Genomic DNA, 57,671 nt, shown 5'->3' with positions numbered 1-57,671 from the left:
CCGCCGAGGCCGGCGACAGCGTGGTCAAGGACATCCTCGGCGGCACCGCGAAGAGCCCCGACCAGGACGCGGCGGTGCGGGTGTCGGTGCGCAACGCCAGCGGGGTGCAGGACAACACCGAGAAGGCCCGCGTGGTGCTCCTCAACGGAGGTTTCACCTTCCTGGAGGGTGGCACGGCGTCCGCCGAGAGCGCGTCGGAGGTGGTGTACACCGACCCGGCCGACCAGCAGAACGCCACCGAGGTCGCCAAGACCCTGGGTCTGCCCGCGAGCGCGGTCACCAAGGGCGAGGTGACCGCCAACGCCGACGTGACGGTCGTCCTCGGCCAGGACTACGAACCGTAGCCACCGGCGGGCCCCGCGTAATGCCGTGGGGCCCCCGTCGGCGGTCGTGAGACCCTGGGAGGCAAACGACCGCCGACGGAAAGCCTTGTAGTGACCGCGACCGACCGCTCTCTCGAACTGATCACCACCGCCGCGCAGGCCGCGGCCGACAAGCTCGCCCACGACGTCATCGCCTACGACGTCAGCGACGTGCTGTCGATCACGGACGCCTTCCTGCTGGCGTCCGCCCCCAACGACCGCCAGGTCAAGTCGATCGTCGACGAGATCGAGGAACGGCTCCTGAAGGAACTCGGCGCCAAGCCGGTCCGCCGTGAGGGCGACCGCGAGTCCCGCTGGATCCTGCTCGACTACGTCGACATCGTCGTCCACGTCCAGCACAGCGAGGAGCGCGTCTTCTACGCCCTGGAGCGGCTGTGGAAGGACTGCCCCGAGATCGACCTGCCCGAGGACGCCCGCGCGACCCGCGGCAAGGCCGAGGAGCACGCCAAGCTCCAGGCCGCCGAGGAGGCGACGGAGGCGGGCGGTGAGTGGCGGTGAGCGCCACCGGTGAGGTGACCGCCGGGAAGCAGGGCCGGGGCCGCCGCGTCATCCTGTGGCGGCACGGGCAGACCGCGTGGAACGTGGAGCGCCGCTTCCAGGGCACCACGGACGTCGAGCTGACCGGGACCGGCGTCGCCCAGGCCCGCCGCGCCGCCCGGCTGCTGGCCTCCCTGGGCCCCGACGCGATCGTCGCCTCCGACCTGTCGCGGGCCGCGAACACGGCCGCCGAGCTGGCCGCGCTCACCGGTCTGGACGTGACCCTCGACGAGAGCCTGCGGGAGACCTACGCGGGCGTCTGGCAGGGACTGACGCACGACGAGATCATCGCCCGGCACGGCGAGGAGTACGCCGCCTGGAAGCGCGGCGAGCCGGTACGCCGCGGCGGCGGCGAACTGGAGACCGAGGTCGCCGACCGCGCGGCCCCCGTGGTGCTGCGGCACGCCGAGAAGCTGCCCGACGACGGCACGCTCGTCGTGGTGAGCCACGGCGGCACGATCCGGACCACCATCGGCCGGCTGCTCGGTCTGGAGGCCCGCCACTGGGAGAGCCTGGGCGGCCTGTCCAACTGCTGCTGGTCCGTCCTCGGTGAGGGCGCCCGCGGCTGGCGGCTGCTCGAGCACAACGCCGGCACGCTGCCGGAACCGGTCCTCGGAGACGACGACTGACCGGGGCCACGGCCCCTGGGACCCGGATTTCACTTTCCGGCAGGTCGCAGGCTAAAGTTCTTCTTGTTCGCCCGGCTGACGAGCAGGGCGAGACACCATGCGGCTCCGCCGCATGGAACAAGGGGCTATAGCTCAGTTGGTAGAGCGCCTGCATGGCATGCAGGAGGTCAGGAGTTCAATTCTCCTTAGCTCCACAGGACGAATCCCGTCCCCTCCGGGGGGCGGGATTTTTTCGTCCCGCGCTCTTGAACACCTGCGACGCGAGTGGCGTATACCTCTGTGGAGCCCGGTCCGGCCGGTGCCGTGTCCGGACTGGTACGCAGGCGTCGCTGACCGTGTCGGCCCGGTCGTGGCAGAATCAAACGGCCGGAAGGGGGCGCGGCCCGACGGGAGGGAGTAGCGATGCCTTCGAGCATCACTGAGGAGGACGGCCACCTCCTCGGCGAAGCAGCGTTGATACGGCACACGGCCACCCGGCTCAGCTGCCCTTCCTGTGGTTCCGCGCACGTGGCCCAAGTGCTCGGCGACAACGGCGGAATCTCCTACGTGTGCACGGCCTGCGGCCACAGCTGGAGCTGATCGATGGGTGCCCACAGGCGGAAGTGCGACTGGTGCGGCAGCGGTACGCCGATCGTCCGGGACATGGAACCGGTGAACCCCGACTACCAGTACTGGTGCGAGGAATGCGCGCGGGCGCTGATCATAAAAGGCGACCCCATCGAGACGTACCGCGAGCTGGAGGGTGAGCCGATCTACGGCCGCCTCCTGGAGGAGCACTGCACCCTCAAACGGTTCTACTCGTTCGTGACGGCCTGAGCGCGGCGCGCGGCAGGCACAGCAGGAAGGCGCAGCCCGCCCCCGCGTAGAGCCCGGAGAGCAGCAACTCGGCGGCACTCTGGCGCAGTTCGGGCCGCCCGTCGCCGTGCGGCACCCACCACAGGGCGTACGAGCAGAAGACCAGCAGGGTGCCCGCGGCGCCCGCGCGGTGGCCGCGGGCGCCGAGCAGCAGCACCAGGGGCACGCACCACAACCAGTGGTGCGACCAGGACACCGGGCTGATCAGCAGCGCCGTCACCGCGCACCCGAGCACCGCCCACGCGCGGTGCCCGCGCAGCTCCGCGGCGACCGCTGCGGCGAGCCCGGCGGTGCCGACGAGCGCGGCCGCCACCACCCAGGCGGCCCCCGGCTCCGGGGTGTGCAGCGCCCGGGCCAGCACGCCGCGCAGGGCCTGGTTCGCGGTCTCCTCCGCGTGGCCGACCCGTCCCGCGCGAAAGACCATGCAGCTCCAGAACCGCCAGGAGTCGTACGGCAGGACGGCCGCCGCGAGCAGGGTGGCGCCGGCGAACGCGATCGCCGCCCCGCGCGCGTGGCGCAGCCAGGGAGCGCCGGTGCCGCCCGCGCGGTGTGCGACGACGCCGGTGGCGAGCAGGAACACCGCGAACAGCGCGGGCGTCAGCTTCACCGCCGCCGCGAGCCCGATGCCGAGCCCGGCCAGGCGGTCACCGGGGCGGCGGGTGAGGTCCCACAGGACCAGCACGGCCAGCAGCAGGTTGATCTGGCCGTACCGCAGCGTCGTCCACACCGGCTCGCACCACACGGCCGCCGCCGTGACCCACCAGACGGTGTCCACGCGCGTGTGCCCGGCGAGCCGCAGCGACAGCCGGACGAAGACGACCAGCAGGGCGAGGTTCGCGGCCGTCGCCAGGGTGCGCAGACCCGCGGTGTCCAGCAGCGTCAGCGGGGTGAACAGCAGCGCCGCGAAGGGCGGGTAGGTGGTGGGCAGTTGCGCCGTCGTGGCCCGCAGGGCGTAGAGATCGCCGCCCGCGCGGACGGTCGCGCCCTCCGCGCGGTACACCATCAGGTCGATCATCGACACCTGCGCGGCCCGCTGCGCGATCCAGAACGCCGCGAAGGAGAACAGGCACATCCCGAGGGCGGTCGGCACACGACGGTGGACTCCGGAGAACGCGATCACGGTCACGGAGGCCGACCATAGCGCTCATATTCGGGCAGAACGGAAACGATTTGGTGTTCCGCCGGGGGGACCGTGTAATGTTCTCTGTGTCGCCGCGAGGGAAACCCGCAAGGGAAACGAAGCGGACGGCACACCGCAAGGGGCTATAGCTCAGTTGGTAGAGCGCCTGCATGGCATGCAGGAGGTCAGGAGTTCAATTCTCCTTAGCTCCACAGCAGATCCCCGGATCCTCTCGGATCCGGGGATCTTTTCGTATGTCCCGCCTCTTTTCTCAGCGGCCGAGCGCGCGCCGCCCGCGCCCCTGGGACAGCACCGGCAGATTGCGCGCGGCGGGCTGGGAGCGGGTGTCCTCCTCGATCCGCAGGGCGAGCGCCGGGCAGCGGCGCACCGCGCGCAGCGCCTTCGCCTCGGCGTAGCGGGGCACGGCCGCCTGGGCGACGGTCGGGAAGCCGTCGGCGCCCAGCTCGAAGACCTCCGGGAGGATGTCGGCGCACAGGCCGTGTCCCCGGCACAGCGTCCAGTCGACGTAGATCTTCTGGCGGCTGGGGCCGTTCTCCTCGGCCGTGCCGCCGCCCGGGACGCCCGTCGGGCCCCTGCCACCCTCGAAGAGCGGCAGAACGCCCTCCACGGGCCGTCCGCAGCCGCTGCCGAGGACATGGGCGGCGAGGTCGTCGGTGAACGCCTTGAGGGTCGACTCCAGGAACATCGCGGAGCCGTCCGGGTGGGAGCAGGCGCCGCGCCGCTTGACGTTCTTGGCGACCTGCTTCAGCGCTTCCAGGGCGGCCGGCCCGCCGCCGTTGAGGATGTCCTCCAAGCCGCGCGCGGCGGCCGGCAGGCCCAGGTAGCAGGGGCCGCACTGGCCCGCGCTCTCCTCGGCCAGCCACTGCGCCACCCGCAGCGACTCGCCCAGCGGGCAGGTCTCCTGGGTGATCGGCAGGATCGCCCCCGCACCCAGCGAACCGCCCACCGCGTCCAGCGAGTTGCGCGAGACGATCGCCTCGTTCACCGTCGCCGCGTCGATCCATTTGCCGTGGTAGCCGCCGGTCAGCACGCCCTGCGGGAGCGGCGGGGCGCCGGCCAGCTGCAGGACGTAGCGCAGCGGCACCCCGGTGGGAACCTCGATGACCATGGGGCGGGCGACCGCCCCGGAGACGGTGAGCAGCACGGTGCCCGGCTCGTCGTACAGCCCGGTATTGCCGTACCGCTCCGGGCCGATCCGCGCGGCGATCGCCAGCTGGGCGAACGTCTCGGCGTTCGACAGCAGGGTCGGGGCGCCGCCGACACCGCTGACCGAGGCGCTGATCTTGCGGCCGGGCGGGATCGCCGGGCCGCCGTCGATCGAGCGGATCAGGGAGGCGGCGGCGCCGGTGACCATGCGGACGGGATTGCGCTGCACGCGCGCGCGGAGCGCCGATCTTCGCCCGTTGCTCAGGCCGCGCTCGGCGAGCGCGGCCTCCATGGAGCGCTGGGTGGACTCCCGGGTGACCCCCACCACGAGCGTGCGGGCACCCAGGGCCTCGGCGCACAGCAGCGCGCCGTCCAGGATCAGATGCGGGGCACGGTTGATCAGCACCGTGTCCTTGCGGCAGGCGGGTTCGTCCTCGCTTCCGTTGATCACCACCACCGGCCGTACGCCGCGGCGGATCGCCGATTCGGCGACCGACCGCAGTTTCTTGTGGAAGGGGAAGCCCGCGCCGCCGCGGCCCCTGAGATTGATGCGTTCGGCGAGCTGTGCGAGCTGCTCGCCGCCCATGGGTTCGAGCGGCCCGTGCACCTTCAGGTGCATGGGCAGATCGAGTCTTTCGACAAGGTCGAAGCCCGACGTGAGCTGAGGAAGTCCGACCACGCGGACTTCGGGTACGTCGGGCAGGGCCTCGTTCACTTAAAGCCTCCGGAAGGCATGTTCCAAGGTTCGCCCGAACCCGGTGCGTCGAAGTCGTAGGACGCACCGGGCAGTGTTTCCGTGGCGGGACCGCTGTTGTCGTACGTGTCGTTCGGGTTGTACGTGCCGTAGAGGGTGTTCGACTCAACCGTGTCGAACATCTCGGTGCGGCCGTAGGCGCCGGTGCCCGGATTGTCATAGGGCGGGATGGTGTATCCGGTGTCCTGGAGGGGGTCGTACGCCGACGGGGGCGCCTCCCCGACCGGCGGCGGCGACGGGATCGGCCAGGAGGTGTCCACGCGGGGCAGCGAAGCGGTGTCCATCCGGGGGAGCGACTCGGTGGGCTGGGCGTCCGGGACGGGGTGCTGGGACCGGCGGGGACGGGACACCGCACGGTAGGCGGCGGCGAAGCCGGCGGCGGGCTCGGCGGGGCGCTCGCGGTCCCCGCGCGGGACGTCGTAGCCGGGCAGGGGGGAGGGCTCGGCGCCCGCCCGCGCGCGGGCGGCGTCCAGGTCCTCGCGGCCCGGCCGCTCCCCGCCGCCGAGCAGCGCGATGAGCCGGTCGGCGACCTCGCGCTTGACCGGGCGGGGCGCCGACCGCAGCGCCAGCGCCGCGATGACGGCGACCAGCGACAGGCCGTAGAGGAACACGAAGACCGGCTTGGCCTGGCGCCCCGCGAACAGGCCGTGCAGCAGCGCCGCGCACCAGGCCGGGTAGGCCAGCATGTGCATGGTCCGCCAGCGGGCGGCGACCGGTGCCGGGGAGGCGAAGGCCCCGCGCAGGGCGCCGGTGATGCCCACGAAGACCATGAGCAGCCCGGCCAGGGAGCCCAGTCCGATCAGCCCGGCGCTGCCGGTGACGCCGAGCGAGAAGGGGAGCACGGCGGCGATCGGCTCGACGTGGTCGAGGGCCAGCTTGGTGGTGACGTGCAGCAGCAGGAACGCGATCGCGGCGACCGCCGTCGCCCGGTGCACCGCCTGCCCGACGATCCGCTGGCGCGCGTTGAGCAGGATCCGGTCCTGGGCCACCAGGCCCCAGATCACCGAGCAGGACAACGAGACCAGGCTCAGCACGCCCGCGCCGAAGTCGAGGAACTCGCGGAACGTGTCACCTCCGGCCAGCACGAGCACGGGTATGAGGACCAGCACGGCAGCCGTCGCCGCACCGTAGGCCGACCGGCCGGGTGGGACGAGCGAGCTGTTTTTACGACGAGAGGTCATGGGGGCAACTCCGAGCGGTTCGGGAAAGCGGTCCCGGGCCGCACTCTAGGTCGCGCCATACCCATGAGTGCGAGGTTTGAGTTATTGCGCTGTTATCAAACGACTATCTGGTTGTTGTGATGCCCTTTAGAGGTTGTTACGCGAAGTAATCATGATCGCGGTTCACGTTCTGAACGTCGTCGCGGCCCGGTCGAGGGCTGCGGTACCCTGGCGCCATGCGTGCCGTACGCCTTCTGCTTAGCGGGCCGCGCTGATCAGTCCCGGCCACCGGACGAGTCGAGTGGCCGGAATCGGCGCGGCGTCCCCTCCTGTGCGAGGGGATTTTTCGTTTCTCGACAAGCCGCAGGCAGAGACGATCGATGGAGCTTTGAGGATCATGAGCGAGACGAACCCCGCTGCCACCGCCGAGGTGGCCGCGCCGCACCGCTACACGGCCGCCCTGGCCGCGGAGATCGAGGCACGCTGGCAGGACGTCTGGGACGCTGCAGGCACGTACGCGGCGCCGAACCCCACGGGCGACCTGGCGGGCGATCCGGGACTGGTCGCCAAGCCCAAGAAGTTCATCATGGACATGTTCCCGTACCCCTCCGGTGCGGGCCTCCACGTCGGCCACCCGCTGGGTTACATCGCCACCGACGTCTTCGCGCGCTTCCAGCGCATGACCGGCCACAACGTCCTGCACACCCTGGGCTTCGACGCCTTCGGCCTGCCCGCAGAGCAGTACGCCGTGCAGACCGGCACGCACCCGCGCGTGTCCACCGAGGCCAACATCGAGAACATGAAGGCCCAGCTGCGGCGGCTGGGCCTGGGCCACGACAAGCGCCGGTCGTTCGCCACGATCGACCCGGACTACTACAAGTGGACCCAGTGGATCTTCCTGCAGATCTTCAACTCCTGGTACGACGACGAGGCCAAGAAGGCCCGCCCGATCTCCGAGCTGATCGCCCAGTTCGAGTCCGGTGAGCGCGAGGTGCCCGGCGGACGCTCCTGGAACGAGCTGAACGCCGTGGAGAAGGCCGACGTCCTGGGCCAGTACCGGCTGGCGTACGCCTCCGACGCGCCGGTCAACTGGTGCCCCGGCCTGGGCACTGTGCTGGCCAACGAGGAGGTCACCGCCGACGGGCGCTCCGAGCGCGGCAACTACCCGGTCTTCAAGGCCAAGCTGCGCCAGTGGAACATGCGCATCACCGCCTACGCCGACCGGCTGCTGGAGGATCTGGACGCGCTGGACTGGCCCGAGGCCATCAAGCTCCAGCAGCGCAACTGGATCGGCCGCTCCGAGGGCGCCCGCGTCGACTTCCCCGTCGGCGACGACCGCATCACCGTCTTCACCACCCGCCAGGACACCCTGTTCGGCGCCACCTACATGGTGCTGGCCCCCGAGCACCCGCTGGTCGACACGATCACCCCGGGCGCCTGGCCGGAGGGCACGCACGAGGTGTGGACCGGCGGCCACGCCGGCCCCGCCGAGGCCGTCGCCGCCTACCGCGCGCAGGCCGCGTCCAAGTCCGACGTCGAGCGGCAGGCCGACGCCAAGGAGAAGACCGGCGTCTTCACCGGCGCGTACGCCACCAACCCGGTCACCGGCGAGCGGATCCCCGTCTTCATCGCCGACTACGTCCTGATGGGCTACGGCACCGGCGCCATCATGGCCGTCCCGGCGCACGACACCCGCGACTTCGCCTTCGCGCGCGCCTTCGAGCTGCCGATGCGCTGCGTGGTCGAGCCCTCGGACGACCGCGGCACCGACCCGTCCACCTGGGACGACGCCTTCGCCTCGTACGACGCGAAGATCGTGAACTCCACCGGCGAGGACGTCTCCCTGGACGGCCTGGGCGTCGTCGAGGCCAAGGCGCGCATCACCGAGTGGCTGGAGTCCAAGGGCATCGGCGAGGGCACCGTCAACTTCCGGCTGCGCGACTGGCTCTTCAGCCGCCAGCGCTACTGGGGCGAGCCCTTCCCGATCGTCTACGACGAGGACGGCGTCGCCCACGCGCTGCCCGAGTCGATGCTGCCGCTGGAGCTGCCGGAGGTCGAGGACTACAGCCCGCGCACCTTCGACCCGGACGACGCGGACACCCAGCCCGAGACGCCGCTGTCGCGCAACGAGGACTGGGTCAACGTCACCCTCGACCTGGGCGACGGCCCCAAGACGTACCGCCGCGAGACCAACACCATGCCCAACTGGGCCGGTTCCTGCTGGTACGAGCTGCGCTACCTGGACCCGCACAACAGCGAGAAGCTGGTCGACCCGGAGATCGAGCAGTACTGGATGGGCCCGCGCGAGGGCCGGCCGCACGGCGGTGTCGACCTGTACGTCGGCGGCGCCGAGCACGCCGTGCTGCACCTGCTGTACGCCCGTTTCTGGTCCAAGGTCCTGTACGACCTGGGGCACGTCTCCTCCGCGGAGCCGTTCCACAAGCTGTTCAACCAGGGCATGATCCAGGCCTACGTCTACCGCGACAGCCGGGGCATCGCCGTCCCCGCCGCCGAGGTGGAGGAGCGCGACGGCGCCTACTGGTACCAGGGCGAGAAGGTCACCCGCCTGCTGGGCAAGATGGGCAAGTCCCTGAAGAACGCCGTCACTCCGGACGAGATCTGCGCCGAGTACGGCGCCGACACCCTGAGGCTGTACGAGATGGCCATGGGCCCGCTGGACGTCTCCCGGCCGTGGGACACGCGCGCGGTGGTCGGCCAGTTCCGGCTGCTCCAGCGGCTGTGGCGCAACATCGTCGACGAGGCGACCGGTGAGGTCACCGTCACCGACGCCGAGCCCGACGAGGACACGCTGCGCGCCCTGCACAAGGCGATCGACGGCGTGCGCGGCGACCTGGAGGGCATGCGGTTCAACACCGCCATCGCCAAGGTCACCGAGCTGAACAACCACCTGACCAAGGCGGGCGGTCCCGTGCCGCGCCCGGTCGCCGAGGCGCTGGTGCTGCTGGTCGCGCCGCTGGCCCCGCACATCGCCGAGGAACTGTGGCGCAAGCTGGGCCACCCGGACTCCGTCGTCCACCAGGACTTCCCCGTCGCCGACCCGGCCTACGTCGTGGACGAGACCGTCACCTGCGTCGTCCAGATCAAGGGCAAGGTCAAGGCGCGCCTGGAGGTCGCCCCCGGCATCTCCGAGGACGAGCTGGAGAAGGTCGCGCTGGCCGACGAGAAGGTCGTCGCGGCACTGGACGGGGCCGGGATCCGCAAGGTCATCGTGCGGGCGCCGAAGCTGGTGAACATCGTTCCGGCGTAAGCGGAACGTAAGCGGAACGTGAGCGGGGCGTGAGCCCCGGGCCGCCCCCTAGGGGGTGTGCTCGGGGTTCGCTGCGGGCAGGTTCGGGGTTGTCGTGGAACTCCCGGCCTGCCCGATGCGTTTACCGTGGAAGAGCGGCGCGGCGGATGCCGCGGCGGGCCGAGGGCCCGATCGGCCGGAGGAGGAGCGCAGTGGAAGCGATCGCGGTGGTGGCCCTGCTCTTCGTGCTCTTCGTCGCACTCGGCGCCTATGCCACGGTGAAGGTCGTCGGCGCCGCCAAGCGCGGCGTGGACCGCACGATCACCCAGGCCCGCCGCACGGTCGAGGACCACACCCTGCGCGCCAAGTCCTTCGTCCAGCCCGGCCCGGCCGGCGAGATCGCCCAGCTGCGGCTCCGGCTGCGCACCTCGATGCGGGCCACCCAGGACGCGCTCCACGCAGGCGCCGCCGAGGACGAGTCCTTGAAGGAATCGCTCGCCCTCTTCCAGCGGCTCAGTGCCCACGGGCACGAACTGGACGCCGACCTGCGCCGCCTGGAGGCCGAGCCGGACCGGGCCTCGCTCACCGAGCGGCTGCCCGGCCTGCGGGAACGCACCGAGCGCATCACGCGCTCGGCGGACTCCCTGCGCTGGGCCGCCCGCGATCGCGCCCACCGCTTCGCCGACGACGACCTGGACACGCTCAGCGCCCAGATCGACGTCGAGGCCGGTGCGTTGCGGCACTGGACGACCGAGGATCCCGCGGGGTCCTCCGCTTCCTCCGCCGCCACGCCGCCGCCCTGGCCGGAAGCCCCCGCCGCCGACGCCGCCGCGGCAGCGCACCAGCAGACCTGGCCGGACACCCCGCAGGCGCGGACCACCGAAGAGCCGGCGCGCCCCGCCATCACCCCGCCCGACCCGCGCCCGGCCTACCCGTGGCAGAAGAAGCCGCGCCCCGAGAGCACCACCTGAACCCGCCTGCCCGGTCCTCGTTCCGGTGCGGGTGAGCGGGCTGGGCTGCCGTCCGGACGCTACGCCAGGTAACCTCCAGCTCATGTCCCGCCATGTCGCGATCGTCACCGATTCAACGGCCTACCTGCCGCCGCGGACGATGGAGCGCCACGGCATCACAGCGGTGCCCCTGACCGTCGTCCTCGGCGACCGGGCATTCGAAGAGGGCACCGAGATCTCGACCCGCTCCCTGGCCCAGGCGCTCCAGAAGCGACGCCCCGTCACCACCTCGCGCCCCAGCCCCCACTTGTTCGCGGAGACCTATCGCAAGGTCGCCGAGTCGGGCGCCACCGGGGTCGTCTCCCTCCATCTGTCCGCCGAGCTGTCCGGCACCTACGACGCGGCGGTGCTCGCGGCGAGGGAGGCGCCGGTGCCGGTGCGGGTGGTGGACACCGGCATGATCGCGATGGCGCTCGGCTTCTGCGCGGTGGCGGCGGCCGAGGCGGCGGAGACGGGCGGTTCCGTGGACGAGGCCGTCACGGCGGCGGAGAAGCGGGCCGCAGGCACCTCCGCGTACTTCTACGTCGACACCCTGGAGTACCTGCGTCGCGGCGGCCGGATCGGTACGGCCCAGGCGCTGTTCGGCTCCGCGCTCGCGGTGAAGCCGCTGCTCCAGTTGCACGGGGGCCGGATCGAGCCGCTGGAGAAGGTGCGCACGGCGTCCAGGGCGATCGCCCGGCTGGAGGAGATCGTCGCCGAGCGGGCGGGGGCCGCGCCGGTCGACATCGCCGTCCACCATCTCGCGGCGGCGGACCGCGCCTCGGCCCTGGCGGAGCGGCTGCGGGCCCGGGTGCCCGGGCTGGGCGAGCTGCATGTGAGCGAGGTCGGGGCGGTGATCGGGGCGCATACGGGGCCCGGGCTGCTGGGGGTCGTGGTCGCCTCACGGTGAGGTTCTGCCGGGGATTCAGCCTTATGGGTGACGGAGTTATCCACAACTGCGTGGTTTTCCCCGGGAATCGAGCAAGATCATCACGAGGGTGCCGGTCTGTTCCATCCTCGTCACATGGCACTTCGAGCACACACACGCATCACGTCCGCCACCAGCGGCCCCGGCCGGGGCCCGGCCTCGGACGGCCGCACCCGTCGTCGCCGTGCGCCGCTGCGCGGCAGGCCGGTTCGGCAACGGCACACGTCCGCCGATGAACTGCGGCGACGCGCGCGGTTGTTGTTCGGCGAGTCGGGGGCTGGGCCGCCGACACCGGACGAGGCAGGCGCTGCGGCGTACGAGGACGACCGGGAGCGGGAGCAGGAGCGGGAGCGGGCGCAGGCACAGGAGTCCGGTGAGGCGGGGGCCTGGCGGGGCCGGGCCCGGCTCGCCGTGCGGGAGCGGATGCCGGTGTGGTTGCAGGCCCGGGTAGGGCTGGAACGGCGCAGCGTGCTGGCGCTGACCGTCCTGCTCGTGGTGGCCGCCGGATTCGCCGTGCAGCACTTCTGGAGCGGGCGGACCGAGACCGTGCGGGCGCCGGAAGTGGTCGAGGCGGCACCGCACGCCGAGGCGGCGGCGCCGCACGCGGAAGCAGCGGGTGACCCGGCCGGGACCGCCGGACCGGCGAGCACGCCGGGCGCCGAGATCGTGGTGGACGTCAGCGGGAAGGTGCGGGAACCCGGGATCCACCGGCTGCCGGCGGGGGCGCGGGTGGTGGACGCGCTGGAGGCGGCGGGCGGCGTACGGCCGGGCACGGACCTCGACGGGCTCAACCGGGCGCGGTTCCTCGTGGACGGGGAGCAGGTGGTCGTCGGCGGGCCCGCTCCCGCTCCCGTTCCGGCTCCGGGGTCCGCCGGAGGAGCTCTCGGCGCGGCACCGGCGGGGCCCGTCTCCCTCAACACGGCCACCGTGGAACAGCTCGACACCCTGCCCGGCGTCGGACCGGTGCTCGCCCAGCACATCATCGACTACCGCACCCGGCACGGCGGCTTCCGCTCGGTGGACGAACTGCGCGAGGTCAACGGCATCGGCGAGCGACGCTTCGCCGACCTGCGGGATCTCGTACGGCCATGAGGGGCGGGGAGGAAGGTTCGACTGCGGGCCGGGGTGAGGAGGCTGCGCCGGGGCTCGGCCGGAGTGAGGAGGCGCCGGCGGGTCTCGACCGGGGTGAAGAAGGGGCCCCGGCGGGGCTCGGCCGGTCTGAGGACGGCACGGGCCGGTCCGGGCGGTCGGCGGTGCACGCGGCGTCCGGCAAGCGGCTGGGTGACGCGCATCCACGGCAGGAGGGGCCGGCCGATCTGCGCCTTGTCGCACCGGCGCTCGCCGCCTGGGTGACGGCGGCTCTCATGCTGGGCGCGTCGCCCGGATGGGCCGTCGGGGTGGTGGCGGTGTGCTCGGCCGGGGCGGTCGCCCTGCTGTGGGCGGCGCGCCGAACGGGCCGCCCGGCCCGCGGCTCACCGGACGGCGCCGGGGCCCGAGTGCCGGTGGCCGGGCCTCGGGCGGGGGCCGCTGGGCCCCGGGCGCCTCGAGCACCCCGGGTGCCCCGGACACCCTCGATGGCCCGGACACCCCGGATGTCCCGGGAACGGATCGCCTGGCTTCGGGTGCCCGTGGCCGCCGTTCTGGTCTGTGTCGCCGCGGCCGCTGCCTCCGCCGGGCTGCACGGTGCGGATCTGCGTCGGGGGCCGGTGCCGGGGCTGGCAAGGGAGTACGCCACGGTGACCGCGGAGGTCGCGATCACCGGGGATCCGCGGCTGACCCGGCCGCGGGTCACCGGTGATCACCTCGCCCGGGTGTCCGTGCTGCTGCGGGGAGAGGTCCGCGCGGTGCTGGAGCGGCCTGCCGCCGGGGCGGCGCGGACGGTGACCCGGGCGCCGGTGCTGGTGATCGTCGACGTGGGGCCCGGGGCCGGGCGGTCGTCGTGGCTCGGACTGCTGCCCTCCACGCGGCTGCGGGTGACGGGCCGGCTGGCGCCCGCCATGGTCGGCGGGGACCGGATCGCGGCCGTTCTGCGGGTCCGGGACCGGGCGGGACCGGAGGTGGTGGGGCAGCCCACCGAGGCCCAGCGGTTCGCCGGGCGGTTGCGGGCCGGGCTGCGGGAGGCCACCGACGGTCTGCCCGCGGACGCGCGCGCCCTGCTCCCGGGCCTGGTCGTGGGGGACACCTCGCGGATCGGGCCCGACCTGGACGCGGCCTTCAAGGAGACCGACCTCGCCCACACGCTCGCCGTGTCCGGCAGCAACCTCACCATCGTCCTCGCCCTGCTCCTCGGCCCGCCCGGACTGGCCCAGCGGGCCGAGCGGCGCGGCCTGGCCCCGCGGCTCGGTGTCTCCCTGCGGGGAACCGCGCTGCTCGGCGGGGTGCTCACCCTGGGGTTCGTCGTGGTGTGCCGCCCGGACCCGAGTGTGCTGCGGGCCGCCGCCTGCGGGGCGGTCACGCTGCTCGCCCTGGCCACCGGACGCCGCAGGTCCCTGATCCCGGCCCTGGCGACGGCGGTGCTGCTGCTGGTGCTGTACGACCCGTGGCTGTCACGGAGTTACGGCTTCCTGCTCTCCGTGCTGGCCACCGGGGCGCTGCTGACGCTCGCGCCGAGGTGGAGCGCGGCGCTGCGCGGGCGCGGGCTGCCGCCGCGGCCGGCGGAGGCGCTGGCTGCCGCCGCGGCGGCGCAGGCCGTGTGCGCGCCGGTCGTGGTGGTGCTGTCGGCACGGGTGAGTCTGGTGGCGGTGCCGTGCAATCTGCTCGCGGAGTGCGCGCTGGCCCCGGCGACGGTGCTGGGGTTCGCCGCGCTCGCGGCGGCGCCGGTGGCGATGCCGGTGGCGGAGGCGCTGGCGTGGTGCGCGGGCTGGCCCGCCGGGTGGATCGCGGGCATCGCGCGCACCGGGGCGGCACTGCCCGGGGCGGGCGTGGACTGGCCGGGAAGCTGGGCGGGGGCGGGGCTGCTGCTGTGTGTCACGGTGACCGTGGTGGTGGCCGGGCGGCGGTTGCTGCGACATCCCTGGCTTGTCGTGGCCGGCGGGCTGCTGCTGGTGCTGGCGGTGGTGCAGCCGCCCCCGCTGACCCGGGTGATCACCGGCTGGCCGCCGCCGGGCTGGCGGCTCGTGCTGTGCGACGTGGGACAGGGCGACGCGACGGTGCTGGCGGCGGGCGAGGGCACCGGCGTGGTGGTGGACGCGGGGCCGGACCCGGTGCTCGTGGACCGCTGCCTGCGCGGGCTGGGCATCACCAGGATCCCGCTCGTCGTGCTCACCCACTTCCACGCCGACCATGTCGCCGGACTGCCCGGAGTGCTGCGGGGGCGCAGGGTGGGGGCCATCCAGACGACGGGGTACGAAGAGCCCGCGGAGCAGGCGGAGTTCGTCCGGCGCGAGGCGGCCGCGCGGGGCGTCCCGGTGACGCGGGCGGTCGCCGGGGAGCGGCGGCGCACCGGCGGCCTCTCCTGGCAGGTGCTGTGGCCGCCTTCGGGGTCGCCGCAATCGGGGGCGCCGCTTTCGGGACCGGTGCCGGAGGGGCCGAACGACGCCAGCGTCGCCCTGCTCGTCCGGTCGGCGGGGCTGCGGATGCTGCTGCTCGGTGACCTCGAACCCCCGGCTCAGCGGGCGCTGTTGCGGACGCCGGCGGCGGCGCTGATCGGCCGGGTGGACGTCCTCAAGGTCGCCCACCACGGCTCCGCCTACCAGGACCCGGAGCTGATCCGCCGGACGGCGCCGCGCCTGGCGCTGATCTCCGCGGGCGAGGACAACCCGTACGGGCATCCGGCACCCGGCACCCTCACGGCGCTGCGCGCCGGGGGCGCGGCGGTGCTGCGGACGGACCGGGACGGGACGGTCGCGGTGATAGGCGGGGATCGTCCCGGTCGTGGCGAGATACGGGTGGCGCGAGACTGAGGGCATGAACCCGAGCGAGGTTGACGCGTATCTCGGCCGCCTGGGCGCCGCCCGTCCGGCCCGGCCCACCCTCGGCGCGCTGCGCGAGCTGCACCTGCGCCATCTGCGGACGGTGCCCTTCGAAAACCTGTCGATCCACCTCGGCGAGGCGGTCGTGCTCGACGAGAAACGGCTGCTGGACAAGGTGGTGGGCGCGCGGCGGGGCGGGTTCTGCTACGAACTGAACGGCGCTTTCGCCGCGTTGCTGGACGCGCTCGGGTTCGAGGTGACGCCGCTGGCGGCGCGGGTGTACGGCCCGGAGGGGCGGCCGGGGGTCCCGTACGACCACATGGCGCTGCGGGTGCGGACGGTGGACGCGGGGGAATGGCTGGCCGACGTGGGATTCGGGGCGCACAGCCACTATCCGCTGTCGTGGCGGGACCGCGGGGAGCAGGCCGATCCGGCGGGCTCGTTCCGGATCGTCGAGGCGGGGCCGGACGCGGCGGGGGCCCGGGGAGGCAGCGGTACGGCGGACGCGGTCGACCTCGACCTGCTGAAGGACGGCGAGCGGGAGTACCGGCTGGAGACCCGGCCCCGGGTGCTCGCCGACTTCGTGACCGGGGCCTGGTGGCACAGCACCTCCCCGGAGTCGCACTTCACGCGGTCACTGGTGTGCTCCCGGGTCACCGGGGACGGCGGGCGGATCACGCTCAGCGGACGCAGGCTGAAGGTGACGGCGGCGGACGGGACGCGGGAGGAACACGAGTACGGCGAGGGGGAGGACGAGGCGGTGCTGGCGGTGTACCGGGAGCGGTTCGGGATCGAGCTGGGCCGGGTTCCGGTGGTGGGTAAAGCAGACGGGAGGGACTGATTCCGTCCGTATCCCGTGAACTGTCCCTGTGTTGCCCGAAAGCCACACAAGTGATCGAATGGATCTTCGGTAACGAGTGACGTCAAGGCGCGCAGAGGTGTCGTGGATGATCGGCCGCTGGCTGGGAAGCCGGAGGAACCGGATACAACGGATGAGCCCCCTGGCGGCGGTGCGGACCCCGGCTCGGGCGGGTGCGCTCAGCTGCCGGGTGCTCGATCCGGTCCATGAGCCCGTGCGGCACGCGGAGGTCGTGGTCAGCGACCACATGGGGCGCAGGGTGGTCAGCGGGGGCACGGATCCCTTCGGTTCGTTCGTGACGGTGGTGCCGGCGGGGGAGTACCGGCTGGCGGTGTCGGCCGAGGGGTACGCCCCGTACCGGGCGGCCATGACCGTGGAGGAGGGCGCGCTCGCCTCGCCCGGCGACGTGACGCTCCAGTCGGCCGAGCCGCCGGAGCTGCCGGCGCCGGGGGACTGGGACATCGAGCCGACGCACTCCTCGATCGGTTTCACCGCCCGGCACATCGGGCTGGCGCGGATCCACGGGCGGTTCAACACGTTCGCCGGGGTGATACGGATCGCCGACCCCGTGGAGCGGTCGCAGCTGCACGTGGTGATCGGGGCGGCGTCGATCGACACCAAGGTGCGGATGCGGGACGACCATCTGCGGTCGGCGGACTTCCTCGATGTGGAGCGCTTTCCGACGATCGAGTTCTACGGCGACCGGTTCGTGCACAAGGGCGGCAGCCGGTGGGCCGTGACCGGGGCGCTGTCGCTGCACGGGGTGACGCGGACGGTGACGCTGGACACCGAGTACCTGGGGCTGGGCAACGGCATGGAGGGAGAGGTCCGGGCCGCCTGCCGGGCGACCACCGAGCTGCACCGCGACGACTTCACCGTGAGCTGGCAGACCGTGCTGGCGCGAGGGATCGCCGTGGTGGGACCGAGCATCCGGATCGATCTCGACGTGCAGGTCGTGCCCAAGGCGGCCGGTGAGATCGCGGCCTAGGGTGTCTCGTCGGTCAGGCCGGATCAGGGGCCGGGCGCACCGCGAGCCCGCCGTGATCGGCGAGACACCCCCTACCAGGGAGTCTTCTCCCGGCCGTGGCGGAGAATGGTGCCGTGAGTGATGTGAGACATGTGCTGGTGCTGCCCGACCGTGACGCCGCGGAGGAGGCGGCCGAGGCGCTGGGGGAGCGGTTCGGCGTCGACGAGGAGCCGCGGCTGGTGCGGGACGCGCTGGCGGGGGAGGACGACGCCGAGGACGCGCAGTGGCTGGTGGTGCTGCGGGACGAGGCCGCGGTGCTCGACCCGGGGGAGCTGGACGAGTTCGCCGGGGAGTGGGACGGCTGGCGCGAGGAGCCGTAGGGGCACGGTGCCTCGGGCCGTGCCGGCCCGTCGCTCGAACCACGGGCCGTGGCCGGCCGGTCGCGCGGTTCCCCGCGCCCCTGAGGCGGGGACAGCCACCGGCGTCCGGGCAGCCGGACCGGGCGCGCCCCCCTGTCAGTGGGCCGTGCCATGCTTGTCCCGATGGCCAGGAAAACCGCGAATGACGACCCTCTCGCCCCGGTGACGCTTGCCGTGGGCCAGGAGGACCTGCTGCTCGACCGTGCCGTGCGGGAGGTGGTGGCCGCCGCCAAGGCCGCCGACGCCGACACGGACGTACGTGACCTGACCTCCGATCAGCTGCAGCCCGGCACCCTCGCCGAGCTGACCAGCCCGTCGCTCTTCGCGGAGCGCAAGGTCGTGGTCGTACGCAACGCGCAGGACCTGTCCGCGGACACGGTCAAGGACGTGAAGGCCTACCTCGGCGCACCCGCCGAGGAGATCACCCTGGTGCTGCTGCACGCGGGCGGCGCCAAGGGCAAGGGGCTGCTGGACGCCGCGCGCAAGGCGGGGGCGCGGGAGGTGGCCTGCCCGAAGATGACGAAGCCGGCGGACCGGCTGGCGTTCGTGCGGCAGGAGTTCCGGGCGACCGGGCGGTCCGCGACGCCCGAGGCCTGCCAAACGCTCGTCGACGCGATCGGCAGCGATCTGCGGGAGCTGGCGTCCGCCGTCTCGCAGCTGGTCGCCGACGTGGAGGGGACCATCGACGAGGCCGTCGTCGGGCGGTACTACACCGGCCGCGCCGAGGCCTCCAGCTTCACCGTCGCCGACCGGGCGGTGGAGGGCCGGGCGGCCGAGGCGCTGGAGGCCCTGCGCTGGTCGCTGGCGACCGGTGTCGCCCCCGTGCTGATCACGAGCGCGCTCGCCCAGGGCGTGCGGGCGATCGGCAAGCTGTCCTCCGCGCGTGGCGGCCGGCCCGCCGATCTGGCGCGGGAGCTGGGCATGCCGCCGTGGAAGATCGACCGGGTCCGGCAGCAGATGCGGGGCTGGACGCCGGACGGGGTCGCCGTCGCGCTGCGGGCGGTGGCCGAGGCGGACGCCGGAGTGAAGGGCGGCGGGGACGATCCCGAGTACGCGCTGGAGAAGGCCGTCGTCATCATCGCCCGGGCCGCGCGGTCCAGGGGGCGGGCGTAGGAAGAGCGGAGGAGAATCGGGCGTATCAGCCGCACATCGCCGGACGACGGAGAGGTGGCGATCGCCATGGCTGAACACCCGCACGCCCAACTCGTACGCAAGGGGTACGAAGCCTTCACCCGAGGTGACATGGACACCCTGCGCGAGCTGATGACCTCGGACTGTACCCATCATGTGCCCGGGAGCCACCCGCTGTCCGGTGACTTCAAGGGGCAGGACGCGATCATCGACATGTATCGGCGGATGAACGAGGAGACCGGCGGGAACATGCAGGTCGACCTGCGCGGCGTCGCCGTGGACGGCCGCGGCCACGCGGTCGGCATGATGCGCTTCACGGCGGACCGCAACGGCAAGCACATCGACGACGATGGCGCCCTCGTCTTCCGGATCGTCGGCGACAAGATGAGCGACATCGACGAGTGCGTCCAGGACATCGACGCGAACAACGACTTCTGGTCGTGACACCTCGGGCATGACCGAAGGCCCCGCGGCCCGCCCTGGGGAAGGGCGAGGCGACGGGGCCTTCGGATGAAGCCGCTGAGTCCGTTCCCGCGTGGCGAACGCAGGCCGCGAACGGACTCGGGGTGCCGGTCGGGAGCGGATGAGAGAGGGCCCGCTCGGGTCCTACCGGCGATCAGACCAGATAAGGGGTTCAGCCCTTGAGGGACGTGACCTTCGCAGCCAGCGCCGACTTCTTGTTGGCGGCCTGGTTCTTGTGGATGACGCCCTTGGAGACGGCCTTGTCGAGCTGACGCGCGGCAGCGCGCTGGTACTCGGTGGCCTTCTCGACGTCACCCGCGGCAGCGGCCTCACGGGCCTTGCGGATCGCGGTCTTCAGGGAGGACTTGACGGCCTTGTTGCGCAGCCGGGCCTTCTCGTTGGTCTTGATCCGCTTGATCTGGGACTTGATGTTCGCCACGAATGAGCCTTTTCAGGTTCAGGCACGGGTCGAAAGGGATCCCAGCGGATCCCGCGTCCCGTACCAGGTGATTTCTTGGGGTTGTGCCTCGCGCTGAGAGGGCATGAGACACAGCCCCCTACACTACCAGCGGCCCATCCGACGGCCCAAACCGGTCGCCGCGCCGCACCCGTGGGACCATGGAAGCTACGTATCGATCCGACCCGAGGCATAAGGCGCCTCAAGAGACAGGACCCTGCGTGCCCGCGACCCCTAACAATGTGCCCGAGCCGAGCCGTACCGACCCGGCTCTGATCCGCAATTTCTGCATCATCGCGCACATCGACCACGGCAAGTCCACGCTCGCCGACCGGATGCTCCAGCTGACCGGTGTGGTCGAGCAGCGGCAGATGCGCGCCCAGTACCTCGATCGTATGGACATCGAGCGCGAGCGCGGCATCACGATCAAGTCCCAGGCGGTGCGTCTGCCGTGGGCCCCGACCCACGACAAGAGCGACACGCACATCCTCAACATGATCGACACGCCGGGGCACGTCGACTTCACCTACGAGGTCTCGCGGTCGCTCGCCGCGTGCGAGGGGACCATCCTCCTCGTCGACGCCGCCCAGGGCATCGAGGCCCAGACCCTCGCCAACCTCTACCTGGCGATGGAGAACGACCTCACGATCATCCCCGTGCTGAACAAGATCGACCTGCCGGCGGCGCAGCCCGAGAAGTTCGCCGAGGAGCTGGCGAACCTGGTCGGCTGCGACCCGAGCGATGTGCTGAAGGTCTCCGCGAAGACCGGGCTCGGGGTGGAGGCGCTGCTCGACAAGGTCGTCGCCGAGATCCCGCCGCCGGTCGGCGTCAAGGACGCCCCCGCCCGCGCGATGATCTTCGACTCGGTCTACGACTCCTACCGGGGCGTCGTGACGTACGTGCGTGTCATCGACGGCCAGCTCAACAAGCGTGAGCGCATCCGGATGATGTCCACGGGCGCCACCCACGAGCTGCTGGAGATCGGCACCAACTCGCCGGAGATGCTGTCCGCCGACGGCCTCGGTGTCGGCGAGGTGGGCTATCTGATCACCGGTGTGAAGGACGTCCGCCAGTCCAAGGTCGGTGACACCGTCACCAGCCAGCACAAGGGGGCCACGGAGGCGCTGGGCGGCTACAAGGACCCGAAGCCGATGGTCTTCTCGGGTCTGTATCCGCTGGACGGCTCGGACTACCCCGAGCTGCGCGAGGCCCTGGACAAGCTCCAGCTCAACGACGCCGCGCTGGTGTACGAGCCGGAGACGTCCGCGGCCCTCGGCTTCGGTTTCCGCGTCGGCTTCCTCGGCCTGCTCCACCTGGACGTGATCCGCGAGCGCCTGGAGCGCGAGTTCGGGCTCGACCTGATCGCCACCGCGCCCAACGTGGTCTACCGCGTGGTGATGGAGGACCGCAGCGAGCACATCGTCACCAACCCGAGCGAGTTCCCCGAGGGGAAGATCAGCGAGGTGTACGAGCCGGTCGTGCGCGCCACCATCCTGGCGCCGACCGAGTTCATCGGCTCGATCATGGAGCTGTGCCAGACCCGGCGCGGCACCCTGCTCGGCATGGACTACCTCTCCGAGGACCGCGTCGAGATCCGCTACACCCTTCCGCTCGCCGAGATCGTCTTCGACTTCTTCGACCAGCTGAAGTCGAAGACGCGCGGTTACGCGTCCCTGGACTACGAGCCCACCGGTGAGCAGACCTCCAGCCTGGTCAAGGTCGACATCCTGCTGCACGGCGACAAGGTGGACGCCTTCTCGGCGATCACCCACAAGGACGCCGCGTACGCGTACGGCGTGCGGCTGGTCGCCAAGCTGCGCGAGCTCATCCCGCGGCAGGCCTTCGAGGTGCCGATCCAGGCCGCCATCGGCTCCCGGGTGATCGCCCGCGAGACCATCCGCGCCATCCGCAAGGACGTCCTCGCCAAGTGCTACGGCGGTGACATCTCCCGTAAGCGGAAGCTGCTCGAGAAGCAGAAGGAAGGCAAGAAGCGGATGAAGATGGTGGGTTCCGTGGAGGTTCCGCAGGAAGCCTTCATCGCGGTGCTCTCCAGCGACGACGGCGCGGGATCGGCCAAGGGCAAGAAGTAGCCGCGGATCCCACTACCGGTCACTGCCGGTAGTCGGCAAAAGGGACACCTCGGGGCCCGTCGTGCGAAAGCGCGGCGGGCCCTTCGCCGTGGCCTGGGTATCTCTCAGGTGGAAGTGACATGAAGTGAGTGGGCGCGGAGTCTTACGCAGCGGGCGGTCGGGCTCTAACCTGTCCCTGCTCGATAGTTACTCGCGAGTTAAACAACGCCTCGCGAGTGGAGACAAGCCGCACCGCCGCGGGCCCCCGGAGGATGTCGTGACCGACACACAGAACCTGATCGAGAACCGTCCGCCGTCCGTCGCGGGCCTCTTCCTGGAGCGCGTGGCCGCCACCCCGGACGCCGAGGCCTACCGCTACCCGGTGCCGTCGGCCTCCGGCGGCCCCGACGAGTGGAAGCCGCTGAGCTGGGCGCAGGCCGCCGAGCGGGTGCACGCCATCGCGGCCGGGCTGATCGAGCTGGGCGTCCAGCCGGAGCAGCGCGTCGCGCTCGCCTCCGCCACCCGGATCGAGTGGATCCTCGCCGACCTCGGCATCATGTGCGCGGGCGCGGCGACCACCACCATCTACCCGCAGACCAACGCCGACGAGTCGGCGTTCATCCTCTCCGACTCCGGCAGCCGGGTGCTGATCGCGGAGAACGCCGAGCAGCTGGCCAAGGCACGGGAGAAGCGCGCCGGGCTGCCCGAGCTGACGCATGTCGTGGTCATCGACGGCACCGGCGTGGAGACCGGCGACTGGGTGCTCACCCTGGACGAACTCCAGGCCCGCGGCGCGGCCCGGCTGGAGAAGGACCCCGAGCTGATCAGGCAGCGGGTCGGCGCGATCAAGCGGGAGCAGCTGGCCACCCTCATCTACACCTCCGGCACCACCGGCCGCCCCAAGGGCGTGCGCCTGCCGCACGACAACTGGTCGTACATGGCGAAGGCGATCGCCGCGACCGGCCTGGTCGGCCCCGACGACGTCCAGTACCTGTGGCTGCCGCTCGCCCACGTCTTCGGCAAGGTGCTGACCTCCGGGCAGATCGAGGTCGGCCACGTCACCGCCGTCGACGGCCGGGTCGACAAGATCATCGAGAATCTGCCGGTCGTCCAGCCCACGTACATGGCGGCCGTGCCCCGCATCTTCGAGAAGGTCTACAACGGCGTCGTCGCCAAGGCCCGGGCCGGCGGCCCCGCCAAGTACAAGATCTTCCAGTGGGCCGCCGAGGTCGCCCGCGAGTACGCCAAGGTCACCCAGGACAACTTCCGCCGCACCGGCACCGCCTCCGCCCCCTTCGGCCTGTCCGCCAAGCACAAGGTCGCCGACAAGCTCGTCTACGCCAAGCTGCGCGAGGCCTTCGGCGGACGGCTGCGGGCCTGCGTCTCCGGCTCGGTCGCCCTCGCCCCCGAGATCGGCTACTTCTTCTCCGGCGCCGGCATCCACATCCTCGAGGGCTACGGCCTCACCGAGTCCTCCGCCGCCTCCTTCGTCAACCCCGGCGAGGCCTACCGCACCGGCACGGTCGGCAAGCCGCTGCCCGGCACCGAGGTGCGCATCGCCGAGGACGGCGAGATCCTGCTGCGCGGCCCCGGCATCATGGCCGGCTACCACGGTCTGCCCGACAAGACCGCCGAGGTGCTGGAGCCGGACGGCTGGTTCCACACCGGCGACATCGGCGAGCTGTCCAACGACGGCTACCTGCGGATCACCGACCGCAAGAAGGACCTGTTCAAGACCTCGGGCGGCAAGTACATCGCGCCGACCGAGATCGAGGGCTCCTTCAAGGCGGTCTGCCCGTTCGTCTCCAACATCCTCGTCCACGGCGCCGACCGGAACTACTGCACCGCGCTCATCGCCCTCGACGAGGCCGCGCTCCTCGGCTGGGCGAAGGAGAACGGCCTGGAGGGCAAGTCGTACGCCGAGGTGGTCGCCGCGCCCGCCACCGTGGAGATGGTCGACGGATACGTCCAGCAGCTCAACGCCGGGCTCCAGCGCTGGCAGACCATCAAGAAGTTCCGGCTGCTGCCGCGCGACCTCGACATCGAGCACGGCGAGATCACCCCGAGCCTGAAGCTGAAGCGGCCGGTCGTCGAGCGGGAGTACAAGCACCTGATCGAGGAGATGTACGAGGGGGCGATCGAGAAGTAGCGGTCCCCGTTCCGCCGGCTCGCCGCCCGGGAAAGGCGCCTGAGCCAGCGGCATAGTTCAGATGCTCGAATCCGGACCCCAACCGGTCCGGATTCGGCCATGTGCGGAGCATGGTCCTCACTCAACACGGCCCACTTCGGTAACTCGGCGCGGTCGGCCGGGGTCGGTCTGTCACCCTGTCGGCACAACACCGTCCCACTGCCCGGGGAGCTGGAGATGGGGGCCATACCGACACAGCGGGAGTCTCCGACGTACCCGGAGAGCGACCCCGTCAGCGCGCCCGCGCGGCCGCAGGCGCGCACCACCCTCACCGGGGGCCCGCTCGCCCCGGGCGCCGCCCGCCGGCTGCTGCGCACGGCCCTGCGCGAGTGGGGCGACCTCGGGCTGCCCGGCGCCGACCGGGTCGCCGAGGACGCGGCGGTCGTCGTCAGCGAACTGGTCACCAACGCGGTCGTGCACGCCGGCACCGACGTGGAACTGGCCTGCCGGCTGGAGCCGGACACCGGCGCGCTCGTCATCGAGGTCTGCGACCGCCACCCCTCCCGCGCCCCGCGCGACACCGCCGGCGAACCGGCCCACGGCACCCCGGAGTACGGCCGTGGCCTGCGCCTCGTGTCCGCCCTCTCCGAGTCCTGGGGCGTCACCTACCGCCGGGGCGCCAAGACGGTGTGGGCGCGGGTGACCGGCGACGAGCACCCGCGGCACGAGGACCCGGGCGAGTCCCTGTCCGTCGCCGGACTGCTCGCCCCCGAGCGGCGGCGGGCCGAGCGGGACGGCGAATGGCTGGGGCGCGGCGCCCTGTCCTTCCTCGCCGAGGCGTCCGACCTGCTCGCCGGGCAGCTCGACGAGGACCTGGTCGCCGCGCTCACCGGCCAGCTGCTCGTGCCGCGGCTCGCCGACTGGTGCGCGATCTGGCTGGAGGACGAGGCGATGGGCCGCGCCCGCCGCCCCGACGGCGGCCTCGGCACGCCCGGCCCCCGCCTGGCCCGCGTCTGGCACGCCAGCGAGGACCACATGGAGGAGCTGCGCCGCGCCCTGGAGAAGGAGCCGCCCGGCACGGCGGAGGAGACGGAGAACGGCGGGCCGGTGCCCTACCCCTGGCCGGGGGAGGCCGGCTCTCCTGCCGCTTCCGGGACCCCCGCCGCCCCCGGCACCGCCATGGCCTTCCGGCTGGTCGCCGGCGGGCGCCCGCTCGGGACGCTGGTCATCGGGCGGTCCGGGGTCACGCGGCTGCCCGGCGAGGTGACCGGTCTGGTGGAGGATCTGGGCCGCAGGGTCGCGCTGGCCATCGGGGCGGCCCGGCAGTACGCCCGCCAGGTCACCATCAGCTCCGTCCTCCAGCGCGGGCTGCTGCCCGGCACGGTCCCCGAGGTCCCCGGGCTGCGCAGCGCCCTGGTGCACGAGCCGTGCGACGTCGGCGGGCCCAGCGGCGACTTCTACGACCTCTTCCCGGCCGGCGACGGCCGCTGGTGCTTCGCCGTCGGCGACGTGCAGGGCAAGGGACCCGAAGCCGCCGTCGTCATCGGCCTGGCCCGCCCCTGGCTGCGGCTGCTGGCCCGCGAGGGCTACCGTGTCGCCGACGTCCTCGACCGCCTCAACCAGCTCCTCCTCGACGACGCCACCGAGGCCGCCGACGCCGCCGCCCGCGCCCTGGCGGGCCCCGTAGCCCCCGGCGACGGCCCGCAGACCCGCTTCCTCTCCCTCCTCTACGGCGAGCTGGCCCCCTTCGACGGCGGCGTCCGCTGCACCCTCGCCGCCGCCGGCCACCCCCTCCCGCTGCTCCTCGGCCCCGACGGCGACGTCCGTACCGTCGCCCGTCCGCAGACCCTGCTCGGCGTCGTCGAGGACGAGACCTACACCAGCGAGACCTTCGCACTGCGCCCCGGTGACAGCCTCCTCTGCGTCACCGACGGGGTCACCGAGCGCCGCTGCGGCTCCCGGCAGTTCGACGACGGCGACGGGCTGGCGGCGGCGCTGGCCGGCTGCGCGGGCCTGAGCGCGGAGCTGATCGCCGAGCGGATCCGGCGGCAGGTGCACGAGTTCGGCGGCAGCCCGCCCGAGGACGATCTCGCCCTGCTGGTCCTCCAGGCCGAGCGGCCGTCGTAGCGCGTTCAGGAGTCGGGACGGGAGTGCGGGACAATGGAGGACATGCCTTCCGCACTCCCCGACGGCGAGCCCGTCCCCGCCGACGGCGCGCTGCCCGCGTCCGCGCTCGCCGGGGCGGCCGGCCGCCCCCTCGGGTTCTATCTGCACGTCCCGTACTGCGCGACCCGCTGCGGCTACTGCGACTTCAACACCTACACCGCCACCGAGCTGCGCGGCACCGGCGGCGTCCTCGCCTCCCGGGACAACTACGCCGACACCCTGACCGACGAGATCCGCCTCGCCCGCAAGGTCCTCGGCGACGACCCGCGCGAGGTCCGCACGGTCTTCGTCGGCGGCGGTACGCCCACCCTGCTGGCCGCCGGTGATCTCGTACGGATGCTGGGAGCGATCCGCGAGGAGTTCGGGCTCGCGGCCGACGCCGAGGTCACGACGGAGGCGAACCCGGAGTCGGTGGACCCCGCCTACCTCGCCGAGCTGCGGGAGGGCGGCTTCAACCGGATCTCCTTCGGCATGCAGAGCGCGCGGCGGCACGTGCTGAAGGTCCTCGACCGCACGCACACCCCGGGGCGCCCCGAGGCATGCGTCGCGGAGGCCCGCGCGGCGGGCTTCGAGCACGTCAACCTCGACCTGATCTACGGCACGCCCGGTGAGTCCGACGACGACTGGCGCGCCTCCCTGGACGCGGCCCTCGGCGCGGGGCCCGACCACATCTCGGCGTACGCCCTGATCGTCGAGGAGGGCACCCAGCTCGCGCGGCGGATCCGCCGGGGCGAGGTCCCCATGACCGACGACGACGTGCACGCCGACCGCTACCTGATCGCCGAGGAGCGGCTCTCCGCGGCGGGCTACGACTGGTACGAGGTGTCCAACTGGGCCACCGCGGAAGCCGGGCGCTGCCTGCACAACGAGCTGTACTGGCGAGGCGCCGACTGGTGGGGCGCGGGCCCCGGCGCCCACTCGCACGTCGGCGGAGTGCGCTGGTGGAACGTGAAGCACCCGGGCGCCTACGCGGCGGCCCTGGCGGAGGGCCGCTCTCCGGGCGCCGGTCGCGAACTGCTCTCGGACGAGGACCGGCGGGTCGAGCGCATCCTGCTGGAGCTGCGTCTGCGCGAGGGCGTGCCGCTGGCCCTCCTCCGCGAGGAGGGCCTGAAGGCCGCCCGCCGCGCGTTGTCCGGGGGACTGCTCCAGGAGGGGCCGTACGAGCGGGGGCAGGCGGTCCTGACGCTGCGGGGGCGGCTGCTGGCGGACGCGGTGGTGCGGGACCTGGTGGACTAGGGCCTGGCCGCCCGCGGCTAGGCGGTGACGAAGTCGATCAGCTCCTCCACCCTCCCCAGCAGCTCCGGCTCCAGGTCCTTGTAGGAGCCGACCCGCTTCAGGATCGCCTGCCACACCGCGCCGGTGTTCTCCGCCGGCCAGCCCAGGGCCCGGCACACCCCCGTCTTCCAGTCCTGGCCCTTGGGCACCTCCGGCCAGGCCGGGATGCCCAGGGCCGACGGCTTCACCGCCTGCCAGATGTCGATGTACGGGTGGCCGACGACCAGGGCGTGGTCGCTGGTCACGGCCTGCGCGATGCGCCACTCCTTGGTGCCCGGTACCAGATGGTCCACGAGGACGCCCAGTCTCGCGTCCGGGCCCGGGGCGAAGTCGGCCACGATCGAGGGGAGGTCGTCGACGCCCTCCAGGTACTCCACGACGACGCCCTCGATGCGCAGGTCGTCGCCCCACACCTTCTCGACCAGCTCGGCGTCGTGGCGGCCCTCGACGTAGATGCGGCCGGCGCGCGCCACGCGCGCGCGGGCGCCGGGGACGGCGACCGAGCCGGAGGCGGTGCGAGCGGGCCGCACGGGCCCCGACGCCGGCGGCCGTACGAGGGTCACCACCCTGCCCTCCAGCAGGAAGCCGCGCGGTTCCATCGGAAACACCCGGTGCTTGCCGAAGCGGTCCTCCAGCGTCACCGTGCCCGCCTCGCAGCGGACGACCGCGCCGCAGAACCCGGTCCCCGCCTCCTCGACCACCAGGCCGGGCTCCGCCGGGACCTCCGGGACGGGCCGGGGCTTCTTCCAGGGCGGGGTCAGGTCCGGAGAGTACTGGCGCATTCGAATGACGATATGGACAGCCGCGGACGGGTTCAGCCCGACACGCCGAAGCGGGCCGCCAGGACGTCGCGCTGGCGGCGCACGAAGGCGGCGTCGACCACCGCGCCGTGGCCGGGGACGTAGAGCGCGTCCTCGCCGCCGAGGGACAGCAGGCGGTCCAGCGCGTCCGGCCAGCGGGACGGGACGGCGTCGGGGCCCGCCTGCGGCTCGCCGGACTCCTCGACCAGGTCACCGCAGAAGACCACCTCCGTCGCGCCGGGGACGAGGACGGCGAGATCGTGGGCGGTGTGGCCGGGGCCGACGTTCGCGAGCAGCACCTGGCAGCCGCCGCCCAGGTCGAGGGTCCACTCGCCGGAGACGTGGTGACGCGGCGCGACCAGGGTGTCCGCCGCCTCGCCCGCCGTCGTCTCGTCCAGGCCGTTGCGGATCGCGTCCGTCCGCAGGTCCTCCCGGGCCCGCCGGGAGGTGAGCGCCGCGTCCACGCCGACCGCGCCGTAGACCTCCGCGCCCGCGAGCGCCGCCGCCCCGAAGACATGGTCGAAGTGGGGGTGGGTGAGCGCGACATGGGTCACACGGTGCCCGGAGAGTTCCTCGGCCTCGGCGCGCAGCCGGGCGCCCTCCGCGAGCCCCGAACCCGCGTCGATCAGCAGCGCCGTGCCCTCGCCGAGGACCAGTCCGGCCGTGCAGTCCCAGCCCGGCAGGCGGCACCGGCCGACCCCGGTCGCCAGCCGTTCCCACCCCAGCTCTTCCCAAGTCACCGTCATACCGCGACGCTAACCGTGACGCCCCCGGGCGCACGACCGCGCGGGACCGGCCTTGCCCGGGGCGTACCCGACGGCCGTACACTGGGCCGGTAAGGCTGGCACTCGTATGGGGTGAGTGCCAGGGGGAGCGCCAAGGGGACGGACCGCTGGAGGTGTGCGCGGATGCTCAGTGAACGACGGCTTCAGGTACTGCGCGCCATCGTCCAGGACTACGTCGGAACCGAGGAGCCGGTCGGCTCCAAGGCGCTCACCGAGCGGCACAACCTCGGCGTCTCGCCGGCCACGGTCCGCAACGACATGGCCGCCCTGGAGGACGAGGGGTACATCGCCCAGCCGCACACCAGCGCCGGGCGGATCCCCACCGACAAGGGCTACCGGCTCTTCGTCGACAAGCTCGCCGAGGTCAAGCCGCTCACCGCGCCCGAGCGGCGCGCGATCCAGAACTTCCTCGACGGCGCCGTCGACCTCGACGACGTCGTGGCCCGCACGGTGCGGCTGCTCGCGCAGCTGACCAGGCAGGTCGCGGTCGTGCAGTATCCCTCGCTGACCCGGTCCACGGTGCGGCACGTGGAGCTGCTGTCGATGGCACCCGCGCGGGTGATGCTGGTCCTGATCACCGACACCGGACGGGTCGAGCAGCGGATGATCGACTGCCCGGCGCCGTTCGGCGAGACGTCCCTGGCGGATCTGCGGGCGCGGCTGAACAGCCGGGTCGCCGGACGCCGTTTCACGGATGTGCCGCAACTGGTGCAGGATCTCCCCGAGGGCTTCGAGGCGGAGGATCGCGGCACCGTCCAGACGGTGCTCTCCACCCTGCTGGAGACGCTGGTCGAGCGGACCGAGGAGCGGTTGATGATCGGCGGCACCGCCAATCTGACCCGCTTCGGACATGACTTCCCCCTCACCATCCGGCCCGTCCTGGAGGCGCTGGAGGAGCAGGTGGTACTCCTCAAGCTGCTGGGCGAGGCGAAGGATTCGGGCATGACCGTGCGCATCGGTCACGAGAACGCCCATGAGGGACTCAACTCCACGTCGGTGGTGTCGGTCGGCTACGGTTCGGGCGGCGAGGCAGTCGCCAAGCTGGGCGTGGTCGGACCGACCCGCATGGATTACCCGGGAACGATGGGAGCGGTACGAGCGGTGGCACGGTACGTCGGACAGATCCTGGCGGAGTCGTAAGTGGCCACGGACTATTACGCCGTTCTCGGCGTGCGCCGCGACGCGTCGCAGGAAGAGATCAAGAAGGCCTTCCGGCGGCTCGCCCGCGAGCTGCACCCGGATGTCAACCCCGATCCGAAGACCCAGGAGCGGTTCAAGGAGATCAACGCCGCGTACGAGGTGTTGTCGGACCCGCAGAAGAAGCAGGTCTACGACCTCGGCGGTGACCCCCTGTCGCAGAGCGGCGGCGCGGGCGCCGGCGGCTTCGGCGCGGGCGGCTTCGGGAACTTCTCCGACATCATGGACGCGTTCTTCGGCACGGCGTCGCAGCGCGGGCCGCGCTCGCGCACCCGCCGGGGCCAGGACGCGATGATCCGGATCGAGATCGAACTCGACGAGGCGGCCTTCGGCACCACCAAGGACATCCAGGTGGACACCGCGATCGTCTGCGCCACGTGCAGCGGCGAGGGCGCGGCGCCGGGCACCTCGGCGCAGACGTGTGACATGTGCCGCGGCCGGGGTGAGGTCTCGCAGGTCACCCGGTCCTTCCTGGGTCAGGTCATGACCTCGCGGCCGTGCCCGCAGTGCCAGGGCTTCGGCACGGTCGTGCCGAACCCCTGCCCGGAGTGCGCCGGTGACGGCCGGGTCCGCTCCCGCCGCACCCTGACGGTGAAGATCCCGGCCGGTGTCGACAACGGCACCCGGATCCAGCTCGCGGGCGAGGGCGAGGTCGGCCCCGGTGGCGGTCCCGCCGGCGACCTGTACGTGGAGATCCACGAACTCCCGCACCCGATGTTCCAGCGGCGCGGCGACGACCTGCACTGCACGGTCACGATCCCGATGACGGCGGCGGCCCTCGGCACCAAGGTGCCGCTGGAGACGCTGGACGGCATGGAGGAGGTCGACATCCGCCCGGGCACCCAGTCCGGCCAGTCGATCCCGATGCACGGCCGGGGCGTCACGCATCTGCGCGGCGGCGGCCGGGGCGACCTGATCGTCCACGTCGAGGTCCAGACCCCGACCAAGCTGGACCCGGAGCAGGAGCGCCTGCTGCGCGAGCTGGCCAAGCTGCGCGGCGAGGAGCGCCCGCAGGGACAGTTCCAGCCGGGGCAGCAGGGGTTGTTCTCGCGGTTGAAGGACGCGTTCAACGGGCGCTGATCCGAGCGCTGCCGGGTGGGGTGCCGGTGGTCTGTGCCAGTCCGGCGCCCGGATTCGGACTTGTTCGGAGGACGTGACACCATGCCGTCATGTCCTCCGCACTGACCGATCTCTTCCCCCACCCGATCGTGCAGGCCCCCATGGCGGGCGGCGTCTCCGTGCCCCAGCTCGCCGCCGCCGTTTCCGAGGCCGGGGGGCTCGGATTCCTGGCCGCCGGGTACAAGACGGCCGACGGCATGTACCAGGAGATCAAGCAACTGCGGGGGCTGACGAGCCGCCCCTTCGGCGTGAACCTGTTCATGCCGCAGCCGGACTACGCCGAGCCCGCCGCCGTCGACGTCTACGCCCATCAGCTGGCCGGCGAGGCCGCCTGGTACGAGACCGAGCTGGGCGACCCGGACAACGGCCGGGACGACGGGTACGACGCCAAGCTCGCGGTGCTGCTCGACAACCCGGTGCCGGTCGTCTCCTTCCACTTCGGCGTGCCGAGCCGGGATGCCCTCGACGCCCTGCGCCGTGCCGGAACCTTCACGCTGGTCACCGCCACCACCGCCGACGAGGCCCGCGCCGTCGAGCAGGCGGGGGCGGACGCGGTGATCGTGCAGGGCGTGGAGGCCGGCGGACACCAGGGCACCCACCGGGACATCCCCGAGAACGACGGCTCCGGCATCGGGCTGCTCTCCCTGATCGCCCAGGTCCGCGAGGCGGTACGGCTGCCCCTGGTCGCCGCCGGCGGCATCATGCGCGGCAGCCAGATCGCCGCCGTCCTCGCCGCGGGCGCGAGCGCCGCCCAGCTCGGCACCGCCTTCCTCGCCACCCCCGAGTCGGGCGCCCAGGCCGTGCACAAGCAGGCGCTGACCAACCCCCTGTTCAGCCGCACCGAACTCACCCGCGCCTTCTCCGGCCGCCCGGCGCGCGGCCTGGTCAACCGGTTCATGCGCGAGCACGGCCGGTACGCCCCCGCCGCCTACCCGGAGATCCACCACCTCACCTCGCCGCTGCGCAAGGCCGCCGCGAAGGCCGGTGACGCGCAGGGCATGGCGCTGTGGGCCGGGCAGGGCCACCGGATGGCCCGCGAGCTGCCCGCCGGGCAGCTGGTGGAGGTGCTGGTGGCCGAACTGGCGGCCGCGCGGACCGCGTCGTCGGGAGGCGGCCCGCGATGACGGCACCGGTGTTCGTGGTCGAGCACTTCGACGCCGGGCGCGGCGGGCGTTACGTCGTGGACGGCCCCGAGGGGCGGCACGCCGTCTCGGTGAAGCGGCTGCGCCCCGGCGAGGACGTCATCCTCACCGACGGGGCGGGCCGCTGGGCGCACTGCGTGGTGCTCGGCACCGAGGGCAAGGACCGGCTGATCGTCCAGCTGGACTCCTCCTCCGAGGAGCCCCCCGAGCAGCCCCGCATCACCGTCGTCCAGGCCCTGCCCAAGGGCGACCGCGGGGAACTGGCCGTCGAGACCATGACCGAGGTCGGCGTCGACGCGATCGTGCCGTGGCAGGCCGCCCGCTGCATCACCCAGTGGAAGGGCGACCGGGGTCTGAAGTCCCTCGCCAAGTGGCGGGCCACCGCCCGCGAGGCGGGCAAGCAGTCCCGCCGGGTCCGCTTCCCCGAGGTGGCGGACCTGGCGTCGACCAAGCAGGTCGCCGCGCTGCTCGCGAAGGCCGACTTCGCCGCCGTACTGCACTCGGACTTCGACTACGGCAGCGAGCCGCTGGCCACCGCCGAACTGCCCACCGAGGGCGAGATCGTGCTGGTCGTCGGCCCCGAAGGGGGCGTCGCCTCCGACGAGCTGGCGCTGTTCCGGGAGGCCGGCGCCAAGGCCTGCGTCCTCGGCCGCTCCGTGCTGCGCACCTCCACCGCCGGTACGGCCGCCGCCGCCCTGCTCCTCGGCCGCACCGGCCGCTGGGACTGACGCCCGACGGCTACCGCGGGCGGCCGGCGCCGATCGCCCGCAGCAGCTCCCAGCCGTCCAGCTCCCGGTCGCGGGGCGGCAGCCCGCGCCGGGCCGCCTCGTCGACGAGCGCGCGCACGCTGCCCGGCTCGTTCAGGTTGAGGTGGTTGCCGTGCTCGTCGATCACGTAGTCGCCGGGCTGGTAGCCGCCCTCGACCGGCCGGCCGGGCCCCTCCCGGAAGACGATCCGCGTGCACGTCCCGTCCCGGTGCAGGCTGACCACCTCCTCGCACGGCCGCCCGTCGCCGTGCCGGTGCCGGACGCTCCACAGGTAGGTGGTCGTCGCGTCCACCACGAGCCGTCGCGGGCTGCCCTTCTTGCGCATCACGCCAGGCTAGGGGCCAAGCCCCGCTCGGGCGCCGGAATTTCGGCGGGCACACGTGGCCGTATGCGCTCTACCGCGGCCCGCGAGACGGTGGCAGCATGCCCTTTCATGGGGGTGTTGAGGCGGATTTGGGATCGGCCGGGACGGCGGATGACCGGCGTCGCGGCGTTCGCGGTGGTGGCCGTGGGCGGGGTGGTGGCGTGTGAGCCGGGCGGGCTCAGCTCGGCGACGGTGGCGTACACCACCGACGAGACGGTGACCCGGGAGCTGGAGCGGCAGAAGGCGGACGTGCGGTGGCTGACCTGCACCGCGAGCTTCGGGGACGACGGCCGCTCGACACCGGCCGCGAGCGAGGACCCCGTCGCCGACGTGGACTGCGAGGGCGAGACCTCCGACGGCAAGGAGATCACCGTCGACGGCAAGGTGACGCGCGCGGTCAACGGCCGGTGCATCCGCGGTGACATCGTCGCGAAGGTCGACGGCAAGGAGTGGTTCCGCGTCCAGGGCCTCGGCGACTGCGACGCCCCGAGCACGCCGCCCGTGAACCAGCCGCCCGGCGGCCAGCCCGGCCCGGAGGTCACGGTGACCGTCACCAAGACCCTCTGGTGCCAGCGCGATCCCCAGTGCTGGCCCCAAGGGAAGTGATCGGAACCGCTGTTCAGGGAGGCCGCCCCTGCATAGGGTGATCGGGTGACACAGTCCACGCCGGGGTATCTCCGATTTCCGCATCCGCACGGCGAGTTGGTGGCCTTCACCGCCGAGGACGACGTGTGGCTCGCCCCGCTCGACGGCGGTCGGGCCTGGCGGGTCAGCGCCGACAACGTGCCGGTGACCCTGCCGCGCATCTCGCCCGACGGCACCACCGTCGCCTGGACCTCCACGCGTGACGGCGCACCCGAGGTGCACATCGCGCCGGTCGACGGCGGCCCGTCCCGACGGCTCACCCACTGGGGGAGTTGGCGCACCCAGGTGGGCGGCTGGACCGCCGACGGCCAGGTCCTCGCCCTCACCGCCCACGGCCAGGCGTCCTCGCGCCGCAGCTGGGCGCACGCGGTCCCGCTGGACGGCGGCCCGGCCACCCGGCTGCCGTACGGCCCCGTCGGCGGTGTCGCCCACGGCCCGCACACGGTGCTGCTGTCGGCGCCGATGGGCCGTGAGGCCGCCTGGTGGAAGCGGTACCGGGGCGGTACGGCGGGCAAGTTGTGGATCGACCGCGACGGTGGCGGTGAATTCGTACGGCTCCACGAGGAGCTGGACGGGAACATCGAGTACCCGTTCTGGGTCGGGGAGAGGATCGCGTTCCTCTCCGACCACGAGGGGACCGGAGCGCTCTACTCCTCCCTCGCCGACGGCTCCGACCTGCGCCGCCACACGCCCCTCGACGGCTTCTACGCCCGGCACGCGGCCGGCGACGCCACCCGCGTCGTCTACTCCTCCGCCGGTGAACTGTGGGTCCTGGACGACCTCGACGGCGCCGAGCCCCGCCGCCTCGACATCCGGCTCGGCGGCCAGCGCACCGACCGCCAGCCCTTTCAGGTCGACGCCGCCCGCTGGTTCGGCGCCGCCGCGCCCGACCACACCGCGCGCGCCAGCGCGGTCGCGGTGCGCGGCACCGTGCACTGGGTCACCCACCGCTCCGGCCCCGCTCGCGCCCTCGCCGCCACACCCGGCGTCCGGGCCCGGCTGCCGCGCACCTTCCGGGTGGAGGGTGAGGAGTGGGCGGTATGGGTGACGGACGCCGAGGGCGAGGACGCCCTGGAGTTCGCGCCCGCCACCGGCCTCGCGCCCGGCGCCACCCCGCGCCGGCTCGCCGCCGGCCGGCTCGGCCGGGTGCTGGACCTCGCGATGGCCCCCGACGGCAGCCGGGCGGCGGTCGCCACGCACGACGGGCGGGTGCTGCTCGTGGAGCGGGAGACCGGCGACGTCCGCGAGGTCGACCGCAGCGAGCACGGCGACGCCTCCGGCCTGGCGTTCTCGCCGGACTCGGCGTGGCTGGCCTGGTCGCACCCCGGCCCCAGCCCGCTCTGCCAGATCAGGCTGGCCCACACCACCGATCTGACGGTCACCGAGGCGACCCCGCTCCGCTTCCAGGACTACGCGCCCGCCTTCACCCACGACGGCAAGCACCTCGCGTTCCTCTCCACCCGCTCCTTCGACCCGGTCTACGACGAGCACGTCTTCGACCTCGCGTTCGTCACCGGCGACCGGCCGCATCTGATCACCCTGGCCGCGACCACGCCCTCCCCGTTCGGGCCGCAGCGGCACGGGCGGCCCTTCGAGGCGCCGGACAAGGACGAGACCCCGGACAGCGAGGGCACCCCGGCCACCCGGATCGACCTCGACGGGCTGGCCGACCGGATCGTCGCGTTCCCGGTGGAGGCCGGCCGGTACTCCAGCCTGCGCGCCGCCAAGGACGGCGTGCTGTGGCTGCGCCACCCCGTGCAGGGCGTCCTCGGCGTCTCCCGGGCCACCCCGGACGACCCCGCCCCGCACAGCGAGCTGGAGCGCTACGACCTCGCCCAGCAGCGCCTGGAACACCTCGCCGCCGACGCCGACCACTTCGAGGTCAGCGGCGACGGCAAGCGGGTGCTGCTGTGGACCGACGGACGGCTGAAGGTCGTACCCAGCGACCGGCGCGCGTCCGGTGACGACGACAGCGACACCAACGTCACCGTCGACCTGTCCCGGGTCCGCCAGACGATCGACCCGGCCGCCGAGTGGCGGCAGATGTTCGACGAGACCGGCCGGATCATGCGCGACCACTTCTGGCGGCCGGACATGAACGGCGTCGACTGGGAAGGCGTCCTCGACCGCTACCGGCCCGTCGTCGACCGGGTCGCCACCCACGACGACCTCGTCGACCTGCTGTGGGAGGTGCAGGGCGAACTGGGCACCTCGCACGCCTACGTCATCCCGCGCGGCGGCCACGGGCACGGCGTCCGGCAGGGGCTGCTCGGCGCGGACCTCTCCCGGCACCCGGACGGCACCTGGCGCATCGACCGGGTGCTGCCCTCCGAGACCTCCGACCCCGAGGCCCGCTCCCCGCTGGCCGCGCCCGGAGTGGCGGTGCGCGCCGGGGACGCGATCGTCGCCGTCGGCGGGCAGCCGGTGGACCCGGTGACCGGGCCGGGTCCGCTGCTCGTCGGCACGGCCGGCAAGCCCGTGGAGCTGACCGTGTCGCCGGCCGGCGGGGGCGAGGTGCGGCACACCGTGGTCGTGCCGGTCGCCGACGAGGAGCCGCTGCGGTACCACGCGTGGGTCGCCGGCCGGCGGGCGTACGTGCGCGAGCGGTCCGGCGGGCGGCTCGGCTATCTGCACGTGCCGGACATGCAGGCGCCCGGCTGGGCGCAGATCCACCGGGACCTGCGGGTGGAGGTCGCTCGTGAGGGGCTGATCGTGGACGTCCGGGAGAACCGGGGCGGGCACACCTCCCAGCTCGTCGTCGAGAAACTGGCCCGGCGGATCGTCGGCTGGGCCGTGCCGCGCGGAATGCGGCCGTACAGCTATCCCGAGGACGCGCCGCGCGGACCCGTCGTGGCCGTCGCCAACGAGTTCTCCGGGTCCGACGGGGACATCGTCAACGCGGCGATCAAGGCGCTCGGGCTCGGGCCGGTGGTCGGCACGCGCACCTGGGGCGGCGTCATCGGCATCGACAGCCGTTATCGGCTGGTCGACGGCACGCTCGTCACCCAGCCCAAGTACGCGTTCTGGCTGGAGGGTTACGGCTGGGGCGTGGAGAACCACGGCGTGGATCCGGACGTGGAGGTCGTCCAGCGTCCCCAGGACCACGCGGCCGGCCGCGACGCGCAGTTGGACGAGGCGATCCGCCTGGCCCTGGAGGCCCTGGAGTCGACCCCGGCGAAGGTGCCGCCCGCGGTTCCGTGACCGGAGCGGGGGCTGGGCGGGCCCGCGGCCGGAGCGGACTCGGGTGCCCGTACCCGCCTGAGGGGCGCGGGGAACTGCGCGATCAACCAGGGACCACCGGCACCCGGCGGCGATACGATGCCCCCGCAGACGATCAACCACCCAACCCCCGGAGGGACAATGTCAGGGGAACCGCAGGACGACTGCCTGTTCTGCAAGATCGTCGCGGGCCAGATCCCGGCGACGATCGTCCGCGAGTCCGACACGACCGTCGCCTTCCGGGACATCAACCCCAAGGCGCCCACCCACGTCCTGGTCATCCCCAAGGCGCACTACGCGAACGCCGCCGAACTCGCCGCCGGTGCCCCGGACGTCGCCGCCGACGTGCTGCGGGAGACCCAGGCGGTCGCCGACGACGAGAAGCTGGACAGCTACCGCATCGTCTTCAACACCGGCAGCGGCGCCGGCCAGACCGTCTGGCACGCCCACGCGCACGTGCTCGGCGGCCGTGGCCTCGAGTGGCCTCCCGGGTAGGCGGCACAGCATCGTGTCCGTCCGTGAATTGGTGGTCCTGGGCACCGCCAGCCAGGTCCCGACCCGGCACCGCAACCACAACGGCTATCTGCTGCGCTGGGACGGCGAGGGCATCCTCTTCGACCCGGGCGAGGGCACCCAGCGTCAGATGCTGCGCGCCGGTGTCGCCGCCCACGACCTCCACCGGATCTGCGTCACGCACTTCCACGGGGACCACTCGCTGGGCCTGCCGGGCGTGATCCAGCGGATCAACCTGGACCAGGTGCCGCACCCGGTCACCGCGCACTACCCGCGCTCCGGGCAGCGCTTCTTCGACCGGCTGCGGTACGCCACCGCCTACCGGGAGACGGTCCGGCTGACCGAGGCGCCGGTCGACGCGGACGGCACGCTCGCCCGCACCCCCTCCTACGCTCTGGAGGCCCGCAGACTGTCCCACCCCGTCGAGTCGTACGGCTACCGGCTGGTCGAGCCGGACGGGCGCCGGATGCTGCCCGAGCTGCTGGCCGGACACGGCATCACCGGCCCGGACGTCGGCCGCATCCAGCGGGAGGGCGCGCTCGGCGGGGTCACCCTGGCGGACGTCAGCGTGGTGCGCCGCGGGCAGCGGTTCGCGTTCGTCATGGACACCCGGCTGTGCGACGGGGTGTACGCGCTGGCGGACGGCTGCGACATGCTCGTGATCGAGTCGACCTTCCTCGACGAGGACGAGCATCTCGCCGTCGAGCACGGCCATCTGACCGCCGGCCAGGCCGCGCGGGTCGCCAGGGCAAGTGACGTGCGCCATCTCGTCCTGACCCACTTCAGCCAGCGCTACACCGACCCCGAGGAGTTCGAGCGCCAGGCGCGGGCCGCCGGGTTCGAGGGCGAGCTGACGGTGGCGTACGACCTGCTGCGCGTACCGCTCCCGAAACGCAGGTGACCGGGGCGTACGATTCCCTGATGCCCCTCCCCAAAGCAGAACTGCACCTGCACATCGAAGGCACGCTGGAGCCGGAGCTGGCGTTCGAGCTGGCCGCCCGCAACGGGGTGACGCTGCCGTACGCGACCACGGACGCGTTGCGCGAGGCGTACCGCTTCGAGGACCTCCAGTCCTTCCTGGACCTGTACTACGAGCTGATGGCCGTCCTGTGCACCGAGCGTGACTTCGAGGACCTGGCCGACGCCTACCTCGCCCGCGCCGCCGCGCAGGGCGTCCGGCACGCGGAGATCTTCTTCGACCCGCAGGCCCATCTCGCCCGGGGCGTGGCGATGGGCACGGTCGTCGAGGGCCTGTGGCGGGCGCTCGCCCGCAGCGAGGCCGACCACGGGGTCTCCACCAGGCTCATCATGTGCTTCCTGCGCGACGAGTCGGCCGAGTCGGCCCTCGCCACCCTGGAGCTGGCCAAGCCGTACCTGGACCGGATCACCGGCATCGGACTGGACTCCGCCGAGGTCGGGCATCCGCCGGTGAAGTTCCGCGAGGTCTACGAGGCCGCCGCCGCGCTCGGGCTGCGCCGCGTCGCGCACGCGGGCGAGGAGGGGCCGCCGGAGTACATCACCGAGTCCCTGGACCTGCTCGGCGTCGAGCGCGTCGACCACGGCCTGCGCTGCATGGAGGACCCCGCGCTGGTCGAGCGGCTGGTGCGGGAGCGGATCCCGCTCACCCTGTGCCCGCTGTCCAACGTCCGGCTGCGCGCGGTGGACACCCTGGCCGACCATCCGCTGCCCGCGATGCTCGACGCCGGGCTGCTGTGCACGGTCAACTCGGACGACCCGGCCTACTTCGGCGGCTACGCGGGCGACAACTTCGACGCCGTGCGCCGCGCACTCGGCCTGACCGACGAACGGCTGCGGGAACTGGCCCGCAACTCCTTCCTCGCCTCCTTCCTGGAGGACGACGAGGAGCGGCGGGCGCGCTACCTCGCCGAGGTGGCGGCCTACGACTTCGCGTAGACCGCGGGTCTCAGCCGGGCCCCGGCGCGGCCGTCGCCTGCCGGGGTCCCGCCGTGTCGTAGGCGGCCCGCTCGGCGGGGACGGCGGGGGTGTCCACGGGGATCTCCACGACCGGGATCTCCACGACCGGGGCCTCGGCCCGGATCTCCACGACCCGGATGCCCGCCGCCGCGGTCCGCCGCCGGCCCGCGCGCACGGCCACCGCCGTCATCGGGACGGCGACCACGAGCAGCCCGGCGGCCAGCACCAGCCCCATGCCCGGGAAGCCCGCACGCTCCGACAGCAGGCTGCCGGTCAGCGGGCCCGCCGCCGTGCCCAGCGAGGACGCCGAGCCGACCAGCACCGCCCAGCGCCCGCGCGGGTCGAGGGAGGCGGCCAGGCCGATGACGTACGACAGCACCACCGGGTACAAGGCGTTCCAGGCGATCTCGCCCGCCGCGAAGACGGGCAGGGTGGTCGCGGAGGCGCTGAGCGCGATGCACCCGGCGATCAGCACGGTCCCGGCGCCGATCGGCACCGCCGGCCCGAGCCGCGCCCCGAGCGCCCCGGCGCCGAGCACTCCCAGCAGCCCCGCGCCGAGGGCGACGGCGAAGACGACGCCGACGGCCGCCTCGGTCAGGTGCGCCTGGGTCAGCCCGATCCGGCCGCTGACGCCCCACAGGGCGTTCTGGGCGAGCGACCAGAACGGCATGGCGGCGGCGAGGAGCAGCCCGGCGCGCAGGTGGGGGAGCCGGGCCCGGTCCTCCCGGACGACGGGAGCGGCCGGAGACCGTACGGGCAGCCTGCCGGTCAGCGGCCATACGGCCAGGGCGGTCAGCGCGATCGCGGCGAGCGGCAGCCCGTGCCCGGGGCCGAGGTGCGGGACCGTCAGATACAGCGCGCCCGCCAGCGCGGAGACGCCGAGCAGGCCGGCCGTGGAGGCGCGGTGCGGGTCCCGCTGGGCGGCGATGCCGGACGCGGCGACCGCGGTGACCGTGCCCGAGCCGAACCCGCCGAGCACCGCACCCGCGACGACAGCGGGGACGGTGGTGGTGAGCGCGGCGCCGCCGTAACCGAGGGCGGTGACGGCGAGCCCGGCGCGGGCCAGCGGCCGGGCCCCGAACCGCTCCACCCGGGCGGCCAGCAGGAAGCCCGCCGACGCCGAACCGAGGAGCAGCGCGCTGCCGGCGGCGCCCGCCTGAGTGGCGGTCAGCGGCAGGCCCGCGTCCAGGCGGCCGACGGTCGTCGGCAGCAGGTACGGCGCGAGGTACCCGGCCGCGAACAGGGCGACGAGGGGCCAGGGCAGGGTGGTGCGGGGGGAGGACACGGGCGTTCCCGGGGCATGCGGAAGAAGCTCAGAAAGGGGGGAGGGGCGCAGGCCGTCGACGGACAGGAACGAGCGCGCGGGCAATTTGTATCAAGCACGCGTGACCCGAAGAAGCGCGGGGGGTGTGATCCGAGTCACTGTCTGGTTTGGGGTTGGGGAAAGCGGGTAGACACGCCCGGTTCCGCAGGTGAACGGGCGACCGCGCGGACGTCCCCCAGCGCCAGTGCGCCGCACCCCCGGCCGCCGGTGCCGTCGCCTCGATCTTCATCCCGGTCTCGCGCATCACGGCCACGATCCGCTCCTCGTGCTCCGGCGCCGGCCCGGCCACCGGCACCGAGCCTGATCGTGTCCTGGGCGGGGGAGTCGTACCGCAGCGCGAACCCGAACCCGGCGATCCCGGGCACGCCTTCCTCCCGGTCGATCGAGTGTCCGCGCCCGCACCTCGGCGAGGTCGGCGGCCAGGGACTCCCGGGTGGTGCGGGTGCGGGCGTCAGGGCCCGGTACGGCTCCTGCGGGAGCGGGTCGTCGGGGCGTTCGGCCGGCAGCGCCTTGCCGGGGCGCCCATGTGCGCGGGGAGCCGGCGTCCGGCCCGGCCGGCCTCGGCGTGGAGCTGGACCGCGACCGGCCGGCCTTCCTGCACGCGCGCTGGGCGCGCGACGACGGCGCGCTGCGGGACCGGGACGACGCGGCGGCGATAGGGGGCGCGGAGCCGGGGCGGGAGGCACCGCGCACGCCCCGCTGGTAGGGGGGAGGGGGAGAGCGCGGGGCACTTGACTTGGTCGAGTAGTCCCAGGGTGAGCGCGAGTGCGCTGTCCGTGCCGTGGTGCACACTGGCCTGAACCGCACCACGTTCAGGGAGTGCACCGTGAACGCGTCCGCCGCCTCCGCCGTGTCGACCCTGGCCCACGGGAAGGGCCGCGCGGCCCAGGTCGACCCCCTCGCCGCGCTCCGCGCCGCCGGCGACCCGCCCTGGGACGTCTATCTCACCGGCACGGTCTTCCTCGACATCATCTTCACCGGCCTCGACTCCGCGCCGGTGCGCGGCACCGAGTCCTGGGCGCGCGGCATGGGGTCCAGCCCGGGCGGCGTGGCGAACATGGCGACGGCCCTGGCGCGGCTCGGCCTGCACACGTCCCTCGCCGCCGCCTTCGGCGACGACCACTACGGCGACTACTGCTGGGACGCGCTGGAGCAGGGCGAGGGCATCGACCTCACCGCCTCCCGCCGGGTCCCCGGATGGCACTCCCCGGTCACCGTCTCCATGGCGTACGAGGGCGAACGCACGATGGTGTCCCACGGCCACGAGCCGCCCCCGGAGGAACCGGCCCCCGACTGCCCGCCGCGCGCGCGTGCCGCCGTGGCGTCGCTGGTGCCCGGCACCTCCGCGCCCTGGGTCGCTCAGGCCGCCGCGCACGGCACCCGGATCTTCGCCGACGTCGGCTGGGACGACACCGGCGCCTGGGATCTGGCCGGGCTGCCCGACCTCGCGCACTGCGAGGCCTTCCTGCCCAACGCCGAGGAGGCGATGCGCTACACCGGCGCGACCTGCCCGCGCGCCGCCGCGCACGCGCTGACCGCGTTCGTGCCGCTGGCCGTCGTCACCCTCGGCGCGGAGGGCGCGTACGCCGTGGACCGGCGCACCGGCGAGACCGCCGAGGTCCCCGCCATCGAGGTCGAGGCGCTGGATCCGACCGGCGCCGGAGACGTCTTCGTGGCCGGATTCGTCGCCGGCACCCTCGCCGGCTGGCGGCTCGCCGACCGCCTCGCCTTCGCCGGGCTGACCGCCGCCCTCTCCGTCCAGGAGTTCGGCGGTTCCCTCTCCGCGCCCGGCTGGTCCGAGATCGCCACGTGGTGGCGCGAGGTCCGCTCCCTCGACGGTCAGGACCCCGCCGCACTGGAGCGGTACGCGTTCCTCGCCGACCTGGTCCCGGAGCAGTGCGCCCGCCCGTGGCCGCTGCGCCGGGCGGTGCCGACCATCGGGTTCCGCAGACCGGCGTGAGAGTGCGGTCACCTTCCGGTGCCGGGCGGCATGAATCCAGCCCGCCCGGCGATTTGCCCAGGAGACCGTTCGAAAAGCCCTACGGCTGGGTCAGCGCGGCGTCGTACCCTTGGAATCGCGAGGCCGCCCTCAGCTACGCGGCCGTGATGAGGAGGAACCGCAGGCCTTCAGCGCCGGCCCATGACTCAGACACCCACAGCTCACACCCCCGCGCAGGGGCAGGCGAGAGCACAGTTCACCGTCCCCGCCCAGCACCCCATGGTGACCGTGCTGGGATCCGGCGACGCCCTGCTGCGCGTGATCGAGAAGGCCTTCCCGGCGGCCGACATCCACGTCCGGGGCAATGAGATCAGCGCGGTCGGCGACTCCCGAGATGTCGCCCTGATTTCCCGCGTGTTCGACGAGATGATGCTGGTGCTCCGCACCGGGCAGCCGATGACGGAGGACGCAGTGGAACGCTCGATCGCCATGCTCAAGGCGAGCGAGAACGGGGAGAGCGACGGCCTGGAGACCCCGGCCCAGGTGCTGACGCAGAACATCCTGTCCTCGCGTGGCCGTACGATCCGCCCCAAGACGCTCAACCAGAAGCGGTACGTCGACGCGATCGACAAGCACACGATCGTCTTCGGCATCGGCCCGGCCGGTACCGGCAAGACGTATCTGGCGATGGCGAAGGCGGTGCAGGCCCTGCAGTCCAAGCAGGTCAACCGCATCATCCTGACCCGCCCCGCGGTGGAGGCCGGCGAGCGCCTGGGCTTCCTGCCGGGCACGCTCTACGAGAAGATCGACCCCTATCTGCGCCCGCTCTACGACGCGCTGCACGACATGCTCGACCCCGACTCCATCCCCCGTCTGATGGCGGCCGGGACGATCGAGGTCGCGCCGCTGGCGTACATGCGCGGCCGTACCCTCAACGACGCCTTCATCATCCTGGACGAGGCCCAGAACACGAGCCCCGAGCAGATGAAGATGTTCCTCACCCGCCTCGGCTTCGACTCGAAGATCGTGATCACGGGTGATGTGACCCAGGTCGACCTGCCCGACGGCACCAAGTCCGGTCTCCGTCAGGTCCAGGACATCCTGGAGGGCGTCGAGGACGTCCACTTCTCCCGGCTGTCCTCGCACGACGTCGTCCGGCACAAGCTGGTGGGCCGTATCGTCGACGCGTACGAGCAGTACGACAGCAAGCACGGCACGGAGAACGGCGGGCACAAGAGCCGTGGCAAGTCCGCCGCCTCCGCCGCCAAGGGCTCCAAGGGGAAGTAGACCAGCACGACCATGTCGATCGACGTCAACAACGAATCCGGAACCGAGGTCGACGAGCAGGCGATCCTCGACATCGCCCGCTACGCGCTCGCGAGGATGCGCATCCACCCGCTCTCCGAACTCTCGGTGATCGTCGTGGACGCCGATGCCATGGAGCAGCTGCACATCCAGTGGATGGACCTGCCGGGGCCCACGGACGTCATGTCCTTCCCGATGGACGAACTGCGTCCGCCGTCGAAGGACGACGACGAGCCCCCGCAGGGCCTCCTCGGCGACATCGTGCTGTGCCCCGAGGTCGCCGCCCGGCAGGGCGCCGAGGCGCCCACCCAGCACTCCATGGACGAGGAGCTCCAGCTGCTCACCGTCCACGGAGTGCTGCACCTGCTCGGCTATGACCACGAGGAACCCGACGAGAAGGCCGAGATGTTCGGCCTTCAGGCCGCCATCGTGGACGGCTGGCGTGCGGAGAAGGGCCTGACCGGCCCGTCCCCGGCCCCGACCGTGTCATGAGCCTCCCGCTCGTCTCCGGCGCGATCGCCCTGGTGATCGTGGCCTGGCTCGCCGCCTGCGCCGAGGCGGGCCTGGCCCGCGTCTCCAGCTTCCGCGCCGAGGAAGCCGTACGCTCCGGGCGGCGCGGCAGCGACAAGCTCGCCCAGGTCGCCGCCGACCCCACCCGCTACCTCAACGTGGCGCTGCTGGTCCGGGTCGCCTGCGAGATGGCCGCCGCCGCGCTGATCACCTACGGGTGCCTGCGCGAGTTCGACAGCGTCACCCAGGCCCTGGTCATCGCCATCGCGGTGACGGTCCTGCTGTCGTACGTCGCCGTCGGGGTCTCGCCCCGCACCATCGGCCGCCAGCACCCCGTGCACACGGCGACCGCGGCGGCGTACGTCCTGCTGCCGCTGGCCCGGGTGATGGGCCCGATCCCGTGGCTGCTGATCCTCATCGGCAACGCGCTCACCCCCGGCAAGGGCTTCCGGCACGGCCCGTTCGCCTCCGAGGCGGAGCTGCGGGCGCTGGTCGACTACGCGGAGCGGGAGTCGCTGATCGAGGACGAGGAGCGCCGCATGGTGCACTCGGTCTTCGAGCTGGGCGACACCCTGGTGCGCGAGGTGATGGTGCCGCGCACCGACCTCGTCGTCATCGAGCGCTTCAAGACCATCCGCCAGGCCCTCACCCTCGCCCTGCGCTCCGGCTTCTCCCGGATCCCGGTGACCGGCGAGAGCGAGGACGACATCGTCGGGATCGTCTACCTCAAGGACCTGGCCCGCAAGACGCACATCAACCGGGACGCGGAGAGCGAGCTGGTGTCCACGGCGATGCGGCCGGCGTTCTTCGTCCCCGACACCAAGAACGCGGGCGACCTCCTGCGGGAGATGCAGAAGGAACGCAACCACGTCGCCGTCGTCATCGACGAGTACGGCGGCACGGCCGGCGTCGTCACCATCGAGGACATCCTGGAGGAGATCGTCGGCGAGATCACCGACGAGTACGACCGGGAACTGCCGCCCGTGGAGGAGCTGGGCGAGGACCGCCACCGGGTCACCGCCCGCCTCGACATCACGGACCTCGGCGAGCTGTACGGCCTCGACGAGTACGACGACGAGGACGTGGAGACCGTCGGCGGCCTGCTGGCCAAGGCGCTCGGCCGGGTCCCGATCGCCGGGGCGTCCGCCGTGGTGCCGCTGCCCGACGGCCGCGAGCTGCGGCTGACCGCGGAGGCCGCCGCCGGCCGCCGGAACAAGATCGTCACGGTGCTGGTCGAGCCGGTGCCCCCGGCCGAGGCGGCCGAGGAGGAGAAGCCGGAGTGACCCCTCAGGAGCTGCGCGCCCTGTGCCTGTCGTTCAACGCGGCCGTCGAGGACTTCCCGTTCAACCCGGAGACCTCGGTCTTCAAGGTGCACGGCAAGCTCTTCGCGCTCACCGCCCTGGACGCGCGGCCCCTGAAGGTCAACCTCAAGTGCGACCCGGACGACGCCCTCCGGCTGCGCACCGCGTACCCGGGCCTGATCGTCCCCGGCCGGCACATGAACAAGCGTCACTGGAACACGGTCACCGCCGACGCCGAACTCCCGGACCGCCTGGTCCGGGAGCTGGTCGAGGACTCGTACGACCTGGTCGTGGCGGGCTTGCCGCGCACCGCCCGGCTGCGTCTGGCCACGCTGAACTGGACGTCCTCCTCCTGGAAGTGATCGCTGAGCGCCGGATTCTCCAGGGAGTCGACCGCCCAGCCCGGGGAGTTCTTCATGTCGCCCGCGCCCAGCCCGTCGAGAAGACTCCGGGCGTGGTCGCTGGTGATCGAGCAGGACTGCCCCTCGACCTCGGTGTCGCCGAGGGTGTTGTTGCCGACCACTTCGCCCGAGACCGGATCGTCCACGAAGGATTGTGGACAGCCGATGGCGGTCACCGTGTCGGCGGCCTTCAGCACGGATTCCCCGTCGACGACACGGGCGTTGGTGAGGATGTGTCCTTCGACGGCGTTGTAGACGAACCCGGTGCCTGTGCCACCGGCCTCCCCCAGGATGTGCACCATGGCCGGAGCCGCCTTCTCGAAGAGCTCCTGTGGGGACGGATCGTCAGCCGGCAGGCTGTGGGCGGACGTCGTGCCCAGGGCCGGCGGGAGAACCGAGGCGCACGCCACAGCGGATTTCGCTCGCACACTCATCAGACGCCGTCCTTCGCAGGCGTTGCCTGTTCCACTGCGGGTCCGCCGTCCGGCCCTGTCCTGCGCGAGCCCGCGCGCAGCCCCAGCCCCGTCAGCACCGCCGCCACCAGCACGATCCCCGCGTCCAGCGCGATCACCGTGCGGACCCCGGAGAGCAGGTCGTCCCCGGTCGTGGCGAGCACGCCCAGCAGCGGGATGCCGACGGTGAGGCCGACCTGCTGGGTGGAGGTGACCAGGCCGGTGGCCAGGCCCTGCTCCCGGTCGGGGACCCCGGAGGTCACGGTGAGGCCGTAGGAGATGATCGCGCCCAGGTGGCACATGCTCGCCAGGGAGACGGCGGCCGTGGCGAGCCACACGGACCAGCCGCCGTCGCCCAGGCCGAGCAGCGCGGCGACCAGCACGCCCTGCCCGGCGAGGGAGACGACCAGGGTGCGGCGGGCCCCGAGGCGGGCGATCACCTTCGGGGTGTACGAGCCCGCCACCACCGACAGCACGCCCTGCACACCGAAGACCAGCCCGGTCTCGAAGGCGGACAGCCGCAGGACCTCCTGGAGGTACAGGGTCAGCACGAAGACGACCGTCGACATCATCGAGAAGGTGACCAGGCCGCCCAGGTTCCCCCAGGCGACGGTGCGGCGGCGCAGCATGGGCAGGGAGACCAGCGGTGCGTCGGCGCGGGACTCGACGATCACGAACGCGGTGAGCAGGACCAGCCCCGCGACCAGGCTCGTCAGGACGTCCGCGCCGCCGAAGCCGTGCTCGGCGGCCGTCGTCAGGGCGTAGATCAGGGCGAGCAGACCGCCGGTGACGGTGACCGCGCCGGGCACGTCCAGGCGGGGCCGCTCCGGGGTGCGGGACTCCGGCAGCAGGGCGGGCGCCAGCGGCAGTACGACGAGGGCGCACAGGGCGAGCAGGCCCATCGTGGAGCGCCAGCCGAGCAGATCGGTCAGCACGCCGCCCGCCACCATGCCGATGGTGAAGCCCAGCGACATCAGGGTGCCGGAGATGCCGAGGGCGCGGTCGCGGGCCGGGCCCTCCGCGAAGGTGGTCGTCAGCAGGGACATGCCGGCCGGCACGATCATCGCCGCGCCCAGTCCCTGCATCGCCCTCCCGGCCAGGAAGGACGCGGGGTTCCAGGCGACGGTGGCGAGCACCGAGGCCGCGGCGAACAGGGCGAGGCCGGTGAGGAACAGCTTTCTGCGGCCGTACAGGTCGCCGATCCGGCCGAACAACAGCAGGAATCCGCCGGACGGCAGCGCGAACGCGGTCACCGCCCACTGCAGCGCGGACGGGCTCATGCCCAGATCGGCGCCGAGCACCGGCAGGGCCACGTTCAGCACGGAGAAGTCGAGCGCGACCATGAACTGGGCCGCGCAGAGCACGAAAAGGATGAGTCTGTCACGTGCCGACAGCCGTGCGCTGCCGGCTGCTTGGCCGGCTGCTTGGCCGGCGGACGGACCGGTGGACGGACCGGTGGACGGACTGGTGGACGGTGTGGTGTCGATCGCCATGTGCATGAGCCTGCGGTGATCGGAATACCGCTGGGGAGTCGGTGCTTATGGTGGTGGTGGCACCACCAGCAACGGCCAGGGGGACGAGGGGGATTCGTACGTGTCGGTGGACGCGTTGAACAGGCATCGGCGGCGTGAGCTGCGGGAGTTCCTGATGAGCCGTCGGGCCCGGGTGACCCCGGCCGAGGCCGGCCTGCCGGACGGCGGCGCCCGGCGCCGTACGCCCGGACTGCGGCGCGAGGAGGTCGCCGTGCTCGCCGGCGTGGGCGCCTCCTGGTACCAGTGGCTGGAGCAGGGCCGGGACATCTCCGTCTCGCCCCAGGTCCTCGACGCGGTGGCCCGGGTGCTGCGGCTGAGCAACGCCGAACGCCGGCACCTCTACGTCCTCGCCGGACTCAACCCGCCCCCGCCCGAAGTCGCCCCGGAGAAGCGGGACCGGTGCGACGGGCTGCGGCGGCTGATCGACACCTGGATGCCGTATCCGGCGCACATCATGGACATGTACTACAACTGCGTCATGTACAACGAGGCCGCCGCGACGGTGCTCGGCATGGGTCCCGGCCAGACGCAGAACTGCGTCGTCGACTTCTTCACCGACCCCATGTACCGCTCCCGCTCCCGCAGTTGGGAGCGCAACGCGCGCACGGTCGTCGCCCAGTTCCGGGCCGCCTGCTCGGCCTGCCCCGACGACGAGGGGTTCCAGGAGGTGCTGGCGCGAGTGAAGGAGGCCAGCCCCGAGTTCACCCGGCTGTGGGAGGAGCGGGACATCGAGGACGCCGGGCAGATCCGCAAGGAGCTGGACCACCCGGTGGTCGGTCTGCTGGTCGTGGAGTCCACGGCGATGAAGGTCCCGGCCCGGCCCGATCTGACCATCGTGCTGCACACCCCGCTGGACGAGGCGAACACCGCGGCCAAGCTGGAGTGGCTGGCCTCGCCGGAGGGCCGGCGCGGGGCGATGTACCCCGTGGCGGGCTGATCGTCGTACGGATACGTATCCTCAAGCCATGACCGACATCAGCGCGCTCGACCCCGAGGACCGCAAGATCGTCACGCTGGCCCGTTCCGCGCGGGCCCGCAACGGTGTGCCCGAGGGGGCAGCCGTACGCGACGAGACGGGGCGCACGTATGCCGCCGGGACCGTGGACCTGGACTCGCTGAAGCTGAGTGCCCTGCGGACGGCGGTGGCGATGGCGGTGGCGTCCGGGGCCAAGTCGCTGGAGGCCGCGGCCGTCGTGACGGAAGCGGAGTCGGTGTCCGACGCGGACCGGGCGGCCGTCCGGGACCTGGGCGGCCCGGAGACTCCGGTACTGGTGGCCGGGCCGGACGGGGAGGTCCGCGCCACGGTGACGGCGGGCTGACACCCCCCGGGGCACCCGCACACGGCGGCAGGGAGCCCGAGGCCATGGGAAGGACACGCACCGCGGGGGCGGCCGCGCTGACGGCCGGGACCCTCGCGGTCACCGGACCGGCCCTCGCGCCGGCCGCCGCGGCCGTGACACCCGGACCGGCGACCATCACCGGCGACTGCCGCAGGCGCCGGGCCCCTTCGTCTTCGGCTGACGCGCGAGCGCCGGACGGCTACAGAGCGTCCGGCCCGCGCTCGCCCGTACGCACCCGGACGACGGTCTCCACCGGCAGCGCCCACACCTTGCCGTCACCGATCTTCCCGGTCTGCGCGGCCTTCACGATCGCGTCGATGACGGCGTCGCGGTCGGCGTCCTCCACGACCACCTCGATACGGACCTTCGGCACCAGGTCGACCTGGTACTCGGCGCCCCGGTAGACCTCGGTGTGGCCGCGCTGACGGCCGTAGCCGCTGGCCTCGCTCACGGTCATCCCGTGCACACCCAGCTCCTGGAGAGCGGTCTTGACCTCGTCGAGGCGGTACGGCTTGACGATCGCGGTGATGAGCTTCATGCCTGCGGCTTGACCTTCTGCGCAAGGGAGACGGGGGAGGAGGTGACCGGGCCGCCGTGGCCGCCCGGGACCCCGTGATCGTAGGCGGTCTCGGCGTGCACCGTAAGGTCCAGGCCGGTGTGCTCCTGCTCCTCGCTCGCCCGGAAGCCCAGCGCCTTGTCGATGAGCTTCCCGATGCCGTACGTCACCAGGAAGGCGTACGCCCCCACGGCGGCCACGGCCACCAGCTGCCTGCCCAGCTGCCCGAGTCCGCCGCCGTACAGCAGACCCTCGGCGCCACCGGTCATCGACTCCACCGCGAAGACACCGATCAGCAGGGTGCCGATGACCCCGCCGACCAGGTGCACGCCGACGACGTCCAGGGAGTCGTCGTAGTTCAGCCTGAACTTCCAGCTCACCGCGTAGGAGCAGACGACACCGGCGGCCAGGCCCACGGCCAGCGCCCCGAGCAGGGACACCGACCCGCAGGACGGCGTGATCGCCACCAGACCCGCCACCACGCCGGAGGCCGCGCCCAGGGTCGTCGCGTGACCGTCCCGCTTCTGCTCCACGAAGAGCCAGCCCAGCAGGCCGGTGCAGCCGGCGGCGAGGGTGTTGAGGAACGCGGCGGCGGCGAGGCCGTTCGCGCCGAGCGCCGACCCCGCGTTGAAGCCGAACCAGCCGAACCACAGCAGACCGGCGCCGAGCATGACCATGGGCAGGTTGTGCGGGCGCATGGATTCCTTCTTGAAGCCCAGCCGCGGGCCGAGCACCAGGCACAGGGCCAGACCGGACGCGCCGGAGGTGATCTCGACGGGCAGCCCGCCCGCGAAGTCCAGCGCTCCGAGCCGGTCGAGGATCCAGCCGCCGGGGCCCCACGTCCAGTGGGCGACCGGAACGTATACGAGCAGCGTCCAGACGGGCACGAACACCAGCCACGCCCCGAACTTCGCCCGGTCGGCGATCGCGCCGCTGATCAGGGCCGCGGTGATGACCGCGAAGGTGAGCTGGAAGGTGGCGAAGAGCAGGGTGGGGACGGTGCCCCGCACGCTGTCCGGGCCCAGGTCCGCCATGCCGAGGTGGTCGAGACCGCCGATCAGCCCGCCCGCGGTGTCCTCGCCGAACGCGAGGGAGTAGCCGGCCGCCAGCCAGACCACGGTGACCAGGGCGATCGAGACGAAGCTCATCATCAGCATGTTGAGGACGCTCTTCGTGCGGACCATGCCGCCGTAGAAGAGGGCCAGGCCCGGCGTCATCAGCAGGACGAGGGCGGTGGCGGCGAGCAGCCAGGCGGTGTCGCCGGTGTCGACGCGGTCTGCGGCAAGGGGCACGGTCGTCACGTGGTCTCCAACGGATGCGGGTTGCGTCAGAGGTTCACGGGTGCGCGTTTCCGGTGGCGCACGGCGGTGTTTCCGTGACGTTTCGTTGCGTGAGGGTTTCCGGAAGCTCACGCGGAGGGGCCTGCGCGGCCGGCTGTGCGGCGGTGGCTCGTCGATCAGGGACAATGGGCGCCATGAGCGTTCGCAGCCAGTCATCCGAACAGCCGGCCGAGGAACTCCACCGGGCCGGTTTCGCGTGCTTCGTGGGTCGCCCCAACGCGGGCAAGTCCACCCTCACGAACGCTCTGGTCGGGCAGAAGGTGGCGATCACCGCCGACCAGCCGCAGACGACCCGGCACACCGTACGAGGAATCGTGCACCGTCCGGACGCCCAGCTGATCCTGGTGGACACCCCCGGTCTCCACAAGCCGCGCACGCTGCTGGGCGAACGGCTGAACGACGTCGTACGGACCACCTGGGCCGAGGTCGACGTCATCGGTTTCTGTCTGCCGGCGAACGAGAAGATCGGCCCCGGTGACCGCTTCATCGCGAAGGAGCTGGCGGGGATCAAGAAGTCCCCGAAGGTCGCCATCGTCACGAAGACGGACCTCGTCGACTCCAAGTCCCTCGCCGAGCAGTTGATCGCGATCGACCAGCTGGGCAAGGAGCTGGGCATCGAGTGGGCGCAGATCGTCCCGGTGTCGGCGACCGCGAACAAGCAGGTGGACCTGCTGGCGGACCTGCTGATCCCGATGCTGCCCGAGGGTCCCCCCCTCTACCCCGAGGGCGACCTCACCGACGAGCCCGAGCAGGTCATGATCGCGGAGCTGATCCGCGAGGCGGCCCTGGAAGGCGTCCGCGACGAGCTGCCGCACTCCATCGCGGTGGTCGTCGAGGAGATGCTGCCCCGCGAGGACCGACCCGCCGACAAGCCCCTGCTGGACATCCATGCCAACGTCTACATCGAGCGCCCCAGCCAGAAGGGCATCATCATCGGCCCCAAGGGCAAGCGCCTGAAGGAGGTCGGCATCAAGTCCCGCAAGCAGATCGAGGCCCTGCTCGGCACGCCGGTCTTCCTGGATCTGCACGTGAAGGTCGCGAAGGACTGGCAGCGGGACCCGAAGCAGCTGCGCAAGCTGGGCTTCTGAGTCTCACCGCTGCGCCCTCAGCACCTCACGGAACCAGCGGTACGACGCCTTGGGGGTGCGGGTCAGGGTCTCGTAGTCCACGTGGACCAGCCCGAAGCGGCGGGCGTACCCCTCCGCCCACTCGAAGTTGTCGAGCAAAGACCACACGAAGTAGCCGCGTACGTCCACGCCCGCCGTGATCGCCCGGTGCAGGGCCCGGATGTGGCCGTCGAGGTAGGCGATGCGGTCCCGGTCGTCGAGCCCGTCGTACGAGCAGCCGTTCTCGGTGATGATCACCGGCGGGAGCCGGGCGCCGTAGCGGTCCCGGAAGCCGGTCAGCACCTCGGTCAGCCCCTCCGGGACCACCGGCCAGCCGAAGTCGGTCAGCGGGTGCCCCTCGATCTCCCGGACCGAGAAGGGGAGTCCGGCGGGCATCCGCACCCCGCCGATGTCGGATCCGGTGTCCTGCGGGGCGCCCACCCTGGTCGGCGCGTAGTAGTTGACGCCGTACCAGTCGACCGGCTCGGCGATCACCTTCAGGTCGGCGTCGACGTCTCCCGGCATCAGCTCGCCGAGCCCGGCGGGATAGGCGCCGAGCAGGAGGGGGTCGGCGAACAGGCGGTTCAGCAGGACGTCGTAGAAGTCCGCCGCGGCCACGTCCGCGCCGTCCTCGGACGCGGCCCACACCGGTCCGTGCGAGTTGGCGATCCCGATGCCCGCGGCGCCGGCCGCGCGCAGGGCGCGGACCGCGAGCCCGTGGGCGAGCAGCTGGTGGTGGGCGACCGGCAGCGCGTCGAACAGCAGCCGCCGCCCCGGGGCGTGGATGCCGAGGGCGTGACCGAGCAGGGTGTGCTCGGCGGGCTCGTTGAGGGTGATCCATGTCGTGACGCGGTCGCCGAGGCGGGCGGCGACGGCCGAGACGTACTCGGCGAAGCGGGTGGCCGTGTCCCGTTCCAGCCAGTCCATGCCGAGCGGCAGGTCCCAGTGGAACAGCGTCGGGACCGGGCGGACGCCCGCCGCGCACAGGTCGTCCACGAGACGGTCGTAGAAGTCCAGGCCCTGCCGGGTCCGCACGCGCGGCCAGGAGACCGAGAAGCGGTACGCGTCCACGCCGAGGCCGGCGAGGAGGGCGACGTCCTCGCGGTGGCGGTGGAAGTGGTCGCAGGCCACCGCCGCCGTCGAGCCGTCCCGCACCCGCCCCGGCTCGGCGGTGAACGCGTCCCACACGGACGGCTCGCGCTCCGCGACGGCCCCCTCGATCTGGTGGGCCGAGGTCGACACGCCCCACAGGAACCCCGGGGGGAACCGGGGTATCGGGGGCGTCGGGGCTGTCGGGGTCGTCGCCCTGGTCACGCGCCCTCCTTGAGGACGCGCGTGACCAGCGCCCGCAGGTCGTCCGGCAGCCGGGGGTCGCTCGCGTAGACCGTCCGGCCGTCCACCGTGATCTCGTAGCCGAAGCCGTCCGGCACACCCGCCGGGCGGGTGCCCTGCCCGGCGGCCAGCGCCCGCTCGGCCAGGGCCCGCCACTCGGCGGCGTCGGGGCGGCCCGAGGTGTCGATCTCGGCGTGCCGCTCGATGCCCGCGAAGCCGCCCGTGCGTCTCACCTGAATTCGCATGGGTCCCTGTCTAGTACGGAACCGCCGGAAGTCACAGGGTGCGCACCCCGACCTGACCCCAGGCCTTGCGGACCGCCTCGTGCTCGTCGCCGCCGTCGCCGTACCGCTCCCGCGCGGCCTTGACGGTGAGCGTGGCGAAGTCGGTGAACCGGGCCCGCTCGGACAGCTCGCCGCCGGTCAGGACGTCGTACCAGATCTGGCCCGCCTTCTCCCAGGCGTAACCGCCGAGGGCGGTGGCCGCCAGGTGGAACGCGCGGTTGGGGATCCCCGAGTTGATGTGCACACCGCCGTTGTCGCGGCCGGTGCGGACGTAGTCCTCCATCGTCGCGGGCTGCGGGTCCTTGCCGAGGACGTCGTCGTCGTACGCGGTGCCGGGAGCCTTCATCGAGCGCAGCGCCACCCCGGTGACGCCCGGTGCGAGCAGTCCCGCGCCGATCAGCCAGTCGGCCTCGCCGGCGGTCTGGCCGAGCGTGTACTGCTTGATCAGCGAGCCGAAGACGTCGGACATCGACTCGTTGAGGGCGCCCGGCTGGCCGTAATAGGTGAGGTTCGCCGTGTACTGGGTGACGCCGTGGGCGAGTTCATGGCCGATGACGTCGATCGGGAGGGTGAAGTCGAGGAAGACCTCGCCGTCGCCGTCGCCGAACACCATCTGCTCGCCGTTCCAGAAGGCGTTGCCGTAGTTCTCGTCGTAGTGGACCGTGGCGTCCAGGGGCAGGCCGTCGCCGTCGATCGAGTGGCGGCCGTAGATCTTGAGGAACAGCTCGAAGGTGGCGCCGAGGCCGGCGTAGGCGCGGTTGACCGTGGCGTCCCGGCCCGGCTCGTCGCCCTCGCCGCGGACCTTGGTGCCGGGCAGCTCCGTCCGGTGGCCGGCGTCGTAGATCGTGCGCAGTGGCTGGTCGGAGGGGGCCTTGGCCCGCGGCGCGGCGGCGAGACGGAACTCGGTGGTGACCCGGCGGCGGCCACGCAGCTCGCTGTCGCGCATCAGGGTGCGGCGGGCGTGGTCGGCGACGGCGGGGTTGTCGGCCTGGGCCAGCTTGTCGAGGAGGTGGGGCGGGACGACGGTGCAGAAGACGGCGGTCATGACCGCACGATCGCACTGTGTGAGCATCTTGTCACGAGATGCAATCATGATCGGTGAAATCTGGGGATGCGGGGCGCGCGGAGCGGTTTGTCCATGCTAGGCAGCTGTCCGTTTTGTGGGGTTTGTCGCAGGGTTCCCCGGGACCCTGCGGGAGGGGCGGTCCCGCATACTGAAACGGACCGGCGTGTCCCGGAAGCGCTCGGTAGCATGCTGCGCATCATGCGTTTCGGGCTGCTTCTTCTTAGCTGCCGCGGCGAGGGCCTGTAGTCCAGGTCGACTCCCTCCCCGCGGAGCTTCGCGTTGCCGTCGGCCGTCCTCGCCGGACACCCCTAGGAGCCCCCGCATCATGGCCAATCGCCAGCAGCCCAGTTCCATGCCGATCCACAAGTACGGCCGCTACGAGCAGGTCGACATTCCGGACCGCACCTGGCCGAACCAGCGGATCACCCAGGCCCCCCGCTGGCTCTCCACCGATCTGCGCGACGGCAACCAGGCGCTGATCGACCCCATGTCCCCGGCACGCAAGCGGGCCATGTTCGATCTGCTGGTCAAGATGGGCTACAAGGAGATCGAGGTCGGCTTCCCGGCCTCCGGGCAGACCGACTTCGACTTCGTGCGCTCGATCATCGAGGAGCCCGGCGCCATCCCGGAGGACGTGACGATCTCCGTCCTCACCCAGGCCCGCGAGGATCTGATCGAGCGGACGGTGGAGTCCCTCAAGGGCGCCCGTCGCGCGACCGTGCACCTGTACAACGCCACCGCGCCCGTCTTCCGGCGGGTCGTCTTCCGGGGCTCGAGGGACGACATCAAGCAGATCGCCGTGGACGGCACGCGGCTGGTCATGGAGTACGCCGAGAAGCTGCTGGGCCCGGAGACCGAGTTCGGCTTCCAGTACAGCCCGGAGATCTTCACCGACACCGAGCTGGACTTCGCGCTGGAGGTCTGCGAGGGCGTCATGGACGTCTGGCAGCCCGGCCCGGACCGCGAGATCATCCTGAACCTGCCGGCCACCGTGGAGCGCTCCACCCCGTCCACGCACGCGGACCGCTTCGAGTGGATGCACCGCAACCTGTCCCGCCGCGAGTTCGTCTGCCTGTCCGTGCACCCGCACAACGACCGGGGCACGGCCGTGGCCGCCGCCGAGCTGGCGCTGATGGCCGGCGCCGACCGCGTCGAGGGCTGCCTGTTCGGGCAGGGCGAGCGCACCGGCAACGTCGACCTGGCCACCCTGGGCATGAACCTGTTCTCGCAGGGCGTCGACCCGCAGATCGACTTCTCCGACATCGACGAGATCCGTCGTACGTGGGAGTACTGCAACCAGATGGAGGTCCACCCGCGCCACCCGTACGTGGGCGACCTGGTCTACACGTCCTTCTCCGGCTCCCACCAGGACGCCATCAAGAAGGGCTTCGACGCGATGGAGGCCGACGCGGCGGCCAGGGGGGTCACCGTCGACGACATCGAGTGGGCCGTGCCGTACCTGCCGATCGACCCGAAGGACGTCGGCCGCTCCTACGAGGCGGTCATCCGGGTCAACTCGCAGTCGGGCAAGGGCGGTATCGCGTACGTCCTGAAGAACGACCACAAGCTGGACCTGCCGCGCCGGATGCAGATCGAGTTCTCCAGGATCATCCAGGCGAAGACCGACGCCGAGGGCGGCGAGGTCACCCCCGCCGACATCTGGGCCGTCTTCCAGGACGAGTACCTGCCCAACCCGGACAACCCCTGGGGCCGCATCCAGGTCGCCGGCGGCCAGAGCACCACCGACCACGACGGCGTGGACACCCTCACCGTCCAGGCCACGG

General features: G+C 72.5%; 50 protein-coding genes, 2 tRNA genes and 2 pseudogenes (1 of these 54 running past the window's edge). 39 read left to right on the top strand and 15 right to left on the bottom strand.

The window, feature by feature from the left end; genetic code table 11:
* The 5 genes from VE614_RS07895 to VE614_RS07875 form a co-directional block, all read left to right on the top strand.
* Positions 1-344, top strand: partial view of a LytR C-terminal domain-containing protein gene (locus VE614_RS07895; protein WP_324934048.1) — the final stretch only. 1,423 nt of this gene lie to the left of the window's left edge; 344 of the gene's 1,767 nt are visible here — the last part of the coding sequence; the start codon falls outside the window, past its left edge; the stop codon is at positions 342-344.
* Between the two features lie 90 nt (positions 345-434).
* Entirely contained in the window at positions 435-881 is a 447-nt protein-coding gene (gene rsfS / locus VE614_RS07890) for a ribosome silencing factor (protein ID WP_324934044.1), read from the top strand.
* Complete coding sequence (locus VE614_RS07885) at positions 878-1,549, top strand: histidine phosphatase family protein (RefSeq protein ID WP_414719544.1); 672 nt, start codon at positions 878-880, stop codon at positions 1,547-1,549. The genes rsfS and VE614_RS07885 overlap by 4 nt, the downstream gene beginning before the upstream one ends.
* Before the next feature lie 121 nt (positions 1,550-1,670).
* Positions 1,671-1,743, top strand: a tRNA-Ala gene (locus VE614_RS07880).
* 448 nt (positions 1,744-2,191) lie between these two features.
* Positions 2,192-2,365, top strand: a complete 174-nt coding sequence (locus VE614_RS07875; RefSeq protein ID WP_004001335.1) for a hypothetical protein — start codon at positions 2,192-2,194, stop codon at positions 2,363-2,365.
* Here the strand turns inward: VE614_RS07875 and VE614_RS07870 are convergent.
* Complete coding sequence (locus VE614_RS07870; protein WP_414719543.1) at positions 2,334-3,530, bottom strand: glycosyltransferase 87 family protein; 1,197 nt, start codon at positions 3,528-3,530, stop codon at positions 2,334-2,336. The genes VE614_RS07875 and VE614_RS07870 overlap by 32 nt on opposite strands.
* Positions 3,531-3,663: 133 nt before the next feature.
* Here VE614_RS07870 and VE614_RS07865 point away from each other — a divergent pair.
* Positions 3,664-3,736: transfer RNA gene (locus VE614_RS07865), tRNA-Ala, on the top strand.
* A gap of 59 nt (positions 3,737-3,795) precedes the next feature.
* Here the strand turns inward: VE614_RS07865 and VE614_RS07860 are convergent.
* Together VE614_RS07860 and VE614_RS07855 are read right to left on the bottom strand one after the other, a co-directional pair.
* Positions 3,796-5,406 carry an NADH-ubiquinone oxidoreductase-F iron-sulfur binding region domain-containing protein gene (locus VE614_RS07860; RefSeq protein WP_324934040.1) on the bottom strand — a complete coding sequence of 537 codons (1,611 nt, stop codon included), beginning with the start codon at positions 5,404-5,406 and terminating at the stop codon, positions 3,796-3,798.
* Positions 5,403-6,626: a cytochrome b/b6 domain-containing protein gene (locus VE614_RS07855; protein WP_324934037.1), complete on the bottom strand. Its 1,224-nt coding sequence runs from the start codon at positions 6,624-6,626 to the stop codon at positions 5,403-5,405. Before VE614_RS07855 ends, VE614_RS07860 begins: the two co-directional genes overlap by 4 nt.
* A 376-nt stretch (positions 6,627-7,002) precedes the next feature.
* On the opposite strand from VE614_RS07855, the gene leuS reads away from it, so the two are divergent.
* The 10 genes from leuS (at position 7,003) to VE614_RS07805 (ending at position 19,500) form a co-directional block, all read left to right on the top strand.
* A complete protein-coding gene (gene leuS, locus VE614_RS07850) occupies positions 7,003-9,873 on the top strand; it encodes a leucine--tRNA ligase (protein ID WP_324934035.1) in 2,871 nt (956 codons plus the stop codon).
* Positions 9,874-10,064: 191 nt separating this feature from the next.
* Complete coding sequence (locus VE614_RS07845) at positions 10,065-10,823, top strand: hypothetical protein (protein ID WP_324934033.1); 759 nt, start codon at positions 10,065-10,067, stop codon at positions 10,821-10,823.
* 82 nt (positions 10,824-10,905) lie between these two features.
* Positions 10,906-11,751: a DegV family protein gene (locus VE614_RS07840; protein ID WP_324934031.1), complete on the top strand. Its 846-nt coding sequence runs from the start codon at positions 10,906-10,908 to the stop codon at positions 11,749-11,751.
* A 114-nt stretch (positions 11,752-11,865) separates the two neighbouring features.
* Positions 11,866-12,861: a ComEA family DNA-binding protein gene (locus VE614_RS07835; protein ID WP_324934029.1), complete on the top strand. Its 996-nt coding sequence runs from the start codon at positions 11,866-11,868 to the stop codon at positions 12,859-12,861.
* A gap of 161 nt (positions 12,862-13,022) precedes the next feature.
* The gene (locus VE614_RS07830) at positions 13,023-15,671 is read left to right on the top strand and encodes a ComEC/Rec2 family competence protein (protein ID WP_414719542.1); all 2,649 of its coding nucleotides are present in this window, start codon (positions 13,023-13,025) and stop codon (positions 15,669-15,671) included.
* Positions 15,672-15,675: 4 nt separating this feature from the next.
* Complete coding sequence (locus VE614_RS07825; protein ID WP_324934027.1) at positions 15,676-16,521, top strand: arylamine N-acetyltransferase; 846 nt, start codon at positions 15,676-15,678, stop codon at positions 16,519-16,521.
* A gap of 106 nt (positions 16,522-16,627) precedes the next feature.
* A complete protein-coding gene (locus VE614_RS07820) occupies positions 16,628-17,527 on the top strand; it encodes a YceI family protein (protein WP_324934025.1) in 900 nt (299 codons plus the stop codon).
* A gap of 113 nt (positions 17,528-17,640) precedes the next feature.
* The gene (locus VE614_RS07815; RefSeq protein WP_324934023.1) at positions 17,641-17,886 is read left to right on the top strand and encodes a hypothetical protein; all 246 of its coding nucleotides are present in this window, start codon (positions 17,641-17,643) and stop codon (positions 17,884-17,886) included.
* Positions 17,887-18,048: 162 nt separating this feature from the next.
* A complete protein-coding gene (gene holA, locus VE614_RS07810) occupies positions 18,049-19,038 on the top strand; it encodes a DNA polymerase III subunit delta (RefSeq protein ID WP_324934021.1) in 990 nt (329 codons plus the stop codon).
* Positions 19,039-19,104: 66 nt separating this feature from the next.
* On the top strand, positions 19,105-19,500 hold the full coding sequence (locus VE614_RS07805) for a nuclear transport factor 2 family protein (RefSeq protein ID WP_324934019.1): 396 nt from the start codon (positions 19,105-19,107) through the stop codon (positions 19,498-19,500).
* A gap of 190 nt (positions 19,501-19,690) precedes the next feature.
* Here the strand turns inward: VE614_RS07805 and rpsT are convergent, their stop codons facing one another.
* Complete coding sequence (gene rpsT / locus VE614_RS07800; protein WP_196462792.1) at positions 19,691-19,957, bottom strand: 30S ribosomal protein S20; 267 nt, start codon at positions 19,955-19,957, stop codon at positions 19,691-19,693.
* Between the two features lie 239 nt (positions 19,958-20,196).
* On the opposite strand from rpsT, the gene lepA reads away from it, so the two are divergent.
* From lepA to hemW, 4 genes are all read left to right on the top strand, one after another.
* Positions 20,197-22,065 carry a translation elongation factor 4 gene (gene lepA / locus VE614_RS07795; RefSeq protein ID WP_324934016.1) on the top strand — a complete coding sequence of 623 codons (1,869 nt, stop codon included), beginning with the start codon at positions 20,197-20,199 and terminating at the stop codon, positions 22,063-22,065.
* A 256-nt stretch (positions 22,066-22,321) separates the two neighbouring features.
* Complete coding sequence (locus VE614_RS07790) at positions 22,322-24,193, top strand: AMP-dependent synthetase/ligase (protein ID WP_324934014.1); 1,872 nt, start codon at positions 22,322-22,324, stop codon at positions 24,191-24,193.
* Positions 24,194-24,409: 216 nt separating this feature from the next.
* On the top strand, positions 24,410-26,299 hold the full coding sequence (locus tag VE614_RS07785) for a SpoIIE family protein phosphatase (protein ID WP_324934012.1): 1,890 nt from the start codon (positions 24,410-24,412) through the stop codon (positions 26,297-26,299).
* A gap of 42 nt (positions 26,300-26,341) precedes the next feature.
* A complete protein-coding gene (gene hemW, locus VE614_RS07780) occupies positions 26,342-27,574 on the top strand; it encodes a radical SAM family heme chaperone HemW (RefSeq protein WP_324934010.1) in 1,233 nt (410 codons plus the stop codon).
* A 17-nt stretch (positions 27,575-27,591) separates the two neighbouring features.
* On the opposite strand, the gene VE614_RS07775 is transcribed toward hemW, so the two are convergent.
* Both VE614_RS07775 and VE614_RS07770 read right to left on the bottom strand, forming a co-directional pair.
* Positions 27,592-28,395, bottom strand: a complete 804-nt coding sequence (locus VE614_RS07775; RefSeq protein ID WP_324934008.1) for a DUF3097 domain-containing protein — start codon at positions 28,393-28,395, stop codon at positions 27,592-27,594.
* A 32-nt stretch (positions 28,396-28,427) separates the two neighbouring features.
* Positions 28,428-29,159: an MBL fold metallo-hydrolase gene (locus VE614_RS07770; protein ID WP_324934006.1), complete on the bottom strand. Its 732-nt coding sequence runs from the start codon at positions 29,157-29,159 to the stop codon at positions 28,428-28,430.
* A gap of 162 nt (positions 29,160-29,321) precedes the next feature.
* Between VE614_RS07770 and hrcA the strand changes: the two genes are divergently transcribed.
* The 4 genes from hrcA (at position 29,322) to VE614_RS07750 (ending at position 33,384) form a co-directional block, all read left to right on the top strand.
* Positions 29,322-30,338 carry a heat-inducible transcriptional repressor HrcA gene (gene hrcA / locus VE614_RS07765; protein ID WP_324934004.1) on the top strand — a complete coding sequence of 339 codons (1,017 nt, stop codon included), beginning with the start codon at positions 29,322-29,324 and terminating at the stop codon, positions 30,336-30,338.
* Entirely contained in the window at positions 30,339-31,475 is a 1,137-nt protein-coding gene (gene dnaJ / locus VE614_RS07760; protein ID WP_324934002.1) for a molecular chaperone DnaJ, read from the top strand.
* Between the two features lie 89 nt (positions 31,476-31,564).
* Positions 31,565-32,638 carry a nitronate monooxygenase gene (locus VE614_RS07755; RefSeq protein WP_324934000.1) on the top strand — a complete coding sequence of 358 codons (1,074 nt, stop codon included), beginning with the start codon at positions 31,565-31,567 and terminating at the stop codon, positions 32,636-32,638.
* Entirely contained in the window at positions 32,635-33,384 is a 750-nt protein-coding gene (locus VE614_RS07750; RefSeq protein ID WP_324933998.1) for a 16S rRNA (uracil(1498)-N(3))-methyltransferase, read from the top strand. Before VE614_RS07755 ends, VE614_RS07750 begins: the two co-directional genes overlap by 4 nt.
* Before the next feature lie 10 nt (positions 33,385-33,394).
* Here the strand turns inward: VE614_RS07750 and VE614_RS07745 are convergent, their stop codons facing one another.
* Complete coding sequence (locus VE614_RS07745; protein ID WP_324933996.1) at positions 33,395-33,748, bottom strand: hypothetical protein; 354 nt, start codon at positions 33,746-33,748, stop codon at positions 33,395-33,397.
* 150 nt (positions 33,749-33,898) lie between these two features.
* On the opposite strand from VE614_RS07745, the gene VE614_RS07740 reads away from it, so the two are divergent.
* The 5 genes from VE614_RS07740 to VE614_RS07720 all read left to right on the top strand — a co-directional run bounded on the left by VE614_RS07740 (position 33,899) and on the right by VE614_RS07720 (position 40,078).
* Positions 33,899-34,393 carry a hypothetical protein gene (locus tag VE614_RS07740; protein WP_324933994.1) on the top strand — a complete coding sequence of 165 codons (495 nt, stop codon included), beginning with the start codon at positions 33,899-33,901 and terminating at the stop codon, positions 34,391-34,393.
* A gap of 45 nt (positions 34,394-34,438) precedes the next feature.
* On the top strand, positions 34,439-37,633 hold the full coding sequence (locus tag VE614_RS07735) for a S41 family peptidase (protein WP_324933992.1): 3,195 nt from the start codon (positions 34,439-34,441) through the stop codon (positions 37,631-37,633).
* 159 nt (positions 37,634-37,792) lie between these two features.
* Positions 37,793-38,146, top strand: a complete 354-nt coding sequence (locus tag VE614_RS07730) for a histidine triad nucleotide-binding protein (protein ID WP_324933990.1) — start codon at positions 37,793-37,795, stop codon at positions 38,144-38,146.
* Positions 38,147-38,159: 13 nt separating this feature from the next.
* Positions 38,160-39,065 carry a ribonuclease Z gene (locus VE614_RS07725; RefSeq protein WP_324933988.1) on the top strand — a complete coding sequence of 302 codons (906 nt, stop codon included), beginning with the start codon at positions 38,160-38,162 and terminating at the stop codon, positions 39,063-39,065.
* Positions 39,066-39,085: 20 nt separating this feature from the next.
* Positions 39,086-40,078 carry an adenosine deaminase gene (locus tag VE614_RS07720; RefSeq protein ID WP_324933986.1) on the top strand — a complete coding sequence of 331 codons (993 nt, stop codon included), beginning with the start codon at positions 39,086-39,088 and terminating at the stop codon, positions 40,076-40,078.
* Between the two features lie 10 nt (positions 40,079-40,088).
* Here the strand turns inward: VE614_RS07720 and VE614_RS07715 are convergent, their stop codons facing one another.
* On the bottom strand, positions 40,089-41,384 hold the full coding sequence (locus VE614_RS07715; protein ID WP_324933984.1) for an MFS transporter: 1,296 nt from the start codon (positions 41,382-41,384) through the stop codon (positions 40,089-40,091).
* Between the two features lie 217 nt (positions 41,385-41,601).
* A pseudogene (locus VE614_RS07710) lies at positions 41,602-42,018 on the bottom strand (IclR family transcriptional regulator domain-containing protein); the annotation flags it as partial.
* Here VE614_RS07710 and VE614_RS07705 point away from each other — a divergent pair.
* From VE614_RS07705 to VE614_RS07680, 6 genes and pseudogenes are all read left to right on the top strand, one after another.
* Positions 41,980-42,129, top strand: a pseudogene (locus tag VE614_RS07705) (glucarate dehydratase); the annotation flags it as partial. The pseudogenes VE614_RS07710 and VE614_RS07705 sit on opposite strands and share 39 nt — an antisense overlap.
* A gap of 120 nt (positions 42,130-42,249) precedes the next feature.
* Positions 42,250-43,383, top strand: a complete 1,134-nt coding sequence (locus VE614_RS07700; RefSeq protein WP_324933982.1) for a carbohydrate kinase family protein — start codon at positions 42,250-42,252, stop codon at positions 43,381-43,383.
* Positions 43,384-43,563: 180 nt separating this feature from the next.
* Entirely contained in the window at positions 43,564-44,649 is a 1,086-nt protein-coding gene (locus VE614_RS07695; protein ID WP_324933980.1) for a PhoH family protein, read from the top strand.
* A gap of 12 nt (positions 44,650-44,661) precedes the next feature.
* The gene (ybeY, locus tag VE614_RS07690; protein WP_055489941.1) at positions 44,662-45,159 is read left to right on the top strand and encodes an rRNA maturation RNase YbeY; all 498 of its coding nucleotides are present in this window, start codon (positions 44,662-44,664) and stop codon (positions 45,157-45,159) included.
* Positions 45,156-46,460 (top strand): hemolysin family protein, encoded by a 1,305-nt coding sequence (locus tag VE614_RS07685; RefSeq protein WP_324933977.1) that lies wholly within the window; start codon positions 45,156-45,158, stop codon positions 46,458-46,460. Before ybeY ends, VE614_RS07685 begins: the two co-directional genes overlap by 4 nt.
* Positions 46,457-46,840, top strand: a complete 384-nt coding sequence (locus VE614_RS07680; protein WP_324933975.1) for an MmcQ/YjbR family DNA-binding protein — start codon at positions 46,457-46,459, stop codon at positions 46,838-46,840. Before VE614_RS07685 ends, VE614_RS07680 begins: the two co-directional genes overlap by 4 nt.
* Positions 46,841-47,312: 472 nt before the next feature.
* Here VE614_RS07680 and VE614_RS07675 read toward each other — a convergent pair whose 3' ends face one another.
* On the bottom strand, positions 47,313-48,824 hold the full coding sequence (locus VE614_RS07675) for an MFS transporter (RefSeq protein ID WP_324933973.1): 1,512 nt from the start codon (positions 48,822-48,824) through the stop codon (positions 47,313-47,315).
* A 154-nt stretch (positions 48,825-48,978) separates the two neighbouring features.
* Here VE614_RS07675 and VE614_RS07670 point away from each other — a divergent pair, with 154 nt between their 5' ends.
* Together VE614_RS07670 and VE614_RS07665 are read left to right on the top strand one after the other, a co-directional pair.
* Entirely contained in the window at positions 48,979-49,800 is an 822-nt protein-coding gene (locus tag VE614_RS07670) for a helix-turn-helix transcriptional regulator (RefSeq protein WP_324933971.1), read from the top strand.
* Positions 49,801-49,828: 28 nt separating this feature from the next.
* Positions 49,829-50,182, top strand: coding sequence for a cytidine deaminase (locus VE614_RS07665; protein WP_324933969.1), 354 nt, complete (start codon positions 49,829-49,831; stop codon positions 50,180-50,182).
* 220 nt (positions 50,183-50,402) lie between these two features.
* On the opposite strand, the gene VE614_RS07660 is transcribed toward VE614_RS07665, so the two are convergent.
* Both VE614_RS07660 and VE614_RS07655 read right to left on the bottom strand, forming a co-directional pair.
* Positions 50,403-50,741 carry a P-II family nitrogen regulator gene (locus VE614_RS07660; protein WP_324933967.1) on the bottom strand — a complete coding sequence of 113 codons (339 nt, stop codon included), beginning with the start codon at positions 50,739-50,741 and terminating at the stop codon, positions 50,403-50,405.
* Positions 50,738-52,051 (bottom strand): ammonium transporter, encoded by a 1,314-nt coding sequence (locus tag VE614_RS07655; RefSeq protein ID WP_324934098.1) that lies wholly within the window; start codon positions 52,049-52,051, stop codon positions 50,738-50,740. The genes VE614_RS07660 and VE614_RS07655 overlap by 4 nt, the downstream gene beginning before the upstream one ends.
* 182 nt (positions 52,052-52,233) lie before the next feature.
* Here VE614_RS07655 and era point away from each other — a divergent pair, with 182 nt between their 5' ends.
* Positions 52,234-53,187 (top strand): GTPase Era, encoded by a 954-nt coding sequence (era, locus tag VE614_RS07650; RefSeq protein WP_324933965.1) that lies wholly within the window; start codon positions 52,234-52,236, stop codon positions 53,185-53,187.
* Between the two features lie 3 nt (positions 53,188-53,190).
* Here the strand turns inward: era and VE614_RS07645 are convergent, their stop codons facing one another.
* The 3 genes from VE614_RS07645 to VE614_RS07635 are packed head-to-tail and all read right to left on the bottom strand — an operon-like array spanning position 53,191 to position 55,866.
* Positions 53,191-54,519, bottom strand: coding sequence for a GH1 family beta-glucosidase (locus VE614_RS07645; protein WP_324933963.1), 1,329 nt, complete (start codon positions 54,517-54,519; stop codon positions 53,191-53,193).
* The gene (locus VE614_RS07640; RefSeq protein WP_324933962.1) at positions 54,516-54,782 is read right to left on the bottom strand and encodes a protealysin inhibitor emfourin; all 267 of its coding nucleotides are present in this window, start codon (positions 54,780-54,782) and stop codon (positions 54,516-54,518) included. The genes VE614_RS07645 and VE614_RS07640 overlap by 4 nt, the downstream gene beginning before the upstream one ends.
* A 31-nt stretch (positions 54,783-54,813) precedes the next feature.
* A complete protein-coding gene (locus VE614_RS07635; RefSeq protein ID WP_324933960.1) occupies positions 54,814-55,866 on the bottom strand; it encodes a M4 family metallopeptidase in 1,053 nt (350 codons plus the stop codon).
* A 346-nt stretch (positions 55,867-56,212) separates the two neighbouring features.
* Here VE614_RS07635 and leuA point away from each other — a divergent pair.
* A partial coding sequence (gene leuA / locus VE614_RS07630) for a 2-isopropylmalate synthase (RefSeq protein WP_324933958.1) occupies positions 56,213-57,671 on the top strand: 1,459 nt, incomplete at its 3' end.

This window comes from Streptomyces sp., from assembly GCF_035645055.1.
Classification (GTDB): Bacteria; Actinomycetota; Actinomycetes; order Streptomycetales; family Streptomycetaceae; genus Streptomyces.
The sequence above is the reverse complement of the archived record's forward strand: the minus strand, read 5'-3'. Positions and strand labels throughout refer to the sequence as shown.

Excerpts from the sequence above, each read along its gene's own strand:
- VE614_RS07875 (WP_004001335.1), top strand. The coding sequence starts at position 2,192 with ATGGAACCGGTGAACCCCGACTACCAGTACTGGTGCGAGGAATGCGCG.
- VE614_RS07855 (WP_324934037.1), bottom strand. The coding sequence starts at position 6,626 with ATGACCTCTCGTCGTAAAAACAGCTCGCTCGTCCCACCCGGCCGGTCG.
- leuS (WP_324934035.1), top strand. The coding sequence starts at position 7,003 with ATGAGCGAGACGAACCCCGCTGCCACCGCCGAGGTGGCCGCGCCGCAC.
- VE614_RS07840 (WP_324934031.1), top strand. The coding sequence starts at position 10,906 with ATGTCCCGCCATGTCGCGATCGTCACCGATTCAACGGCCTACCTGCCG.
- VE614_RS07835 (WP_324934029.1), top strand. The coding sequence starts at position 11,866 with ATGGCACTTCGAGCACACACACGCATCACGTCCGCCACCAGCGGCCCC.
- VE614_RS07825 (WP_324934027.1), top strand. The coding sequence starts at position 15,676 with ATGAACCCGAGCGAGGTTGACGCGTATCTCGGCCGCCTGGGCGCCGCC.
- VE614_RS07820 (WP_324934025.1), top strand. The coding sequence starts at position 16,628 with ATGATCGGCCGCTGGCTGGGAAGCCGGAGGAACCGGATACAACGGATG.
- holA (WP_324934021.1), top strand. The coding sequence starts at position 18,049 with ATGGCCAGGAAAACCGCGAATGACGACCCTCTCGCCCCGGTGACGCTT.
- VE614_RS07805 (WP_324934019.1), top strand. The coding sequence starts at position 19,105 with ATGGCTGAACACCCGCACGCCCAACTCGTACGCAAGGGGTACGAAGCC.
- VE614_RS07785 (WP_324934012.1), top strand. The coding sequence starts at position 24,410 with ATGGGGGCCATACCGACACAGCGGGAGTCTCCGACGTACCCGGAGAGC.
- hemW (WP_324934010.1), top strand. The coding sequence starts at position 26,342 with ATGCCTTCCGCACTCCCCGACGGCGAGCCCGTCCCCGCCGACGGCGCG.
- VE614_RS07775 (WP_324934008.1), bottom strand. The coding sequence starts at position 28,395 with ATGCGCCAGTACTCTCCGGACCTGACCCCGCCCTGGAAGAAGCCCCGG.
- VE614_RS07770 (WP_324934006.1), bottom strand. The coding sequence starts at position 29,159 with ATGACGGTGACTTGGGAAGAGCTGGGGTGGGAACGGCTGGCGACCGGG.
- hrcA (WP_324934004.1), top strand. The coding sequence starts at position 29,322 with ATGCTCAGTGAACGACGGCTTCAGGTACTGCGCGCCATCGTCCAGGAC.
- VE614_RS07755 (WP_324934000.1), top strand. The coding sequence starts at position 31,565 with ATGTCCTCCGCACTGACCGATCTCTTCCCCCACCCGATCGTGCAGGCC.
- VE614_RS07750 (WP_324933998.1), top strand. The coding sequence starts at position 32,635 with ATGACGGCACCGGTGTTCGTGGTCGAGCACTTCGACGCCGGGCGCGGC.
- VE614_RS07745 (WP_324933996.1), bottom strand. The coding sequence starts at position 33,748 with ATGCGCAAGAAGGGCAGCCCGCGACGGCTCGTGGTGGACGCGACGACC.
- VE614_RS07740 (WP_324933994.1), top strand. The coding sequence starts at position 33,899 with ATGACCGGCGTCGCGGCGTTCGCGGTGGTGGCCGTGGGCGGGGTGGTG.
- VE614_RS07730 (WP_324933990.1), top strand. The coding sequence starts at position 37,793 with ATGTCAGGGGAACCGCAGGACGACTGCCTGTTCTGCAAGATCGTCGCG.
- VE614_RS07720 (WP_324933986.1), top strand. The coding sequence starts at position 39,086 with ATGCCCCTCCCCAAAGCAGAACTGCACCTGCACATCGAAGGCACGCTG.
- VE614_RS07695 (WP_324933980.1), top strand. The coding sequence starts at position 43,564 with ATGACTCAGACACCCACAGCTCACACCCCCGCGCAGGGGCAGGCGAGA.
- ybeY (WP_055489941.1), top strand. The coding sequence starts at position 44,662 with ATGTCGATCGACGTCAACAACGAATCCGGAACCGAGGTCGACGAGCAG.
- VE614_RS07685 (WP_324933977.1), top strand. The coding sequence starts at position 45,156 with ATGAGCCTCCCGCTCGTCTCCGGCGCGATCGCCCTGGTGATCGTGGCC.
- VE614_RS07675 (WP_324933973.1), bottom strand. The coding sequence starts at position 48,824 with ATGGCGATCGACACCACACCGTCCACCAGTCCGTCCACCGGTCCGTCC.
- VE614_RS07670 (WP_324933971.1), top strand. The coding sequence starts at position 48,979 with ATGAGCCGTCGGGCCCGGGTGACCCCGGCCGAGGCCGGCCTGCCGGAC.
- VE614_RS07665 (WP_324933969.1), top strand. The coding sequence starts at position 49,829 with ATGACCGACATCAGCGCGCTCGACCCCGAGGACCGCAAGATCGTCACG.
- VE614_RS07660 (WP_324933967.1), bottom strand. The coding sequence starts at position 50,741 with ATGAAGCTCATCACCGCGATCGTCAAGCCGTACCGCCTCGACGAGGTC.
- era (WP_324933965.1), top strand. The coding sequence starts at position 52,234 with ATGAGCGTTCGCAGCCAGTCATCCGAACAGCCGGCCGAGGAACTCCAC.
- VE614_RS07640 (WP_324933962.1), bottom strand. The coding sequence starts at position 54,782 with ATGCGAATTCAGGTGAGACGCACGGGCGGCTTCGCGGGCATCGAGCGG.
- VE614_RS07635 (WP_324933960.1), bottom strand. The coding sequence starts at position 55,866 with ATGACCGCCGTCTTCTGCACCGTCGTCCCGCCCCACCTCCTCGACAAG.